Consider the following 46,320-nt stretch of genomic DNA (forward strand, 5'->3'; position numbering starts at 1 on the left):
ATTTTACAACACAGGCTGGCATCACTCTATCCATGTCACGAGTTGGGAAATGTATCGACAATGCACCAATTGAAAGTTTCTTTGGGCATTTCAAGACAGAGTCTTATCATCTCAAGAAATACAAGACCTATGAGGAGCTAGTCGCAGATGTGGAAAGCTATATCCAGTTTTACAATACACAACGTTATCAAACTAAATTAAACAACCTGACCCCTTGGGAATTCAGGAATCAGGTTGCTTAATATCTTTTATTATTTGACTGTCTACTTGACAGGGAGCAGTTCACTGATTTCAGAGTTTTTTTGTTAGAATACTTTATACTAAACGACGAAGCCAAGCAAACAGACCGACAACTTCCACTGGAGCTTTTTACTCAGCAAGGCGAGTGAACGACGGACGTCAGATTTTGATTTTTGACGAGTATCACTTCTCAAGGCAAGTCAACACTATTTAAAAAGTATTAGTTCTTCTTTTAGAGAGAATCTGGATGCCCCTTCAAATCTTCAGACGATTTTAAAGGATAGGGATTGTAGATTAAACAATATCAACAACCGTATTCTTGACTGGAAATACCGCTTTTAATCCCGTTTCCGATTTTTGCCGAGGTAGCCTAGTCCTAAGACAAAAAGAATGCTACCGAGGAGGATACCTAGAAGAGACTGTTGACTAGCTGTTTTCGGTAAATGCTTGTCATGACCTTTGGGTTTATCGTGTGGATTCCCTGTCTCATTTCCATGAGTAGACGTTTGATTGGTTCCCTTAGTACCTATCTTAGGAGTAAGGGTAACTGGAACAGATACTTCATCAGTAGTCTGATCTGGATAGGTTACTAGAACTGAAACAGTATGATCGCCTACAATAGTTGGCAACGCTGTATTAGGAAGAAGGCTAACAACTCCATTTCCAATATCAGTCACTGCACCGATAACATCTTCTACCTTCAATTCACCTGCTGGTTTGGTTACCTTAGAGGCGGTCGGGTTGGTCTTGTCTGCATCAGTCTCTGTCGGAGGAGTTGGTTCTTCCTTGGCTATAAGAGTGACAGGAACAGATACTTCATCAGTAGTCTGATCTGGATAGGTTACTAGAACTGAAACAGTATGATCGCCTACAATAGTTGGCAATGCTGTATTAGGAAGAAGGCTAACAACTCCATTTCCAATATCAGTCACTGCACCGATAACATCTTCTACCTTCAATTCACCTACTGGTTTGGTCACCTTAGAGACAGTTGGACTTGTCTTTTCAGCGTCAGTCTTTGGTTGCGGGCTTAGATCAGTTAATGGTACTTCCTGATAGATATAAGTGACAATCAAGGTCGTATTCCCCACAACAACACCGCTCGTAGGTGATGATGATACCAAATGACTACTAGCGTCTACCTCACCAACCTTGTAGTGGCCTGCTGGGGCTAAGGTGTAGGTCTTTTTATCATATCCAGTAATAGTCTGCATTTTGTGCTCTGAGTGCTCAGCGTCATAAGCAGTCCCCACTGCCGCATTATAATGAACGAGGGCATTATCTTTCAGAATCCGGTCGTTGACATCTTTGTATTTGATAATTACCGAACCCTTTATCTCCCCACCTAGTGGTGGTACCACCTCTTCTTTTGCAATTCGTAAAACGGTTGCGGTCAGAGGAGCAAGGGTCACCTTCTCTTCTGTCAAGGTCACCCCATCAGGTGCTTGAATCGCTTCTGTCCCTGCTTGTCGACCATCAGCTAGTACCTTTGCATTCTTTAGAGATTGACCGGCGGTAAAACTACGTTCCTTGTTATCTGCATTGACAAATACCAGATAAACATCACCGTTACTTGCAACTGTTTGGTAGCCCAAGACAAGGTCATCTTTTTCGACACCATCTTTACCAACCGTTGTCAGTAATCTCACACGCTTTTCTACTTCTTCCTTGGAAGCTAATTTGAAGGCGTCTGTTGATTTGCGTAAGGCGATCAGCCCCTGTGTATAGGCACGACTCTGGGTATGTTCAGGATAGGCAGCACTATTTGTCGCCTTGCTCCAATCAAAATGATTGACGGCATCACTCGAATCGTAGGAGTCATGAATAAAGTAAGGATATTCAAAAGGACTGCCGTCTTCATTGGTCAAGAGGTGAGATTTATTTGGCACCTTATCTTCCGATACAGGTGTTCGATAATCTGGGTGACGGAATTGCTTGGTTCGACCGTATTCTTGACCCGAGTGAATAAATGGTGTCCCTTGTGAGGTCAAAATCATCAGATTACCCAAGCGGAGCCGGCGATGAATTTCCTTGAGATTTTCAGCATTCGCAGGATCTTTTTTGATGGACTGGGCAATAATATCTGCTAGTGGCAAGTTATCGTGAGCAGCGATATATTGGATAACGTCTCCTGGATCATCTGCTTCAAAATTCGTTGGTTGCGCTTTGATATTCCGAAAAACTTTTTCAATATCCTGTTTTCCATTCGTGAGAAAGGCAGGCGTACCTTCGTTGGGATAGCCCGACTTCAAGGTATTGCGGATATCATCTGAAAATACGGCAGCAAAATCGGTGGATTTCATCCAAGATTGATCCGCGGGCTGGACGGGTTTATTTTCATCACCTGAATAGGTCACCCATCCCTCTCCCAACATCAGGAGATTAGGATTCAGTTTTCTTGCCTCATCATAGGCGGTTTGAATCGTTTCGGCATCATGATCTCCCATCAGATCGAAGCGGAAGCCATCCACCTTGTATTCGTCGGTCAAATACTTAATAGAGTCTACCAAGATACGGCGGCTCATGTGGTGGGTTGTTCCCAAGCGACCTCCGCCATAGCTTGTCCGAGGCGTACCGTCCGCATCCATGAAATGGTAATAATTTGGTTCTAGATCTTCAAAAATATCCGTTTTCGCTGTGTGGTTATAGACAACGTCTAAAATCACACCCATACCCCGTTTATGGATTTCATGAATCAGTTCCTTAAATTCTGCAATGCGGGCGCTCGGATTGGTCGGATCACTCGCATACATGCCTGTTAGAGAGAAGTAATTTTGGGGATCATAGCCCCAGTTATAATTGCTGTTTCCTGAAGCGTAGTCATCCATACGCTCTCCATTTTTCAGCTCATCAACATAGTAATAGCTCAAAACAGGTAGGAGTTGAATATGGGTCACACCTAATTCTTTTAAATAGTCCAATTTCTCACTAAAGGCCGAAAAGGTTCCGAACTGGGACTTTAAACCGCCCTCAAGGGTCTTATCAGACGTAAAATCACGGACATGAGCTTCATAAATCACGGCATCTTTCCGATCCTTAAAGCCGGGAATCGCAGCGTAATCCAAGTCTCTTGGCCCTGCCTCTGCTGGATCGACAAAGGCTGCCTTGGCAACTTTATAAGCTGGACCTGTCTCTGCTAAACCACTGTTCCAAGCTGCTAGGGATTTAGCATAGGGATCTAGGGTCAAAACGGATTGATCTCCTCGTTTGATTTCATAGTGATAGTAATAACCACGATAGTCTGTAATACCTAAACCACTATCGGCTGATAGGTCTGCATTCCAGGTTCCCTTATCGCCTCTAGTCATGGCTATCTTACCGACCACCTTGCTTTGATCCTTTTTATCATAAACCACAAGTGATACCTGATCTGCGCTTGGTGACCAGAGGGTGACAGCAACTTTCTGACCATTGTCTGTCACACGCGCTCCCAAGTCACCATCATACCGATACAAGCTATCTTTTAGCTGCCAATTCATACCTGTTGTAAACTGCTCACTTTCATATTTTACTGTATACGGAGATTGTTCTCCCCCAAACTCCCCCTGAATCAACACTTTTTTCGCTTCTGGATCAAGAACAATCTCTTTTATCGCAACGGCTTGCTGATCTTTATTGGTCACCTGCAATTTCTGCAAAAGCTCCTCTTTGGTTACATTTTCTAAGGTGGTAAAGGTTGCTTCAATTTCAGTCAGACTGATCTGCTGTGCCCCTGTCATTCGGACATCATTGATAAAATAGGGATTGGTATAAATCATTGGATCTGCGTCCCGCAAGAAAATCTGACGGTGTTTTTTCAAGTCTGTAAAATGATAGTCATTCTGCTGAATTTTCACATCATCACCCGACTTGCTTTCATCTAGTAATAAGAAGCCGATTGTCTTGGCAAGCTCCTTCAATGGGACATCAACATAGGCGCCGTATTTGCCTCGTTTTTCAAAATCAACACCATCTGGCCAGTTGGTCGTAGGAGTTTCAACATCACCCCATAACCACAGAGATTTACGATCATAGTTATTGTCTGACCGCAGGTAATTGATCCGCACCATCCCTTCTGCGATCGGCTCATAAAGGTAGGTGTTGTAGTCCTCGTCCAGCCATACTTCATTCATGTTAGGACTAAGTAGCTCTACCGTTTTATCCCCCGTCAGGTTCTGACCTGATGTGTTATTGATTAAAAAACTAATCTTTTCACGTTTCACCGCAGACAGTGGGACGTCAAGATAATGTCCATAGTGATCTGCCTTGGCTTGGGAGAAGTTCGTTGCTCCCGTAGGCCAGCTACCATTTTGGCTAGAGGGCTTTTCGACATCATCCCAAGTCCATAAGCCAAGGCTGGCTAGATTATCAGATGGCAGTTTCTTGAAATGCAGACGGATAAAACCTGCCCTTACTTCCTCATCTACCACTGGAGGAGCCGCTCGAAATGCTAATGCTGGGGCTGTGTCCTGTGGATCAGCTTGCTCTCCTGCCGCAGCTGCATCTGCCTGCTCAAGAGCAGAACTTGCCCCTGCCTCTTGTGCCAGCTTACCGTCTCCCGTCTGCTCCTTACTTTCTGCTTTCTCCTCCACAGAGTGAGACGAATCAATCTCCGTGACTGCTGAATTTCCGCTTGCTTCTTCGGCTTGAACGACCGCTCCAGCCCAAGCACAAAAACTAGCTGATAAAAGGATTGAAGCCGTTCCACATTTTACTACTCTTTGAAAATTAAAAGGATACTTGATCAACTTATCTTGGTAAACACTCATGTTACCTTCGACTTCATTTCCTCGTCTACTGTTCATTTTCTTTGAGTATGACATACCTACTTCCAAATGTTGTCGCTTCTTGTCAACCGTTTCCGTCTTCATCCATAACCTCCTCAAAATTTATTATTGATATGATGCAAACGTTTGCTCTCCTGCTTAGTATACCCTTAATAGACAGAATTGTAAAGGCTTTCATTTAAATTTGTAGATATTTTTTACATTTGATCGCCTAGACTAGCCTCTCAATAAACACAAAATAGACGACCTTCAACTATCTGGAGCAAAGCAGATAGGGATTGCGAAGCTAGCCTCCTCTAAGTCGGAGAGGGGTGAAATCGGTGATGTAATCATTTTGTTTATCTTTTTATTACTTCCTTAACTCGTATCGCTATATTAATTAAGGAAAATTACACTTTTCTCATCTATCACTTGTCTAGTTATCAACTAGGTAACTGACTGCGACTTTTAACGAAAACTTCGGTTTCTTCATTTCCCGCCTCCAACAGTCTATCCCTAGACTGTTCGACACGAGTTTCACTCGTTCTATTTCCTACCTCCAACAGTCTATTCCCAGATTGCGTTGACGAAAACTTTGTTTTCTTCATTTCCCGCCTCCAACAGTCTATCCCCAGACTGTTGGAGCAGGTAGAACTCTGTTCCTTCTTTGTTTTAAGGGAACAGGCTAAAAACCTACACTGGAGCTTTTTACTCAGCAAGGCGAGTGATAGTTGTTCAGTTTACTTTTAGTACTAGGCAACGAGTCGCAGATAGTACTGGAGTACAGCAAGACGAGTTAACGAAGTAATAAAAGTAAACGGAGCGACTATAACGACGTCAGATTTTGATTTTTGATGAGTATTAGAACACCTGTGTCCCTTTTCCTAGTGCTTATCTCCAGTCTTTTTTAACTGAAAAAAGCCACAAGGAAATTCCTCATGACTGTCTGCTCCTATCTATCCTTGTAATAGGCTATTTCCAAGCGCTTCAAAAGCTCCTCTTTCTCTGCCTCTGTTGTAAAACTAGCCCGAATAGCATTCTGATTAAAGCGATAGAAATCGTCTTTGTTGGTTCCAAAATGTTGGGTAAATAAGCGATATTCCTGGGTAAGATTAGTGGCAGATACCGTCCGATTGTCTGTGTTAATCGTGATATTAGCCCCGAAATCATAGAGAGCCTGATAGGGAAAATCTGCCAGACTTGCAGCTGCTCCCGTCTGCAAATTACTGGTCAGACACATCTCAATCGTTGTCCCTTGCTTGACACACTCTTCCATGACCCTAGGATCTTTCAAGAGGGCTGTTCCATGACCGATACGTGGAATCCCCAGCTGTACAGCATGGGCAACATTGGCTACACAGCCACATTCTCCTGCATGAAAGGTCATTCGTAGCCCTAAACGCTGGGTTTCTTTGATTGCTTCTTCCAAGGCCTGCGTCGGAAAATCTGCCTCATTTCCTGCAAAATCAAATCCTGCTAAGCCCTTTTGGGCTAGACTGACGACTTCCTTGAAAATTGTCTGTGTCTGCTCTGGTGGACTTTGCTTCAAACCACAGACCAAAACCTTAGCAAGAATACCAAACTCCGCTTCTGCTTCTTGCAGTCCTTCTAAGACTGCCTCTACTGTCTCAAGAGCTGTAAGTCCTTGATCCCTAGACAACTCCGGTGCAAAGCGGATTTCCATATAGAGGACATTTTCCCGTGCTGCTTGAGCAGCTACATCATAAGCCGCCAGTCTTAGCGCCTCCTTGGTCTGCAGCAAGGGACGAATAAAATCAAATACCGTTAGATACTCCAGTAGAGAGCCTGTACGGGCAGGCGCTGTCACCAATTCACGTAAATCCTCATCACGATCTGGTAAGGAAATTTGAGCTAAGTCTGCTAACTGACGAATCGCAGGCAGAGACAAGGAACCATCCAAATGGCAATGGAGTTCGGTCTTTGCTAACTGATGATGGATATTTTCCTGCATTGGTCACCTCTTTGTTTATCTATTGTTCTTCATACACGCAAAAATCAAAACTATACTTTATCGAGAGCCTTGATCAGCTGTCTGATTTTTTATTGAGTATCATCATATCATATTTAAAAGATATTTCAATACAAAATAGGCAAAAAACAGAAGTTTACCAGCAAATGTACATCCTCAATCACCACTATTCGACAATAGAATAGAAAAAACTCCCCGAAGGAGTTTTTTTTGACGGAAGACATGGGATTCGAACCCACGCACGCTGTTACACGCCTACCGCGTTTCCAACACGGCCTCTTAAGCCTCTTGAGTAATCTTCCATTTGAACTGTTTTTCATTATATCATAAACGCGACATCCTGACAACTGATAGATTGAATTTCTGTCATAAATACATGAAAAAAGTCTTTGCTTGCTAATTTCTACAACTGTTAGTCAAAATATTAGAGCCATCTGCAAACCTTTTCCTTGTGATAATCTTCCTGATACATTTCATGAATAGGAAAACACTTTTCTTTCTACGCTTGTCGGTCGAAAGTTTAGGAAAATAGGATTTCAGAAAACAATTTCAAAAAATAGAAGCTTTAAAATATGGTACACTAATTAACGAAAGAAGAATTTATTTGGAGGTTATCTATGAAAAATTATCCAAGAGGTCGTTCTCCTCTTCTTAAGATAGTCGGTCTAGGCTTTTTGATCCTCTTGCTTTTGCCAATCCTTGTTTTTCTGGCTCCCTTTGGTATTTGGTACTATTCCAAGAAAAAGCCTGATACTCTTAAGAGAAATATTTCGATTGGTCTCTCAATCCTAGCTATGTTCAGTATCTTCTACCAGCCCACCAATCCTAATCAACACGCTCATTCGGCACAAGGTACCCCTGATTCTACTCTGACTACTTCTTCATCTACTAAAACTGGTGAAAAAGAGAAGACTAAGAAGACCGAAGAAAAACAAAAGAAAGCTGAAGAAGATAAAAAAGCCAAAGAAGAACAAAAAAAGGCTGAGGAAGCGAAAAAAGCCGAAGAGGAGCGCAAGAAAGCTGAGGAAGCGAAAAAAGCCGAAGAAGAGCGAAAGAAAGCTGAAGAAAATAAAAAAGCCGAAGAGGAGCGAAAGAAAGCTGAGCAAGAGCGTTTACTCGCTGAAGGGGAGACGGCTGTCCAAAACTTAGAAGCAAACCAAGTCAATGAAAATATCCCGGTCGCTCAAAGCGCGGTTGATACATTACCCGATTCGCCTCAAAAAACAGAATTGCAACAGCGAATCCAAGCAGTCCAAAGTGCTATTGCTCAACGAGAAGAGACAATCAGACAAGAACAAGCAAACCAGGCTGTAGCAGATCTTGCCGCACAGCAAGAACAACGCACCGTCTATGTAGCGCGCAATGGAACCTCTGATGCCTATTGGTATAGTCTTGATAATATGCCCTCTAACACTCGCTTCGATCGAGTCGTAGCCATGTCGGAAGCTGAAGCTATCGCTAGCGGAAAACACCCTGCCAAGGGGCATGGCTAAACAAATATAAGTAGCTTTTTCTATAAAGAGCTACTTTTTTATATCAATTAAAAATATGCATCAAAGAATCACCTATAATGAAGCTTGAGAAAAATTCTCGAACTATATTCTTTTCAAAAAAGAGGCTGGTTAAGGTCTGACTTTTTCAAAAAATATTAAAAATGACTAAGAAAAGAAAAAACGTTGTCAAATCAACGTTTTACGAACCTTTGAAAAGGAATAAAAACATATAATGGAGCCGGTGGGAGTCGAACCCACGTCCAAACACCTGCTAACTTATTTCTCTACAACCATAGGTTATGTCTTTCTTTAACTTGCATACGACACATAACTCAAGTCTCATACAAGCGATTCAGTACATCTCTTTTAGAATTTACTGACACAATTCTAACGTAGCTTGCTCATTTAAGACCAGACAAGAGACACAAGCAATCCATTGCTGGTCACGCAGGCAGGTTATTAAGCTGCTAATGCGTAAGAATTTGTATTTTTTGCAGTTATATTTAACTGGCGTTTTACATCCGCTAGATGAGTTGCAAAACAAGCCTCATAATGCCTGTCGAATCCGTAACGACCCCGTCATTAAAGTGAATATCAGTATACCAAATTATGAAAAAAATAGCAACAGATGAGATAAAAGAAACACTTCTGTCAGACATTTTCTTTCAGCCTAGCGGACATAGCAACTTTCCTATATTTAAAACAGGTTCTACAACTAAGAGTATTGTTTGTCTACGCTCTACGGATTTTAATCTTCTATTTTCAGAATTACCCTAGTTTATGGTAAAATAATAATATGTATAAATTTTGGCAAAAAACTTTTCAGATACTTAGTATTCTCACACTTATTGCAAGTGTTTTCCTTGTTTTCTGGCTCTACAAGATTGGTATTTTAAATGATCAAAATGTCTTAGCCGATACGATTAAGAGCCATGGCGTATTCGGAAGCCTAACCTATATCTTCATTCAGATTCTGCAAGTTGTCTTTCCGATTATTCCAGGAGGTGTGACGACTGTTGTTGGTTTCCTTGTCTTTGGGCATTGGTGGGGCTTTGTGGTCAACTATATCGGTATCTCAATCGGAAGCCTCATCCTCTTCTGGCTAGCTCGGAAATACGGTAAGGCCTTCTGCCTGCTTTTTATGACAGAAGAGACCTTCTACAAGTACGAGAGCAAAATTGATAACAAGAGGAGCTATGAAATCTTCTTCATCCTCTGCATACTGTCTCCGGTATCTCCTGCTGATATTGTAGTCATGATTACCGGCTTGACCAGCATGAGCTATCGTAAGTTCATAACCATCATTCTCCTGTGTCGTCCGATTTCCATCGTTGCTTACAGCTTCTTCTGGATTTATGGCGGTCAATGGTTGCAACAGCTTATAAGATAAAAACTTCGTTAGAACGATTATCTAACGAAGTTTTTTATACTCTTTGAAAGTCAAAACGATACTGACTCCTTGTCAAGAGGCTCGATATAATTGAACTCGGACTACGAGCTGTGCAAAAAAGATAAATCTTCCTAGAGTTTGATAACTCTGCGTCAGATTTCCTATTTTTGCTTTGCTCGCTTCAACAGCCTAGAAAGACTGTTGAAGGTTGGAGATAGGGCGAGTGTAGCTTGTGTCAAACGCCCTCGCATCTTGTATAATTGAACTCGGACTACGAGCTGTGCAAACCAGAGAGTTGTAGCTCGTCTATTTTGAGATTACTTAATCCCTAGGGCGATACGCGCATAGCGACTCATTTTTTGTATCGTCCAAGCTGGTGACCAGACTAGGCGGACATCCACTTCTGTCACTTCCGGAATCGTATGCAATACATCATAAATCTGATCCGTAATCAAGTCTGCCAAAGGGCAGCCCATGGTCGTTAAGGTCATATCAATTTCCGTTTTCCCATCCATGAAACGAATTTCATAAATCAAGCCGAGATTGATAATATCAATTCCTAATTCAGGATCAATGACTTCTTCTAAGGCATGGAAAATCCGTTCCTGAATTTCTTTTACTTCTTCTTCTGTATAAGCCATTGATAGATGTCTCCTACTAATATATGATACAGGGTGGCATATAGAAAAGTCCACTCCACTGATACGCTTTCTATTTTTAGGGGAGCGTTAAAACGGTTCTCCTAACTTGCCCGCTTTCTCATTTCTATGCGTGCGTTAGAAAAGTCCAATGGACTAGCTCACTTTCGGGTTTTTGGGTGTGCGTTAAAACGGTTCACATAACTTGCCCGCTTTCCCATTTCTAGGCGTGCGTTAGAAAAGTCCAATGGACTAGCTCACTTTCGGGTTTTGGGTGTGCGTTAAAACGGTTCACATAACTTGCCCGCTTTCCCATTTCTAGGCGTGCGTTAGAAAAGTCCACTGGACTTTTCTAATCCTCAATAAAGTCACGCAGGGGTTTGCTTCTGCTTGGGTGGCGGAGTTTGCGGAGGGCTTTAGCTTCGATTTGACGGATCCGTTCGCGGGTGACGTTAAAGACTTTACCGACATCCTCTAGGGTACGCATTTTTCCATCATCAAGTCCAAAGCGTAGACGAAGAACATTTTCTTCACGGTCTGTAAGAGTATCTAAAACTTCATCTAATTGTTCTCGTAGGACAACCCGTGTTGTATAATCCACTGGATTTTCAATCACTTCATCTTCGATAAAGTCCCCAAGATGGCTATCATCTTCTTCACCAATCGGTGTTTCTAGGGAAACAGGTTCTTGGGCAATCTTCAAGATTTCTCGAACCTTGTCTGGTGTCATGTCCATGCGTTCTGCGATTTGTTCTGGTGTTGGGTCTTGACCTAGTTCTTGCAATAAATTACGCTGTTCACGAACTAACTTATTGATGGTTTCAACCATGTGAACCGGAATCCGAATGGTGCGGGCTTGGTCAGCAATGGCACGAGTAATGGCTTGGCGAATCCACCATGTTGCATAGGTTGAAAACTTAAAGCCTTTGGAATAGTCAAACTTGTCAACGGCTTTCATCAAGCCCATATTTCCCTCTTGAATCAAATCCAAAAACTGCATTCCACGACCGACATAGCGTTTGGCAATCGACACAACCAAACGGAGATTCGCTTCCGCAAGGCGTTGCTTCGCTTCTGGATCACCAGCTTCTACTGCAAGTGCCAACTCCTGCTCTTCTTCATTGGTCAAGAGAGGAACAACCCCAATCTCTTTCAAGTACATCCGTACAGGATCATTGACTTTAGCAGAGTTGCTGCCGAGTAACTCTTCGTCAGTCAGTTCAGGCTCTTCTTCTACTTGTAAAACACGCGCACTTGGATTGCCATCCTTGTCTACGATTGCAATTCCTGCATCTTGAATCCGTTGCAAGAGGTCATCAATCCCATCTGCATCAAGGGTGAACGGAATAACCAATTGATCGTTGATCGCATCATCGGTCACACTCCCATCTTTTTTATGGTTACGGATAAAGTCCGCAACTTGAACATCAAAAGTAGTTACTTCTTGTTTTTTATCTTTTTTTGCTGTCATAGTTACTCCATGTTTCTTTTATGTGCAATGAGTTGTGCCAATTCATCTAGTGCTGCCTCGGTATTCCCCATGTGGATTTGTTCACGAATCACACGTGATTTCTGCTGATTTTCTCGTTTCAGCTGCTCTTGCTGACGTCGCCTTTCTAGCTCTTCTAGCTCACTATCACCTATCTCTTCTGGCAATTTTTCCTCCAAGACTTGATACCAAGCCCGCTGAACCTGCTCAGTTTGCTGCGCCAGCTCATAGCTTGTTACTTCTCCATGTTCCTTTAATAAGCCAAAGAGAATCTGCAATTCTGGTGTAAAGAAGAAAAAGTCCTCTTTCAGTCGATAGTCATTCAGGACGTAAGGATGAGTCATCATGCGGTTGAGCAAGTGATTTTCTGTCCTCACCAAGCGTGATAAACGTGTCTGCTGAGGTAATTCCGTCACCAGCTGTCTGCTTACAGCCCCTTGACCTTGCGCTCTCTGACTACGTTCTTCTCGTTCATGCAAGCGCAGACGGTTGACTGCTGCTTCTATCTGACTATAATCAAAGTCAGGTAATAAATCTGCCAGCTTATAGATATAAGAATTTTGAGCTGTGATAGACTTATTCTTAGCAATAATCGGTGCAATTTGATCAACAAAATCAATCTGCATCTGCAGGTTTTCAAGGTTTTCAGGCTTGAGATACTGAATTAGAAATTCTACATCACTAATCCGACTAGTGGTCAACACCTGATGTAGCATTTCCTCCGAATGTTTTGCTAAAAACTCATCGGGATCCAAATTATCTGGTAGACTGACAATCTCTACTTTAAAATCGTGCAGTTCATTCAGCGCCTTTGCTGTCGCCGTCTGTCCTGCTGCATCTCCATCATAGGTCAAAACCACCTTTTTACAGAATTTCGCCAGATGCTGGACATGTTCTCTGGTCAATGCTGTCCCCATTGAGGCAACTGCATGATCAATCCCCGCACGATGAGCCGCAATAACATCCATGAAGCCCTCCATGAGATAGACCTCCTGGCTCTTCTTCATGACTGCCTTGGCTTTGTCTAAGTGATAGAGTTCATAGCTTTTATTAAAAATCGCTGTACTTCTAGTATTTTTATATTTTGCCAGCTGTTTATTCTCAAGATCACCCTGCTGCCAAATCCGACCAGAGAAAGCCAGAATCCGACCATGCTCATCCGTCAGAGGAAACATAATTCTGCTCTGAAAGGCATCATAGATAAGATTGTTATCAGCGGTGTTAAACAGACCTGATGCGAGCAAATCCGCTTCCTCAAACTTAGCAGACAAGTGCCGATAAAGATAATTTTTCTCCTGCGGAGCTAGCCCAATCTGAAAATGATTGATAACCTCATCTGTCAACCCACGATGATGTAAATAACTTCGAGCCTCTTCCCCCATTTTAGTCGTCATCAGGAGGGCATTGTAAAATTTTCCAGCCTCGGTATGAATGTCAAAGAGAACCTGATGGGGATGGACACGGCGTTCCTGTACCGCAGTTCTCTGCTGATCTAACTGAATACCTGCCTTTTCAGCTAGAACTTGGACACTATCGATAAAGGAAATGCCACGGTATTCCTCGATAAACTTAAAAACATCCCCTGACTTCCCGCAGCCAAAACAATGGAAGAATTGCTTGTCTTCAACTACATTAAAAGAGGGTGTTTTTTCTCCATGAAAAGGACAGAGCCCTAAGAAATTGCGCCCCGCTTTCGTCAGAGAGATGACCTCCCCAATGACATCAACAATATTGACGCCCTGTTTAATCTCATTAATTTTCTCTTTTGAAATCATGAGGTCACCTCCTTCCAGTGCAAGGTATCAGCTATTATAGCATATCCTATTTTATACTAAAACTGTAAAAATGTAAAATTTCCAAGTTAGAATACTTGAAAAAAAGATACTTTCGGCATATAATGGGAGGTGTTAACTATTATGAAAGGACATATTTAGGATATGTTAAAAGATTTAAAAGCATTTTTACTTCGCGGTAATGTTGTTGATTTAGCAGTCGGTGTCATCATTGCGAGTGCCTTTGGAGATATTATTACATCCATGGTAAATGATGTAATCACACCACTTTTTCTCAACCCAGCTTTGAAAGCTGCTGGTGCAGAAAAGATTGCTGAGCTTAGCTGGAATGGTGTTGCTTATGGTAACTTCTTAAGCTCTATTATCAATTTCGTCATCGTTGGTACTGTTCTCTTCTTCATTGTGAAAGCAATGGAAAAAGCACAAAGCCTTACAAAAAAACAGGAGGCTACTGACGAAGCCGCCGCTGCTGAAGTTGCTGGACCAAGCCAGGAGGAATTGTTAGCTGAAATCCGCGATTTATTGAAAAACAAATAAGAGTTGAAAGACAGATTATCTGTCTTAGGTTGAAGACAAACTTCCTTTTGAAGTTTGTCTTTTTTAGTTTATTCAAATAAATGTGTTTTGAAATTTTTTGTCCGGTATTCTTTCAGCACTCCTATGGTCTGGAAATGTCAATCATCAGAGTGAAACTGTTGAGATTAGGAAAAATGCTTCATTATAGCCGTTTAGTTTATTTTTAGTACTAGCTCAAACAGTCTGGGGAGAGACTGTTTGAGGTGGGAAATAAAGAAAACGAAGTTTTCGTCAAAACAGTCTGGGGAGAGACTGTTTGAGGTGGGAAATGAAGAAAAAGAAGTTTTCGTTAAAAGTCGCAGGTAGTTGTCTAGTTGATAACTAGACAAGTGACAGATAAGAAAAGTGTAACTTTTCTCAATGGTACAACTCAAGATACGAGAGCGTTAAGCAACTCCTAGACAAAATAGGAAATACGACGAAGAAGCTTTGGCTTCTAGGAGTATTTATCTTTTTGTCAGTGAGTTGTAGCTCAAGTTCAATTATACAAGACGAGTTAACGAAGTAATAAAAATATAAACTAAATGACTATATTGCCGCTCTATAAGAATGACATCAATGATAGTACCCAAAAAAGAAGTTGGACGAACAACTTCTTTTTCTTTGATTATTTCTCATACCCGTTAGGGTTCTTAGACTGCCAGTTCCATGTGTCTCGGCACATGTCTTCAACGGTCTTTTCTGTCTTCCAGTTGAGTTCCTCAAGAGCCTTATCAGCATTGGCAAAGCAGGTCGCCACATCGCCAGGACGACGGTCGACAATCTTGTAGGGCACGGGCACGCCGTTAACTTTCTCAAAGGCTTGTACAAGCTCCAATACGCTGGTTCCCTGACCTGATCCAAGGTTGTAGGTATGGACACCTCTAGTGTCTGCAATTTTCTCCAAGGCCTTGATATGACCAAGTGCTAAATCCACCACATGGATATAATCACGGACACCCGTTCCATCTACTGTCTCATAATCATTACCAAATACACTCAATTCAGGGCGTTTTCCAACAGCTACCTGCGCAATAAATGGCATCAGATTATTGGGAATGCCGGCAGGATCTTCTCCGATTAGACCAGATTCATGCGCTCCGATTGGATTGAAATAGCGAAGAAGAGCGATACTCCATTCCGAATCTGCTACTTCAACATCACGAAGGATTTGCTCCAACATAACCTTGGTATAGCCATAGGGATTGGTCGCACTGGTCGGCATGGTTTCGATTAGAGGTGAGGGATTATGGAGACCGTAGACGGTCGCACTAGAACTAAAGACAAGTTTCTTCACACCGAAAGCTGCCATCACTTCGACTAGGGCAAGGGTCGTCATAATATTATTTTCATAGTACATGACAGGTTTTGCAACCGACTCACCAACTGCCTTGTAACCCGCAAAATGAATGACAGAGTCAATCTCTTCTTTTTCAAATACAGCACGAAGCCCTTCCTTATCTGCCACATCCAATTCATAGAATGTCGGAGCCTTGCCTGTGATTTCCTTGATCCTATCCAAGACTAGCAAACTGGAATTGGATAAATCGTCAACAATGACTACTTCTTTTCCTAACTTCAACAGCTCAACTACGGTATGGCTACCGATGTACCCTGCACCACCTGTTACTAAGACACTCATGAGAAACTCCTTTGTAGATTGGATTAGAAAAAAACAGCTTGACAGCTGCTTTTAAAATGTTAGAATTTTTTACGCTTACGAGCTGCTTCTGATTTGCGTTTACGTTTTACAGATGGTTTTTCATAGAATTCACGTTTGCGTGTTTCTTGAAGAGTACCAGCCTTGGTAACCGCACGTTTGAAACGACGAAGAGCATCATCAAGTGATTCGTTCTTGCGCACAACTGTTTTTGACATTATTTTCACTCCCCTCAATTTCAAATTCCATATTATTATACTGTTATCTAGAGATTTTGTCAAGATATTTCCAGAACTTTACAGTAAATTTTTATCGCTTCTAGCTCGGTTTTATAGCCGAACTACTACTCACTGAAAATCCAAGGGAGAGGGGCTTACACACTTGAGAATTTGAATGCTACTTGTATCTGACTTAAAAAGCAACTCCAGCACATCACTAATAGGTGCTAGAATTGCTGCTTTTTTTACCTAAGAGTATTGACTAGAATTTCCTTGATAGTCCAAAGGGAGTTCTAGCTTAGCGTCTTACCATTGTTTTACGAATATCGAGGGCAACAGCTACGATAATGACAATACCTTGGATAACGTTTGTCATATCTGGCGTTACTCCTAGGTAGGTGAGGCAGACTTTAAGTAATTCAAAGACGAATACCCCTAGCAAGATGCCTGGAACAGTTCCTTGTCCCCCTGCTGTTGATACACCACCTATGGTTGCTGAGGCAATGGCATCTAATTCGTAGCCCATACCAGCTCCTGCGCCAGCTGAACCTGTCTTGGCAGAGAGGAGGAAGCCTGCTAAACCATAGAGAAGACCTGCTAGTAGGAAGATTTTAATCTTTGAAAAACGGACATTGACACCTGATACTTCAGCGGCATTCTCATTGCCACCAATGGCATACATGTACTTACCATAGCGTGTCTTATTGTATAGAATCCACATAGCTAGACCGACTACTGCTGCTACGATTGTAATGTAGGGAAGAAAACCAAATAATTTTCCTTGACCAAAGGCAACAAATTCATCTTTAAATGTTCCAATTGGCTTACTTTGAGAGTAGATGAGTACAAAACCATAGGTCATAATCTGTGTTCCCAGAGTTGCTAAAAACGGAGGAACGTTCAAATAGGAAACAATGGCACCATTAAGGAGTCCCAAGAGAGCGCCGACCAAGAGGGCTAGCAATAAGGGGACGATAATTGGTAGGTTGGGTAAATTAGGGAAAAATTTTCCTGCAAAATCTGGCTGTTGAACCAGTGTAGCAGTAATAATCGCTGTTAAACCAACAATCCGTCCTGCTGATAAGTCTGTCCCTCTGATGATAAGACAGCCTGATACACCGAGCGCTATAATAAAGCGGACAGAGGTATTCGCCATGATATTGGCAGCATTTCCAAGGGTAAAGAAATTATCTTGGGTGATACCCGTATATAAAATCATCGCGGCTACCACGATATACATTGAGTTTTTCGTTAGAAAATCTCCTAAGCTGAATGCCTTTCCTGACTTCTGACTTGCTACTTTAAACACTTGTCTCTCCTCCTTCATGAGATCCCATAAATTTTGTTGCTAGAAACATGACTGACTCTTGTGTTGCGTCCTTGCGGTCTAAGAAACCTGCTACACGTCCCTCGCACATGACCATAATCCGATCCGATACGCCTAGTAATTCAGACATTTCAGAAGTGATCATGATAATCGCTTTTCCTTCCGCTGCAAGAGCGTTAATAATTTGATAGATTTCATACTTAGCCCCAACGTCAATCCCACGAGTTGGTTCATCTAAAATGAGAATGTCTGGATTGTTCGCCAACCATCTCGCTAGGATAACCTTCTGTTGATTTCCTCCAGAAAGGCTCTCAATCCTCGTTTTATTATTCGGCGTTTTCACACGGAGGCGATTGACATTGTCCTCCACGACTCGGTTGATTTTATCCTCATTTAATAGGCCCATTCGACCAACGTATTCCTTCAAAGCTGCAACAGAAGCGTTGTCTGTAATTGACAAAACTCCAAAAATTCCATTGTAGCGTCGATCTTCTGTTACCAAGGCAATCTTATTTTTAATCGCATCTGCTGGACGTTTGATCGTGACTTCCTGACCATTCACAAAAATTTGTCCCTGCTGGATTACTCGCATTCCATAAAGGGCTTCCATCAATTCTGTCCTTTGTGCACCCACTAAACCACCAATACCTAGGATCTCTCCCTTGCGGAGAGTAAAGCTGGCATTTTTAAAGGAAAGAGGATTTGGAGATGTCATATCTTTTAGCTCTAGTATGACCTGATCTGAAATCTGATTTGTTTTCTCTGGGAACAGGCTGGTTAGCTCCCGTCCAACCATTGCCTGAATGATCTTAGCAGTCGTCATTTCTTCTGCTGGCCATGTACCGATATACTGCCCATCACGCATGACGGTAATATCGTCAGAAATTCGTAAAATTTCATCCATCTTGTGGGAAATATAGATAATACCGATATTCCTTGCCTTTAAGGTCTCGATAATTTCAAACAACTTTTCAACTTCTGAACTGGTCAAAGAAGAGGTTGGCTCATCCATGATAACCACTTTTGCCTTGTGGGAGATAGCCTTGGCAATCTCAACGGACTGCATTTGAGAAACGGTTAAATCATTCAATAGGGTAGTTGGCTCAATAAAGAGACCAACTTCTTCCAACAACTCCTTGGTATCCTCGTTCATTTTGCTATGATTGACTAGGTTGAAGGCACCTAAAGGATAATTCCCTAAAAAAACATTCTCTGCAATCGTCATCATACGAACGGGTTGTAATTCCTGATGAATCATGGAAACTCCCGCATCAATAGCCTCTTTTGAATCCTTAAAATCCACTTCATGACCATCGAATAAGACTGTCCCGCTATCCCGATGATAGATGCCAAACAAGCACTTCATGAGGGTTGACTTTCCTGCGCCGTTTTCTCCCATCAGCGCATGAACAGTTCCTGGTCGTAAACGAAAGGTTACATCATCTAAAGCCTTGACACCTGGAAAGGTCTTGGTGATATGCTTCATCTCCAAAATGTAATCACTCATTCTCCATCTCTCCTACTTTCTTTTTCGATATAAAAAATCTGCTCCACAATACTCTCAGCGCTATGTCTTAAGTCGTGGAACAGAAGAAATCATTTCCTAAATTGGTTATCTATCAATGCTTACTTATTTATCACGTTTAGCATATCGTTCTTTAGCTTCTTTTGTTGTTTCTGTTCTTGGTTCTGCTTCTTTTAATTCAGAATCTTCCTTCTTCGTTACTTTTACATAGTCAACCCAGTAGTAAGATTCAACATCTTCACCATTCATCAACTTAACAGCTACATTCGCTGCTGTATGAGATTGATTGAAGTGGTCATTCAAGACAGTTCCTGTCAATTCACCTTTAGCAAGAAGCTCCATTGCATCTGGAATGGCATCAACACCTACAACTAGGATATCTTTTCCTACTGTACGTTTCGCTGCCTTGATAGCTGTCACAGCTCCTACTGCCATACCATCATTATTAGAGAAGATAACTTCCAATTTATCGCCGAACTGCTCAAGAGCTGAAGCTGTTACTTCTTGACCTTTCGCTGTATCCCAGTTTGCAAGATACGGTTCTGCTAAAGCTGATTTTTTAATGCCTGCATCTTCGAGTGCTTTAACAGAGTATGCTGTACGTTGCTGTGCGTCGACATTAGCTGGATCTCCAAATAAGGTAATGTAGTTCACAACGCCGTCTCCGTTTAGATCTCCTTTAGAATCAGTTGCGGCAATGATTTCACCTTGGAAAGTACCTGATTGAGTAGCATCTGCACCAACGTAAGTTGTCTTACCTTGCCAGATTTCAAGTTCAGCTACTTCTGGTTCACGGTTGATGAGAACAACAGGGATGTCAGCTGACTTAGCAGAATTGATAATGCTTCCTGCTGCAGTTGGATCCACTAGATTGGCAAGGATAACATCTTTCCCTTGGGCAATAAAGTTATTGATCTGCTCTGTTTGCGTCGCCTGATCCTGCTTTCCATCTTGGATATCAAGGACATATTTATTCCCTGTTTCCTTGCTTAGTTCGCCAAAGTATTTCTCCAATTCTTCACGATACAAGGTCATGAAATTATCATCGAACTTGTAGATCGCGACACCTACGTTATAGGTCTTACCTGAACCAGAGTCTCCCCCCTTAGCTCCGCATGCCACAAGCAAGATTGCTAGGAAAGCAATTGCTAAATATTTTAAAGATTTCATCATCCTAAAAGTCTCCTCCTTTAAAAAAATTTAGATAACCTCTTGTTTTTGAAAGCGATTTCTTTTTCTATCTCTATTATAAATTTTCTCATCATTTTGTCAAGGATTTCAGTGAAATTTTTAGTAATTTTTACTGAAAAATTTAAAACAGAAACCTATATACTATTACAATTTTTTATTTTGTACACTCACTTTGTTTTTAATCAATGGTTTTTATAGTATGTCCAAAGTTCTATTTGGAAATTGAATCTAAAAAGCGAAGCCACTTTGGTTTTCTGCATATAGCATTCCAAAATGGTTCGCTTTTCAATGATTCAGTCAGAGGATTGACCAAGTCTTTATTTGTAGGGAAGCCCCACACTCACGTCTCGGGCGCTGGGGACTCCCTAAAAGATCAAGTCCTATTCTTTCTTTTTTCTACGTCCCTTAGCTAGATCTAGACCAGCAAGGAGACCGGCTAGTCCCAGACTGGTCAGTAAGGTAGAGGCTTGTGAGTTTGTTTGAGGTAAAGTCTTAGCTGAACGATCGCCCTTGTCTGCTGACTTAGCTGCTGAAAGAAGAGACGGATTCTCAACTTTTGGTTCAAGCGCTGGTTTATCTGTCAGAAGAACTGGTTGCTTCTCAACTTTTGGTGTTTTCACTATTTTAGTCTCTGGTTTCTGAACAGTGACCTTCGTACCGACTTCCACAATCTGATCAACAGCTTCTTTGGTCACAAGATCAGACAAGACCTTGCTTATCTTGCGATCACCTACTGTAAGATATTCTGTAACAATTGTTCGAACGCCTCCCTGTCCCAATTGGACGATACGACTTACTCCCTTTTCTAGTTCCGGATTGACCCTGATCAGGGTTTCAAATGGAATAGGCTGGGTTTCGCTCCTTTCCTCCCGCTGAATTGGCAATTCTGGTAGGTCGTATGAAATATCCTCTACCAGTGGACGGCCACTCTGCATATCTACCTTGGCAAAGAGGTTGCGGATAGCTCTTTCTAGGGCTTGACGGCTCTGTTCCACCGTCTCTGCACTGGCTGCTGTATCTGCCTGAACGGCTTCCGCTCTTTGAAGCACCTTGACCAGATGAGCAATGGTGGAGGCGAGATAGCTATCTGCAAGGAGTTCATGAGCCTTGGCTTCACTAATCAGACGAGCCAAGTCGCCCTTACGATCAGTCTTACCGACGATAAATTCTGCAGCTGATCCAAAGCCAGCATGTCCCTCCAGTACCTCAATCTTCAGATAGCGAGCTTGATGGGCATCAAAGTCTAGCTTCTTGCTGGTCGCATCTTCTGGAAGTTCACCCTCCTTAATCAATCTGAAGTCTTCGGACTCGGTCAGCTTGCTATAAATCTTATAGCGACGAATCCAACCATTCTGACCTACCTGCCTTGGGATATAGGTCAGGTAATCGATAGCATGAGGTTCCTGCATATCAATCTGGATGGTTGCTGGAAGCTCCTGTTTAACTGGCTGCCACTTGGTGTGCCAGATACTGGAGTGATCACCATCAAAGGCATTGGCAATGCGGCCATCTTCATTTTCATTGTCCGTCCTAAAGGTCCAGCCATTGGTCGCCAAAGCACCATCTGCTGACGGTTGTTCCTGACCGATTGTCACCTCATCAATCCAGCCTTTCATCGCCTTGGTACGGCTACCGATATAGCGGGTCGGCAAGGTAAGGGTTGCTGACTTGCCACCCGTTTGGGAACTGCTAAGGGTATCGACCAACTCATTGTTAATGTAAAGCTGGGTCTGTCCCTCATAGCCCTTAATCGTCAGGTGAACCCACTGATCCCGTGGTAGGGTGTAGTTAAAGGAGTGATCATAATTCTCAATCGAATAGCCAACTCGACCAGTTTCTTTTTGAACCAGCTTAACCGCTGCATAGTCAGACTCGAGGAGGATTTGCTCCCCTTCTGCATCAGCAGCTAGCTTAACCCATGCAGAGAAGCTATTATTCGGACCAACATGAGCGATTGGGGTCTCAACGTAGCTCTCTCCTCCATTGAGGCGAAGACCTGTCTGTTCACGACCTGCTTCATAGTCTGCTCCAACTTTCCTTAGACCATCATAGTCATTCCCCGATACATCATCAAGGCTATGGAGGTTAAACTTGTATTTCAAGACGGTATCTGTCTTTGTTGCTACCTTGTGATAGGGATTTTCACCAACTGGACCACCGATAGCCTCTAGGCTCTCCTTAACCCTGCGATAATCACCACTATCACGGTTCCCCCACATCTTAGCTGTCAATGCTGGAAGTACGGCTTCAAAGCGTTTATATAGATCGTAGTCGACAATACCATTGGCTTTTCTACCAATCATATCATTCCAGATAGCAAAGGCTGCTCCAGCAACTTGAGGGGAACCAGCAGGTAGGATAAGATTTCCATAGCGGTTGGCCTCCCAGTTATTATAGAGGTACTCGCCGTTTAGGAAGTCTGCATAGTAGCCCGCTTTCGGTACAATGTAGAGCTGCTCATCTAGAGTATTGATGAGAGTGTAGCCATCTTGGTACATGTCCTTTGGCTTAGCCCAGTAACTATTCCAGACATTCATCTGTGCCCCTTCGACATGGACAGGAGTTGTTCCTGGCTTAGCAGATAGACTGCCCCAGAAACGAGGGGTCTTGCCCTTGGAAATAGCGTATTTGAGCAGGGCATCTGTGAAAGCTCGGAAGGCTTCATTATTTCCCTCAAATTCATCAACCCCCAGATGGATGACATCCGTTCCAGCGAAGGTTGCATCCTGACCGTCAATATAGTCGTTCCAGATTTCCTTGACAAATTCCAGACTGGCTGGATCGCTCACCTCCAGATGGTCTACCCAACGGCGAACTGCCTTATCCCTCATGACAAGGTCTGGTCTCACCTTTGTCAGAGCTAGAGAGTGGGCTGGTGCATCAATTTCTGGAACAATCTGAATTCCTCTCTCCTTGGCAAAGGCGATAAGGTCTTTAAATTCTTTCTTGGTGTAGAAATGATCCTTGGCTGTCAAGTCGGCCTTATTGAGACCGCCATTGCCACCTTCTTTAATGGAGGATTCAAGGCGGAAGGCTGAGTAAGCTCCGTAAGGATCTTCCGTATTTTGAAACTCTTCTACCCAGATATAGTTGTCATTCAGATGGATCTGGAAGTCGTTCATCTTGTACCAAGACATGGTCTTGATAATGGCTTTAAGGGTGGAGAGTTCGACTGGTTTACGACCTACATCAAGGACAAAGCCACGTACGCTGTACTTCGGATAATCCCTCACCAAGCCCTTGGCAATCTTATCCTTATCCTGCTTGAGACTCTGTAATAGGGTCTGCGTTGACCAGAAAGCACCTGTCTGATGGCTGGCTTCAACCTGAATGGCATCTCCGATTGTCATCCTATATCCTTCGGTCTTGAGACCAGCATCCTTTTGGTTGAGTTCAAAGTAGAAGTCCCCTGCATTGGCTGTTTCAGCATAGACGATGGTGATGTCACGACCCGTGATTGCTCGGTAGTCTTCCTGGAAGCTTTCCACTGCTGTCTTGAGAGCCTCCTTATCCTTTGGATGGACAACAATGCGACTGTTTGGTGTCGCCATGAAGTGACCCTCCAAGCCCTTCCACTCTGCTAAACCTGGCAGAATGCGAAGCGGGGCATTATCAGTAGCTTCGACCTGATACTTACCAGACACAAGTACCTCGTGGGCTGGTGTTTCATAGACTTCACTACCTCGTTTCAGACGATAGTTGACGGAAACAGTCGTGTCTACCAATGGTTGATAAACCGTCAAGTCATGGTCAATGATCTGCTCAAAGTCTGCTCCGATAAATTCAATGGTAACCCCATCAGGAACTTGTGGCAAAGTCCAGCGCCCCATGTCCCCACTGATTGCTGGAATCTGGAGCTGGCGAGCAATCTCTTCCAGACTTTGCTGGTTTTCCTCTTCAACTTGAGGCTCATCCTTGACAATCTTCTTGCCAAAGACATTTAGTTCATAGAGAGAAACGGTTGCCCAAGTAACCGAACGGCCGTCTCGTACCTCAGCTGTGTCATCAAACTGATCAACAAGGAGGCGAACATAGCGTGCCTGCTGGCTCTGATCCAGATTGATAATATCTGTAAAGTCTTCTGGCTTCGCAGTCAAGGTCTTGACACGGGTCCAATCCTGTCCATTTTGTGACACTTCAATCGCATAATGGCTAGCATTCTTGCGCTCCCACTCAAGGACGACAGAGGCAACATCCCGCACTTCACCTAAATCGACACTCAAGACCTTTTGATCGTGACCAACACTACTTGCCCAACGAGTATCCAGCTTGCCATCAAAGGCCTTGTCTGGACTGAGGGCTGGATCTTCGCTCGCACTTGCACTAGCCGTCTTTTTATAGGCTAGATTTTCTAAATCTTCACTGCCGATAAGCTCGAGTTCGTAGAGGGATACAGAAGCCCAGTTAATATCACCACCATCGTAGTTGTCGACAATGAGACGGATTTCTCTTGCCCGAGTTGGCTGGTCGAGCTGGATGACACTTTCCTTACGAACATAGCTATCGTCAGTCTTGCTGTAAACTGGACGGTAGTCTTGACCATCAAGCGAGCTTTCAAGGCGGAAGCCCTTGATATTTTCCCGCTCCCAGGTAATCTTAATCTTCTCAATATCCCTTTCTTCCGATAGGCGGATGGTGAGGATCTTCTCTTGACTACCTGGATTCGTAGCCCAGCGGGACTGTTCCCGTTTGGCTGCCTCTGGATTGATAATACCATCGATAGCCTTATCTGCTCCCCAGTAATCCGTCTCCGTATCATTAGCAGTTGCGGTTGCTCCAATTGCTTGATTCACCTTATGACGGTGGTAGGCTGCTGGATCAACTGTCGGCGGCTCTTCCTCTTCCAAAGGTTGATGGTAGGTCTTCAACTCATAGGTTTCAAGTCCCGGACTTTCCCAGCTCAACTTGATATCCAGAAGGTTCTTGGCACTTGCTGGTAAGATAAGAGTCGCAAAGCTGCTATCGACACTACCCAGATCAATCCATTGGCTGGAAACGTTTTGGGCGTGTGGCTCCACAGCAGTCGTTACCCTTGCCTGAACGCGGACTGGCATATCCGCTCCTGCATTGGAAACTAGGGTAATATGGTTGTGGTGGGTATTTTCAGACAAGCGATAGAGTAATTCACCCCTATCCTCCTTAGTCCGATAGCTGGTCAGAACCTTGCCATCCACAAGATTGGTAGCTAGAGAATTTCTAGTTTCTTTTCCTGTGGTCACAACTGTCGGATCATTGACCTGCTTGACAAATTCACCATCATTGAGTACCAATTCTGTGAAAGAGAGGAAGCGATGAGGATAATCAGCAGTGGCTAAAATTCTAAGGTAGAGGGCATTGACTGGTGTATCCAGACTACCTTCAATATAGCGATTGCCTGGATTTTCTGAATCGTGTACCCAACCATCGGTTAGGGAATCGTCGCCCACTGCGTTGCTGACACCATCACCAATCGTAACGAGGTCTACCCAATTTTGACCATCTGCACTCACCTGAATCTTACCATCTCTGAGGTAATCCACCGTGCCATCTTGGATATAGGCTCTCACTTTCTTGACGGCTCTCTCCTGTCCTAGCGAAAGGATAATCATATCATTTTCTCTAGGAGCATCCGCAAACTGAACATGGCGATCGAACTTGCCATCAAAGAGGTCACCTAGGTTGTTGAGCGTACGAACATCATTGTCTCCATAATGCGGGTTGATCGCTAAAGAAGTATAGTCAAGACTAGGACTTTCTATCTCCTTGGTCGTAACCGTTAGGCTGGTCCCTCCGATGGTCTTAGCTGTATCGGTCTGGTTGACCAGACGGATATAGCGAGCCAATGGTTGGTTGCTTCTTTCAGAAGCAGGGTACCACTCTACCCCATTTGGAGAATAAAGGAGGGTAAGATCCGTTTGACCTTCCACTTGAAGATCTGCCAACTCGTGGATACGATCGAGACGCAGACCGATATAATCACCTGAATTGAGACTAGCCGCTTCTTCCAAGCCCATACGGTAGACATCATCTACTACCAAGGTCTTGGTCGACTGGAGACTATCGACAGATGTATCTGTGTAATCGCTGACGCCCTCTTGGCTCTCCACCTTAAATTCCGCTATCCTCCACCAGCGGTTGAGTGGGGACTGGTTCTTAATCCGAATTGCCTTGGCTCTGATATTGGTTGGCAGAATGATATTCTGCTCTCCTGCCACTGTTGCCAACGACTGCCAGTTAACACCATCTTCGCTGTATTCCACCACACCATTGGCAATCTTGTCGGAACTGCCTTGGATAATGGTAACTTGAGAGACTGGACGCACCCGATCCAAGTTGAGCTGGATCCAAGAATCGCTCGGCGTAGTATCGGAGCCGTCGCTACTTGCATACATCGCCTCAGTTGCTGGATTGCCATCCAAAGCCTTATCTTGATTCGTACCATACTTATAGATAAGGTTGTTGCTAGTCGTAATCGTTCCTGTCACTTGACCATCTGGTCTTGCTGCTTCTAGAGGACGATTGATCGCAATTTCACGTACTCCTAACCAAGTGTTGCTCTTAGATGCAGTCGCAATGAGACGGACAGCCTTAGCCTTGATTGATAAGTTCTCCAGTTGGAGGGTATCTTCATTCCCACGGTAGTTATGATCTCTCAATACTACCCATTCGTCCTGTTCATTGAGATATTGCAGTTCTGCCTGACTAAAGGTATCTCGAAGGTTGGCAGCCGTTCCCATAGCAAAACCTAGCGTATGGATTGGGACAGGACGGTTAAATTCTAAGCCGACATAGTCTCCCGTAGCAAGTGTATTCGGTGTACTACTCAAAATATGGGTCGACAGGTCACCATCTAAAATTCGATCTACATCCCTACTATCCACTTCGCGATTGGTGATAAAGCGTGTCTGTAACTGACTAGGGTCAAGGGCAGTCTCTACCTCTTGTGACAGGTTTTGGAGTAATGTAAGGATGAATGGACGGATATGTTGTACACCCAATTCCGCTTTCTGATAACCATTGACATACCAGAATTCATGAGTTTGAGACTGCTTGTAGAGATCCAAACCAGCCTTGTAATTTTCCCAAAGAGGAGCTGTCTGCTCACTGCCGATATGCTTGGTTGCTTCTAGTAGCTTTTCTAAGGCATCCATCTGGTCGACGGTATTATCCAACCAGTAGACAATCTGCTCTTTCATCCTCTCGTGACCATTTGCCTTGTAGTAGAGAGCAGCATCTTTGAGTTTCTTGAACTCCCTTAAGAGCTCTTCCCTCTCTGCGCTCACATCCTGTTTTCCTTCTAACTTATTCAGGAAGGCTGTTAGCTTGGGTGCTAACTCCAGTGATTCCTCTAGCTTGACAACACGACTATCCATGTTCTGGTTAATCATGTGCTTCCCTAACTCTCTAAAGGCTCTCGATCCTTCGCTCTCTCTGAAAGTACCTGTCTCTACAAAATTGAAGGCCTGATCATTGATCCTTCTTGCTTCTTCCTCTGACTCCCAAATATCCCAAGTATATTGAGCAACGGAGAAGAGGGCGATCTTTGATGGTTCAGATTGCTGCATTGGATTGAGCATAATTCCTGCAAGCAAACTTGGGTCAACATTTGGATGTAAGAATTTCTCACCACCACCCAAAATGAGATGTTGCTTGGAGTTATCGGTCGTTGGCCAGTTAATCCAGAGTTGAATTGGACGATAACTAGCCCCATCAGCAGTGATATTAGTACGGTAGCCTTGCAGGAAGTTGCTGGACACTTCACCCCAAATCCGTCCCCCTGTCAAGGTCAAACTGCTCGTTGCCGGTAAATTCTGGTTGAGAGACTTCAATTCTGCCTCACGGCCATTGCCCCAGTATTCATGTGGGACAAAGATCATCTCTTTGCGCAGACCGCTGTATTGGGATTGCTTTTCACCTAACCAATCGGTTAAGTCTCGCATCAAGCGGTTGTAGCTATCAAAACCTCCTGCTGGATTTGGTGCATCATCAGCCAGAATCCCAAATTCTCTTACGCCTGCGTCCAGCAATTGACTAAACTTGGCCTTGATCACTGCCAAATCTTCCTGATATACTGTATCGTTGTCAAACCGCATCCGATTGTGCATAAACGGATGAATGGTCCAAACATAGCGAGTCTTACTCTGATTGCCGACCCGAGCTAGCTCCTTGATTTCAGCTAGTTTTTCTTCTGGATAGAGGTCTCTCCAGCGGCTATTGTGGTATGGATCGTCCTTAGGAGCAAAGAAGTATTGGGTCAGCTTCAGATCACCACCAAACTTCATCAACTCTGCCCGATCCTGATTGCTCCATGGATTGCCATAGTAGCCTTCGATAAAACCACGGTTCTTAATATCCGCAAAGTCCTCTATCTTCAGCTCACGCAACACAGGCTGCGGACTATCTTTCAATATATGCTTCAGACTTGTCAGACCATAGAAGACTGCATCTGTATCCTTACCGACAACAGAGATTGCTCCATTGCGAATAACGAGGGAGTAAGCATCAATCTTATTGTAAAGGTCGCTAGCAATTCCCTCACTAGCCTGATGGCGAGTAGCTTCGGTATCCTGACCGTGAATGCCAAGGAAGATATTGGTCACATTCTCTTGCGGAGTCGCACTGGTCGTGTAGGAAATCTGATTGGTCTGCAAGACCTCCTTGATACGGTTACGAGTATAGATATCTACTCCTGAACCGATCACCAAATTCACTCCCTGATCTAGACGAACGAGACCATCTCCATAAGTCTTTGTGCGTGGTTTTGGATAAATCGTATACTCTTTTGTCAGATAATTTGGATCGCGCAGGGCTTGTTCAACCGCCTCAGCACTAGGTGGATTCGGTGCGATATAGCTATCTGCTAACTCGACCGTTCCATCCGTTCCTCCTGCATCTGGTTGTGGCTGCTCCGGCTCTGGTTGTGGTACTTCTTCTTTCAGCTCCCGCACACGAATTTCAGCTGCCGACATAAAACGATTGTCTCGATTTCCATCTCCCAAGGTATGAACAGCCTGCAGCTTGATATAGCGGGCATCAATCGGTTCAAAGGCTGCTTCCTGCCACTGGTCACCTTCATTGAATTGACCTGTCTTGACCAGTTGCCAATTTTGTTGGTCAGTACTTGCATAGATTTTATAATCGATAATCTTACCGTTCGGACTACCATCGCTACGCGCGACATAGGCGAGACCATTTAGTTTGCGAACCTTACCCGCATCAAGGCTTAACCAGAGATTGGCAAGATCGGTACCAGCCCATGCTGAATGCCAGATAGTATCACTCTCGGCGTCCAGAGTATTTTCTACTCGGTTGTCCTCTCCTGGTTGGGTAGAACCTGCTGTAACAGTGGTTTCCGCCAATGGTACATAATCATCCGATGGACTTTCTGGTACCAGATGGAGGGTGTAGACACCTTGTCGGCTCTTGTCCTCTGACTCGGTAAAGATTTTAACCATGTTATTTTCAGCTGGCAGGACTGTGATCGCTACGTTGCTGTTCCTATTGAAAGCTGTGATCCTCTCACCGGTAAGGACTGTCATTTCTGGTGAAATATAGTCCTCTGTCAACACCCGGTTATCTATCCGAATCTCGGTCAGACTCGCATCACTATGACGCTCAAAGGATTCGACAGCAGTCAGCAATTCAACTTCGGCAAGACCGACTGATGGCTTACGGTTCCCCAAATCTTCATCTGAATTTTCAACCGTCATGGTAAAGACGACTGCTGGCACAGGATTGGCTAAATTGTAGACAATCTTCATGAGACCATTAACACTCTCACGAGAGGCTTCCGTAGCTTCAATTCTACTTGCTTCCTCACCATTGCCCCTGCTCCAAGAAAACTGTACTGATTTTGGTAGTCGGAGAGACCAGCTATCTCGGTGATAGTAGGCAACAACTCGGGTAATATTTTGGGCGGTATCATAGGTAAAGGAAATACTTGCATCTCGATCTCCTGCTTGGGCAGCCTCGTAGTTAGACCAGATGGTTGGGTTTGGTCCACCAGCATCATTGGAAGATACCGTCAAGTCTCTGTTGTTAATCGCAGAGAGAGTATCAGACTGTTGATTGGCTGGAATATCTTGATTTATACGAACAGCAACTGGTGCCACATTTTCACCGATCGTAATGGTCTTGTCTGCCACACGAATGCTAGCTACAATAGGGAGAATATCCCCTAAGACATTGACATGACCATTCACTTGTAGCAAGCCCGTAGTGTTATAGGCTTCATTAGCTGGTAATTCCCACTCAACTGGAAATTGGGAGGAAAGCAAACTACCATCCGCTAGATAGGCTTGGGCAACATCTGGTAAGGTTGGAACCTGCCCTCTTTCGGTAGCGAGACTGATATTCTTGATAGCGGCTACTTGATCAATAACGGATACCAAAATATCGACAGGGAGACCTGTTTCTGCCATAGTCCCCTTGGCTACAAAGGATTCACCTGTCGCTTGAGCAATCGCGATTTCTTCTTGATCGAAAGTTAATGCTTTTTCTCCCTCACTACCATCTTGATAGCGCACTCGAACCACTTGCGGTAGTTGTAGAGAACCTCCCTTTTTCAGATAGATGGTCTTAGAAGCTAGGTAACTATCTAGTGCCGTGCTATCTTTTTCCTTGCTTCCTTGAACGGAGAAATTCACATGAGCAGCTTCTAGACCCTCTGCACTAGCACTGACACGTACCTCTCCACTTTCGCCCGTCATCTGTACAATTGCCAAGACTTTTCCTGCATAAGCCTTGCGGTTGTTATCTTGGTAGGACTGATGATCAACGGCATTCCCATTATCCATTGCTACTAATCGAGCAGGACCATCTACTGTGATAGAGATCGGCTGATTGGCTGTGATAACGGGACGTCCCTCTTGATCCAGAACATCTATTTCAATATACTCTAGCGATTTATCGGTCACCTTACTTGGCTTCTTGACCGTCTTAGCAACTAGGTGGTGGGCTGGACCAAAGCCAGTAACTTCTTTCACTCCAACTGTGTTGCCAATCTCCCGACCATTCTCATCGTAGGCAACCGCTTTCAATTTGCCAGAACGATATGGTACATTCCAAGTTAAGTAGAGATTTTGATGCTCGTTGGCTTTCTTATCAGCTCCAGTATAGAGTTGGTAGCGATAACCTGCCGCTGTCTGTTGCTTGGTGAAAGCCTTACTGCCTAGATCTGTTTCCCGTCCATTCTCATCCACGTGGATCAGTTTCACCTTAGCTGCATTGGAATAGACCACAACCTCTACTTGATTTTGACCATCTTTTGCAAGGGCAGACTCTTCCCAAGTTCCCGGTACAAGATGGAGGGTTGTATCTCTTTCATTCCACTGACTTCTGTAAAAATAGTAGGAATCCTTAGGAAATCCTGCTGTATCAACAATGCCAAAATAAGAACTCTTCGGCGCTGGCCAAGTTCCGACAGATCCTGAACCAACCCCGTTCCAAGGTGTTGGCTCACCCAGATAGTCAAATCCTGTCCAGACAAATTCTCCAGCGACGAAATCTCGGGTAATGACATCGTACCAAGCCTGACTGGCTACATGTCCCCAACCGACCGCACTCTGGTCATAGGAGGTCAACTGCTTATCCGGTCTACGGGTATTGCCCTTAACGTTGTAGACACCTCGACTATTGACAGCGGAAGCTGTTTCAGAACCGTAGATAATCCAATCTGGATGTTCCTGATGACCTTGGTCATACTTACGACCGTCAGCATAGTTGTAGCCGACAATTCCCTTTTGTCCCGTATGTTGGCTAAGAGCTTCAGCCATGCCAATCGCTTCTCTCCACTTATCCTTGAGCTTGTTATCTCCAAGGGTAGCAGGGCGGGAATCGTCCACTTCTGCAATCCAGTTAATCAGCTGACGAATAACTTGTGGATAGTTGGAAACATTTCCAGAAAAGCCTTCCATCACCTCGTTACCAGTTGACCACATGATAATCGACGGATCATTGATACCGCTCTTGACCATCTGCTTGAGGTGGTATTCAGCCCAGGTCTGGTTAGCATTTGCATTCGCCAAGCCTTTTACACTATCACCAATCCTCACATTGAACCAACGGGCATAGTCATTGGTGTTTCCATTTTTTGCATAGTGCCATGTATCAAAGGCTTCATCAATCAGGAGCATTCCCTTACGATTGGCTATATCTTTCATGACACGGGCAGCTGGGTTATGGGTGACCCGAACAGCATTAACCCCCATATCTTTTAAAATATCAAACTGTCTCTCGATTGCATCATAGTAGGCGGCTGAACCAAGAGACCCTTGGTCATGGTGCATCGAAACACCTTTTAGTTTGACAGCTTGACCATTTAATTTAAAGCCTGTATTGTTATCAAATGAGATGAACCGGAAACCAACTTCCTGATCCCTAGACTGAATTTTCTCATCATTTTTATAAATATCTGTTCGTAAGATATAAAGGTTTGGATTTTCCAAAGACCATAGGTCTGGTCGGACAAGCCTAAATTGATTACTAATAGTCGCTTCTTGGTTGGTCTCAAGCGTTCTAAGAACAGACTTAGAAGATTCTGCGACCTTTTCTCCTACACTACCGTCACTATTGCGTCTGAAGAGGCTAGTTTGAACAGCAACCTCGCCGCTTTCGTTTCCTTGATTGAGAACCTTAGTCTCTACTACAATCTGGCTACCTGTATCTGATGCATAGGTCGTCGCCAAATCAGGTGTCTTCATAACAACGCCGTACTGAGCTAGATGAATAGTTGGCTCAAAATTCAAATGGACAGAGCGGTAAATACCACTTCCAGAGTACCAACGCGAACTTGGCAGATTATTTACAACCTTAACTGCCAATACATTTTCTTGATGTGGTTTAATATAATCCGTTAAATCAAAGCTAAATGCAGTATAGCCATTTGGATGAACTCCCAAAGATTGACCATTGATAAAGACTTCTGTTTCCATATAGGCTCCATCAAAGTCTAGGCTCACCCGTCCTTTTGCTGCTTCTTCTCCAATCGCAAAGACCTTGCGGTACCAGCCAATACCTCCTGGCTTATAGCCACTTTCTGCCTCTCCTGCCCTTGTATAATCCTGCGTCAAGCTAAAATCATGGGGGAGGTTGATTAGCTTCCAGCTCGAATCGTCATAGGTGGGAGTGGAAGCTCCTGCCCGATCACCTAGGCTAAATTTCCAGTCATTATCAAACTGGACTTTCTTATCCTTTTCATTGTAATAATTAACTTTTTGCCACACTTCGGGAGATTTTATGGAAGCAGCTTCTGATGGAGTCTCTTCTACTGAACGAAGTTTCCTTAGTGCAGGTTGTTCCTCTGCTGGTGTACCTGCAACAATTGAAGAAGTCGACTGGCTTGTTGCAGGGGTGGAATCTACTGGCTGACTGGACGGAAGCGACTGATTAGCTTCCGTTTTAGAAACTTCCTGTGACAGACTTTCTGCTGAATCCTGCTTCTCGATGACCAGCCCTTCCTCTGGCTTAGCTATTTCCTGTTCTTTCTCTACTTGCTTCGTTTCTACACTAGGAGCGTTCTCCTTGCTTTTTAATTCCTCCTTGGAGGATTCTGGATTTTCTGCTACCGTTGTCGAGGTTTCCCCGGTAGCCTCACGAATCTCCTCTACGGGATGAGAAGTCTCTTCGTCAGTTACGGGAGCTTCTATTTTGGTCTCTGTTAGCGATTGACCAGCTTCTACATTCTCTGCCTCTACAATTTCTTGAGCACTGGCTGGACTGCTCAAAAAACTAAGACCAATCAAAACAGAACACACTCCTACCGTAGCCTTACGAAGACTATAAGTACATTTCTTTTGCAAGAAAAATTTTTCCATTATGAACTCCTTTTCTAATTACAGAACTTTTTACAATAAACCTCTTCTTTTCCTCCTCGCTCTTTTTATTAAAAAGTCTGTATTTATTATATCAATATAGATTGTAAACGCTTTCTTTGATTTTGTCAATAAAAATATTTGAATAAGAGGATAAATATAGGAAAAATTCTTCTTCCCTTGAATAGGCACTCGAACGAGGGAAGCTAGGGGAGTTTATAAAATACATTGCTGTGTAATATAGTCATTTAGTTTATCTTTTATTACTTCGTTAACTCGCCTTGCTGTACCATTGAGAAAAGTTACACTTTTCTTATCTGTCACTTGAAATAGTTATCAACTATTTCAACTACCTGCGACTTTTAACGAAAACTTCGTTTTCTTCATTTCCCACCTCAAACAGTCTCTCCCCAGACTGTTTGAGCTAGTACTAAAAATAAACTAAACGGCTATAAAATACATTGCTGTATCAAAAGTAGCAATATATGCTAACTCACTATAAAAGACCTCCTAGTTCTATCATAAACTAGGAGGTCGCTGTTAACTATTGAAAATCATATCGGAAAGGCTTCTTTTCTTCATCTCTTTGCCATGCTGGAACAAACACCTCTCTTGGCTTAGGCAAAGGCTTCCTTTCCTCATAGAACCTTCTTTCGGGAATGGCACATCACTATCATAGCAAAGCAAAATCCTTCATATAGGACGAAGAAAAGCAGGAAGCAATGGAGGAAAAATGCTGCTGGTAAAATATGGATCACTGGATCGGTATAAGGATTAAAGAGCCAGCTACTATCCCCAGCAAAGAGAATCTGGTGAAAGAGGGTAAAAAAGCGATCGAAGCCCACAATCATTCCAAAAATCCCAATCACAATCGGCAAGATTGCTGCCGTGACAAAGGCAGAACGATATAGACTGCCGTAGCCCTTTTTCACTATCTTTTTCCAAAAAGATAGAAATCCTGGCAAGGTCATCAGAAAAACAGCCTGAGCAAGATGGAAAAGCCACTTGACTTGCTGAAAATGGTGTAAACCGCTTGCTGATGAAGGAAAACTAGGCATAGATAAAGTATGCTCCCAAGGCAGGGTCAGATAACGCAAGAGGATATTAAAATTATGACTGATCGTGGCAGGCTTCATATAGACTACTTTTTCTAATTCTAACCATTGAATTTCCAAAGGATAAAAAATCCAAGCCAGATAGATCGTCCATACAATAGCTGCTGACAAGATAAAAAGAAGACTTGCAACTAAGGAAATTTTACTGTTCATCGAAGCTCCATTCATCCAGACTATTCAGAACGTGGGTAGGAGCTAGGGGCAGTGTTGCCACCTCTTCTGGCTTGGTAAAGCCCGTCAACACAAGGAGGGTTGGAAATCCGTTATCAATCCCTGCCCGAATATCTGTCAGATAATTGTCCCCAACCATGAGGGTAGCGCTCTTTTCTGTTCCCAAAAGAGCCAGAGCATTGTCCATAATAATCGCTTGAGGCTTCCCGATAATGGTCGCCTTGACCCGCGTCGCTGCTTCTAGCAAGGCAATCAAGGAACCTGCTCCCGGTAACAATCCACGTTCGGTCGGAATATTCAAATCGGGGTTGGTGCCAATAAAGACCGCCCCTTTTTGAATAGCTAAGGTAGCAATGGTCATTTTTTCATAGGTCAAATCGGTATCAAGTCCAACCACGACATAGGCTGGATTGTCTAAGTCTTCCGCATATCCTGCTTCTGCAATCGCTGATTTGAGACCATCTTCTCCAATCACATAGGCTGTCTTTACCTTTCCCACTTGATTCATATAATCAACTGTCGCAAGGCTGGCAGTATAGATGGTATCAAGCGGTGTCTCAATGTTGAACTGTTCCCGCAACATGGTCTGAACTGCTTCCGGCCGACGGGTTGTATTGTTGGTAACAAAGAGATAGGGGAGGTTGCGCTCCTGCAAGGCATGGATAAAGCGCTTCCCTGCTGGAATAGGCTCTTTCCCCTTGTAAATCGTTCCGTCTAAATCAATTAAATATCCTGTATAGGGCATCCTCTTCTCCTCATTCAAATCGTGTTTCCCAATGTTCAGCTTGATGAGCTTCAAAACAGAGGGCTATCTGGTCTGCTGTATTTTTCATCAAGGCAAGTGCTGGCAAGTCATCTAAAGCAAAATAGGCGCTCGCAATGGTTTCGGAATTGGCTTGAAACTGCCCACCGAGCGACCGGCAGAGATAAAAGAGCTTGGTCACATGGTATGCCGAACGACTGGGATTGCTTTTGGTCTTATCCAAAACTGCTACCAAGCGCAGGACTTCTACATCAAGGCCTGCCTCCTCACGGACTTCCTTGATGGTATTGTCCATAGTGGACTGGTCCACATCACACCAGCCACCGGGCAGGGACCACAAGCCGTCCCTTTCCTGAACTAGAAGAATTTTGTGACCTTCTATAATAGCAGCTCTTGTATCCAGCTTCGGAGTTTGATAGCCTGCTTCATTGCAGAACAACTCCTCTACCCGCTCCAAGGACAAGCCCGACGGTTCAAGGAGCATTTCTGCTGCTATTTGACGAATTTCTTCAAAGCGTTCCATATCATAGACATCCTTACTATAAGCAAGCCCTGTCTGCGCTAAGGCCTGCAAGCGAATAGCCCACTTGAGCCAATTAGTTTCTGCTGTCATCCCGTCTCCTCCACTTGATGATTCCTTGAGCCTTGAGTTGGCCATTGGACCAAATTTCATGCTGGCTACTAGCCTCTGTTTGTACGACTTTCGTTGTCACCAAGACTTCTGGTGACACCTCCTTGAGATACTTGAGTTGGAAATAGGTTGGTTGATGAGCCAGGAGAAAGTCATAGCCTAAACTCTCATACATCCACTCAAGATACTTACTATTATTGACATGCCCATTGAGGTCAAGATCAAAATACCTGACCTCTCGCTCTTGCTCCACTGCTCTTTCCAGACTAGCGTATTTCGGAGTCCGCACGACTTTTTTGTCCTCTTCAATCTGGTAGAGCACAAGCAGCTCCTCTGGAAGCGGACTGACCTTTCTTGTCTCAAAATCAATCAGGACAAGATGGGCTAAAATCGTGATAAGCACTTCTCCCCTCTCATCATAGATATGAAAGCTACGATAGCAGAAAAATTTATTGTAGGCAACTACTTCTGTCTCAATCGTGATCTTTTCCTGATAGCGCGGCAGGCAGCTAATCTCCACTTCATAGTCCGTCACTACCCAAACAAGACCGTACGCCTCAAAAACTTCCTTGTCACCAAAGCCCAGAAGCTCCGACTGACGACTGGACAAGGCCAGACAATAGGCTAAAAAGCCGGGAAGTTTCAATTCTTGTTGAACATCTATCATATCAAATGGCAGAGTGAGGGTTTCCTGATAACCTAGCCCCATTATTCCTCTCCTAGTATAAATCGTTCTGCAACAGTATCGCCTAGAAACAGCCCTTTTTTAGTCATTCGGATAAAACCATTTTCTTCCTGAATGAGGCCTTCACTCTGCAAGTCTGCTACCACTTGACCATAGCATTTTTCAAAAGATGTTTCAAATTTCGCTTCAAAACCAGCAATGGAAACGCCTGCTTTCTTCCGCAAGCCCAAAAACATTTCTTCTTCCATCTGCTCGATCTGCGACAAATGCTCTTCGTGGAGTCTCGCATGTCCCTTTTCCCGAATGGATTTTAGATAATGTTGAATGGGTCCCCGATTGCGATAGCGCATACCGCCTAGATAGCCAGAAGCTCCTGCTCCCAGCCCAAAATATTCCGCATTGTCCCAGTACATAAGATTGTGCCTACTTTCAAAGCCCGGCTTGGTGAAATTGGAAATCTCATAGTGCTCAAAACCATTTTTTTCCAATTCTTGCAGAATATACTCGAACATGTCCGATTCGACATCTTCGGTAGGCAGGTGTAGGTGGCCACGGCGCTGCCGATTCATGAAGACCGTATGATTCTCCAAAATCAAGCTATACAGGCTCAGATGAGGAATATCAAGCGCTAGGGCACGCGCCACATTGTCTTTAACCTGCGCCATAGTCTGACCAGGTAGGGCATAGATCAAATCGATCGAAATATTATCGAAATTCGCAGCCTTTAAGGCGCTAATCGTTTCATAAATCTGTGCCTGATTGTGAGAACGACCGATTTTTTTGAGCATGCGATCATCAAAGGTCTGGACACCAAGCGAGACCCGATTGCACTTAGATTTTTCCAGAACAGCAATTTTATCTTCCGTCAAATCTCCGGGATTGGCCTCAATGGTAAATTCTTCTATTTGGGAGAGATCAAGCAGCTCTTCCAGATTGGTCAGCAAGTAATCCAATTGTACAGCCGTTAAGGCTGAAGGTGTCCCGCCACCGATATAGAGGGTTTTCAACGGAGGCAAGTCATAGAACCGCACCTCCTCCATCAGAGCCGCTAGATAGTCATCAACAGGCTGGTTCTTGATAAACACCTTTGAAAAGTCACAATAGTAGCAAATCTGGGTACAAAAAGGAATATGAACATAGGCTGAAGTCGGTCTTTTTATCATGAAGCTATTATACCACACACTCTCTTTTTCGTCAGAGGAGGGCATAGAAAACAGGAGGAGAGCTGGGCTCTTATACTCGTCAAAAAACGAACTCTGAAGTCGTTATCTCACCTTGCTAAGTATAGTCATTTAGTTTATATTTTTATTACTTCGTTAACTCGTCTTGTATAATTGAACTCGGGCTACGAGCTGTGCAAAAAAGAGCGATAACTGTTTCAGTTTTAGCTGCTGCTGATTCTTTAGGAAATAGGCTGAAAACCTCCACAGGAGCTTTTCACTCGTCAAAACTCCTATTTTTGCTTTGCTCGCTTCCACAGTCTAGGAATAGACTGGGGAAGATTGGAGATGGAACGAGTGAAACTCGTGTCAAACGCCCTTGTATCTTGTATAATTGAGTTCAGCCTAAAACCTCGGAAAAAAGATAAATACTCCTAGCTCCAAAGGTATGGGATACCTTTGGAGGCGGGAAATAGAAGTTTGCGAAGCAAACTCTCGTCTAAAAGTTCTGCGTCAAAACTCCTATTTTTGCTTTGCTCGCTTCCACAGTCTAGGAATAGACTGTGGGAGGTGGGAGATAAAACGAGTGAAACTCGTGTCAAACGCCCTTGTATCTTGTATAATTGAGTTCAGCCTAAAACCTCGGAAAAAAGATAAATACTCCTAGCTCCAAAGGTATGGGATACCTTTGGAGGCGGGAAATAGAAGTTTGCGAAGCAAACTCTCACTAGCTTCTGCGTCGTATTTCCTATTTTTCAGTCGGTTTTTTAACGGCTTCACATCTTATAATTGAACTCGGGCTACAACTCTCTGACAAAAAGACCAATCTCATTGGGTGCAAAACACCCTGCTTCGATTGGTCTTTTTGTCTAGGAGTTGCTTCCACAGTCTAGGAATAGACTGTGGAAGGTTGGAGATGGAACGAGTGAAACTCGTGTCAAACGCCCTCGTATCTTGGAATTGAACACGCCCTAAACTCTGTGCGAAAAAGATAAATACTCCTAGAAGCAGTAGCTTCTAGGAGTATTTCCTATTTTCGCTTTGAGTTTTTAACGGGCTTTGTATCTTAATTTAAATGCCAAATGTCTTCGTTATATTGCTCAATCGTGCGGTCGCTGGAGAAGAAGCCGGCTTTCGCAATGTTGACGACTACTTTTTCTAGCCATGCGTCACGATCTTCGTAATCTGCTAGCATCCGTTCCTTGGTCGCAATGTATTCTTCCAAGTCTAGGAGGGTCATAAAGTGGTCATTGTGCTTGAGGTTATCTTGCAATCGCCACAAGCGCTCATCAATTCCCCCAGCTTGGCGTACGAGGTCGCTTGTGATAAAGTCAATCAAGGGACGAATGCTTTCTTTCTCATAGAAGCTGTATGGATGATAGCTACCGTGCGCATAGTGATCAATGACTGTCTGGCTATCTTGACCAAAGATGTAGATATTATCATCACCAACCAGCTCATGAATTTCCACATTGGCACCATCATCTGTACCAATGGTCAAGGCACCATTGAGCATAAATTTCATATTTCCTGTACCGGATGCTTCCTTAGAGGCAAGGGAAATTTGCTCTGAAATATCAGCCGCTGGAATGATGAAACTTGCTTCAGTGACGTTGTAGTTTTCAATCATCACCAATTGTAAATGTGGGCTAACTTCAGGATCGTGCTGAATCACTTGTGACAAGACCAAAATCAAATGGATAATATCTTGGGCAATCGTGTAGGCAGGTGCTGCTTTTCCTCCGAAGAAAACAGTCAAGGGACGGGCTGGAATATTACCTGCCTTGATGTCCAAATACTTATGAATGACGTACAAGACATTCATTTGCTGACGCTTGTATTCATGCATTCGCTTGATTTGTACATCAAAAATAGAATCCGGATTCACTTCCACTCCCTGTGTCTGGGCAATATGGCGTTGCAATTTTCGCTTGTTGTGGTGTTTAATCTTTTCCAACTCCTGCTTGAAGGCTGTATCATCTTTATAGGCGAGCAAAGCCTCTAGCGCTTCTGCACGACGGTGGTAATCATGACCAATCACTTCATCCAAGTAATGTGCCAAGCGTGGATTTGCATGCATGAGCCAGCGACGGAAGGTGATGCCGTTGGTCTTGTTGTTGAATTTATCAGGATACAATTCATAGAAAGCCTTGAGTTCTGATGATTTCAAAATCTCGGTGTGAAGAGCTGCAACCCCGTTGATAGAATATCCATAATGAATATCCATGTGCGCCATGTGGACACGACCGTGTTCGTCAATGATGTTAACTGCTGGATTGTCCACCATTGCTTTAGCACGGCGATCCAATTCTTCAATAAACGGTACCAAATGAGGAACAACCTTCTTCAAGAAGTCAAGCGGCCATTTTTCCAAGGCTTCAGACAAGATGGTATGGTTGGTATAGGCTGTCATGCTCTTGACAATCTCTACCGCCTCATCAAAGGAAATGCCACGGATTTCCAAGAGACGAATCAATTCTGGAATCACAAGCGACGGATGGGTATCATTGATCTGCACCACAGCATAGTCCGCCAAATCATGCAGGTTAGAACCTTTGGCTACTGCTTCATCAATCAACAACTGTGCTGCATTTGATACCATAAAATACTGTTGGAAAATCCGCAGGATTTTTCCTTGGTCTGTCGAGTCATCAGGATAAAGGAACAGGGTCAAATTACGGAAAATATCGTCCATGTCAAAGTCAATGCCGTCATCGATAATATTATCATCAACAGAAGCCAGATCAAACAGGCGTAGGCGATTTTTCTTTTCGGTCTTATAGCCTGGCACATCAATATCGTAGAGCTTTGATGTCAAGGTAAAATGCGCAAATGGTACCTGATAGGTAATCGGAGATTCTGTCAACCAAGAACGCGGTGTAATCCATTCATTGGGCACAGCTGACTGCTGGTGGTACTGGAACAGCTGACGGAACAGACCAAAATGATAGTTTAGACCCACACCGTCTCCATTCAATCCAAGACTGGCAATGGAATCGAGGAAGCAAGCTGCCAGACGACCCAAGCCCCCATTTCCTAGAGACGGCTCCATCTCTACTTCTTCAATCGTAATCAAATCCTTACCAGCTTCTGCTAGCTGATGTTTCACCTCGTCATACAGACCTAAATTGATGAGGTTATTCGACAAGAGTTTCCCAATCAAAAATTCAGCTGAAATATAATAAACTTTCTTCTTTTGACCATTGGTGCACTTGGCTTCACTACGCTGCTTGGTAAATGCCAGCAAGGCATAGTACAATTCCTGATCCGAGCAATCCTCGATACGCTTTGCATACATGGTTTGAACAAAATTTTGTAGATTGATCATGCTTCTGTTAACTCCTTTATTTTCACGTTTAGATAGAAATATACGTGCAAGTTTTCCGATATTTTTGGAAACGCTTTCTACTATATTATACTATACTTTATCCAAAAAGGCAATAACCTAGCCTAAAAAAACCGTCCAGTGGACGGTTTTTTCACGAGCTTGAAAATGTAAAGGCGAGTCAGTCCAGTGGACGGTTTCAGAATGTAGACAAACCCTATCTGTAAAAGAAAAATTGTAATTTTAGAGCTTGTTTACCAAAGAACAAAAACTCTTAGAAGTTCAGATATAGCAGCGTTTCTAAGAATTTTTTGCGTTTGATTTAAAATAAAAAAGGTTGAAGAAAATTATCTAAAATGGACTTTTTCTTCAACCTGACATTTCTAAGAGTATGTTTTATTTATGCTATTCCGCAATCAGCGTTTCTAGTCCCACTTTCATCATGTCCGTAAAAGTTGTTTGACGTTCTTGCGCTGTCGTATCCTCATCAGGATTGACCAAGCTATCCGAAATGGTCATGATGCCAAGCGCCTCTACACCATGTTGAGCTGCGAGGTAATAAAGGGCTGCTGCTTCCATTTCCACAGCATGAACTCCCATCTTCCCTAATGCTAGATGTTGCTCAAAGAATTTTGAATAAAAGAGGTCGGTTGACAAGACTGTCCCAACATGCGTTTTCATCCCCAAATCTTGGGCAATATGATAGGCCTTATCCAACAAGTTGAAACTGGCGATCTGCGGGAAGTCATACATGGGCCAGTCATTGCGGATAATATTTGAATTGGTCGCTGCTGCTTGTGCAAGAACCAACTCACGGACATGTACATCCGGATTGAGTGAGCCTGCTGTACCGACACGAATCAGGCGTTTTACACCATAATCCACAATCAACTCACGCGCATAGATTGAAATAGAGGGCATCCCCATCCCCGTCCCCATAACACTGACACGCTCCCCTTTATAGATCCCAGTATAGCCATACATACCACGGATTTCGTTGAAAAGAACAGCATCTTCTAAGAAGTTTTCCGCGATAAATGTTGCCCGTAAGGGATCTCCCGGCAATAGAATCTTGTCAGCAATCTCACCGACCTTTGCTCCAATATGAATAGACATCTTTCTCTCCTTATAATCCTGCCAAGATCGCTTTGACCAGACCTTTAAAGTCTTCCTTGATGCGCGTTGTTACTTCGACCACTTCTTCATGATTTAGTGAGCTTTGGAAGCCTGCTGCGTAGTTGGTAATGGCGGAGATACCTAGAACTTTCATACCTGAATGCACAGCCACGATAACTTCTGGGACTGTCGACATTCCGACCGCAGACGCCCCCATGGTTTGATAGGCACGAATTTCTGCTGGTGTTTCATAAGTCGGACCAGATACCCCAAGATAAACGCCCTCTTCAACTTTCACTCCGATACTCGCTGCAATGTCTTTGGCTCTCGCGCGATATGCCTTGCTGTAAGCATCAGACATATCTGGGAAACGTGGACCAAATTCATCCAGATTCTCCCCCATCAACGGGTTAGTCCCCGTCATGTTAATATGATCCTTAATCACCATAAGGGTTCCTGGACCATAGCCAATTCCGCCTGCCGCATTGGTCACAATCATGCTCTGGCAGCCTAAGGCTTTCATGACACGAACTGGGAAGGTCACAACCTCCATTGGATTGCCCTCATAATAGTGGAAACGTCCCTGAAGAGCCAAGACTTTCTTACCAGCCAAGTCTCCATAGACCAATTTCCCAGCGTGACCCACAACAGTCGATTTTCCCCAGTTTGGAATATCTGCATAATCGATGACAATAGCATTTTCCACTTCATCAGCTAATTCTCCCAAACCTGATCCCAAAATTAAACCAAATTCTGGTGCTGTAAGACCTTGTGCTTCCAAAAAACTCTTCGTTTCTTGAATTTTTTCCATCAATGACATGTTACTCTTCTCCTTATTATTTATAGCCTCTATGGCTTTTGATACTTACTATGGCACTACTCTTTTCAATAGAACTAACTACCGACAGATGTCCTTTCTTCCACAAAATAGCGAGATCTTCTTCAATAAAATACTATTCATCTTGCTATTTCTGCTATAAGAATTGGTCTAGGGCTTCTTTTCTCCCCTATACCAATTTTTCTAGGAAACTATCCCCAATCTGGCTCTTTGCAACACCAAAGTTATCAGCAATGGTTGCTGAAATATCGGCAAAGTGCCCAATTGGAAGATGACCAGCTGCTTTTAGTGACTTTCCAAAGATGAACAGGGGAACATACTCACGTGTATGGTCTGTTCCGACATAGGTCGGATCATTTCCGTGGTCTGCTGTAATCATGAGAAGATCATCCTCACGAAGATGAGCGATTATTTCTGGTAGGCGCGCATCAAATTCTTCTAAGCAATCACGGTAGCCTTCTGTATCGCGGCGGTGTCCATAGACCGCATCAAAATCAACTAGGTTGGTAAAGGACAAGCCCTCGATAAAGTCCTCATTTTGCAAGACCTTGATTAAATTGTCAACACCGTGGTTGTTTGACTTATTGTGTCCCATATCATGGGAAATTCCTGCACCGTTGAAAATGTCATTAATTTTTCCAACACCGTAGGTGTCAATGCCCGCTGCTTTCAAGTTATCTAAGACTGTTGGGGCAAAAGGAGAAACGGCATAGTCATGACGATTGGCAGTCCGTGAGAAATGACCGGGAGTTCCGATATAGGGGCGAGCAATGATGCGTCCCAGTAAGGATGGACGCTCAAGAGTAATCGAACGCGCATATTCACAAATCTTGTAGAGTTCCTCCAGCGGAATGATGTCCTCATGGGCTGCAATTTGAAGTACAGGGTCAGCCGAGGTGTAGACGATCAGCTCGCCTGTCTCCATTTGGCGGGGACCAAAGTCATCAATGACAGCTGTTCCCGAATAGGGTTTATTGGCCTCACGAATAATTTTTCGTCCTGAAAATGCTTCGATTTGTTGAAGAAGCTCTTCTGGAAAACCATCCCAGAAGGTATCGAATGGCTCTGTGATATTCAACCCCATGATTTCCCAATGACCAGTCATGGTATCTTTTCCACGCGATACTTCTTCTAGCTTTGTCACATAACCTGTTGGATTTTCTTCGGCTGCGACCGTTTGAAGTGGTGTATCACGCTCAATATTTCCAAGTCCAATTTTAGCCATATTGGGCACACTCAAACCCGCTCTTTCTGAAATGTGTCCCAGAGTATCCGAGGTTGTATCTGGCTCACCTGCATTAAAAAACTGATCTGCATCAGGTGCCGCACCAATCCCCACAGAATCTAAAACAACGACATGCATACGTTTAAACTTTGCCATCTCTTTCTCCTCTAATTCCTTTTAATAAATGAGTATCTCTATTATAACACAAAAACGCTTTCCCAGTCATGTCTTGGAAAAGCGCTTGATAGAGGACACTTCTTGCAAATCAAGAGAATGATAATTCAATGGACAGCAACAGTTACTAAAGGAAGCTGTGGCTTTTTGTGGCGTATTAGCGCTTTTCAAGGAAGCGGGGACCATCTGGATAGCCTACGATAACCTTTGATACCAGCTGGATAAAGAGCCCATGCTCTACGACCCCAACGGTATGGTCTAATTCATTGGATAGGGCAACTGCGTCAGGAATCTCTCTTAAATCCAAATCAATGATATAGTTTTTCATATCTGTCACGAGTTTCACACCATCTTTCATACGGAAGCTTGGACGGTAGCCTTTTTCTTCAAAGCTTTTAAATAAATTTTCTGCCCCATACTGAACGACTTCAACTGGTAATTTAAAAGCCCCCAAGGTATCAACAACCTTTGATTCATCAACGATCCAGATACACTCTTTACTATTTACTGCCACAATCTTTTCCATGAGAAGGGCAGCACCCCCACCCTTAATCCCATTAAAGGCAGCATCCACTTCATCAGCACCGTCAACCGTGATGTCTACATAAGGAACTTCATCAATTGATTTTAGGGGAATACCGAGAGAGGCAGCGTGCTCTGATGTCGCATTGGAAGTCGTGACACCAAGGATTGAAAGCCCCTCTTCTTGGACACGACGTCCTAGCTCTTGAACAAAATAGTAGGCAGTTGAGCCTGTACCCAGACCAACGATCATCCCATCTGTCACAAATTCTGCTGCTTTCAAACCGACCTGCTCTTTCAAATTTACCATGACATACTCCTTTTAAAGCGTTTTCCATTACAGTATACCATTTTATCAGTCGTATTGGAAATGAAAATTGATGTTGAAGTGGCAAAAAAGAGTGAGGAAAAACTCCTATCAATTTGATATACTCCCCATATAGTGGACAGTGAAAAAACAAAAATTCACTAGACACTATAAGGGGAGTTTTCACATGTCCAAAAGAAGTCCAAAATCAGTAGAAGAAAAGTTAGAAATTGTTTGCTTATTC

25 protein-coding genes, 1 tRNA gene, 1 other RNA gene and 1 pseudogene are annotated in these 46,320 nt (G+C 43.6%); 4 read left to right on the forward strand and 24 right to left on the reverse strand.

Annotation, left to right across the window (positions count from 1 at the left end; translation table 11 throughout):
* On the forward strand, positions 1–242 hold a 242-nt coding region (locus BU200_RS04610), incomplete at its 5' end, for an IS3 family transposase (RefSeq protein ID WP_142237004.1).
* Between the two features lie 336 nt (positions 243–578).
* On the opposite strand, the gene BU200_RS11680 is transcribed toward BU200_RS04610, so the two are convergent.
* The 4 genes and pseudogenes from BU200_RS11680 to BU200_RS04625 all read right to left on the reverse strand — a co-directional run bounded on the left by BU200_RS11680 (position 579) and on the right by BU200_RS04625 (position 7,277).
* Positions 579–770, reverse strand: a complete 192-nt coding sequence (locus BU200_RS11680) for an LPXTG cell wall anchor domain-containing protein (protein ID WP_280523057.1) — start codon at positions 768–770, stop codon at positions 579–581.
* 18 nt (positions 771–788) lie between these two features.
* Positions 789–4,988 (reverse strand): annotated as a pseudogene (locus BU200_RS04615) (pullulanase); the annotation flags it as partial.
* A gap of 949 nt (positions 4,989–5,937) precedes the next feature.
* Positions 5,938–6,957 (reverse strand): adenosine deaminase, encoded by a 1,020-nt coding sequence (add, locus tag BU200_RS04620; RefSeq protein WP_075099057.1) that lies wholly within the window; start codon positions 6,955–6,957, stop codon positions 5,938–5,940.
* A 232-nt stretch (positions 6,958–7,189) separates the two neighbouring features.
* A tRNA-Ser gene (locus BU200_RS04625) sits at positions 7,190–7,277 on the reverse strand.
* 315 nt (positions 7,278–7,592) lie between these two features.
* On the opposite strand from BU200_RS04625, the gene BU200_RS10915 reads away from it, so the two are divergent.
* Positions 7,593–8,468, forward strand: a complete 876-nt coding sequence (locus BU200_RS10915; protein WP_142237023.1) for a calcium-binding protein — start codon at positions 7,593–7,595, stop codon at positions 8,466–8,468.
* Positions 8,469–8,698: 230 nt separating this feature from the next.
* On the opposite strand, the gene ssrA is transcribed toward BU200_RS10915, so the two are convergent.
* Positions 8,699–9,046: a transfer-messenger RNA gene (gene ssrA / locus BU200_RS04640) on the reverse strand.
* Between the two features lie 218 nt (positions 9,047–9,264).
* On the opposite strand from ssrA, the gene BU200_RS04645 reads away from it, so the two are divergent.
* Positions 9,265–9,858, forward strand: a complete 594-nt coding sequence (locus BU200_RS04645; RefSeq protein WP_075099060.1) for a TVP38/TMEM64 family protein — start codon at positions 9,265–9,267, stop codon at positions 9,856–9,858.
* 317 nt (positions 9,859–10,175) lie between these two features.
* Here BU200_RS04645 and BU200_RS04650 read toward each other — a convergent pair whose 3' ends face one another.
* From BU200_RS04650 to dnaG, 3 genes are all read right to left on the reverse strand, one after another.
* Positions 10,176–10,499 (reverse strand): metal-sulfur cluster assembly factor, encoded by a 324-nt coding sequence (locus tag BU200_RS04650; protein WP_075099061.1) that lies wholly within the window; start codon positions 10,497–10,499, stop codon positions 10,176–10,178.
* A gap of 349 nt (positions 10,500–10,848) precedes the next feature.
* On the reverse strand, positions 10,849–11,967 hold the full coding sequence (gene rpoD / locus BU200_RS04655; RefSeq protein WP_075099062.1) for an RNA polymerase sigma factor RpoD: 1,119 nt from the start codon (positions 11,965–11,967) through the stop codon (positions 10,849–10,851).
* Between the two features lie 2 nt (positions 11,968–11,969).
* Positions 11,970–13,760 carry a DNA primase gene (gene dnaG / locus BU200_RS04660; RefSeq protein ID WP_075099063.1) on the reverse strand — a complete coding sequence of 597 codons (1,791 nt, stop codon included), beginning with the start codon at positions 13,758–13,760 and terminating at the stop codon, positions 11,970–11,972.
* Between the two features lie 162 nt (positions 13,761–13,922).
* Between dnaG and mscL the strand changes: the two genes are divergently transcribed.
* Entirely contained in the window at positions 13,923–14,315 is a 393-nt protein-coding gene (gene mscL / locus BU200_RS04665; RefSeq protein WP_075099064.1) for a large conductance mechanosensitive channel protein MscL, read from the forward strand.
* 646 nt (positions 14,316–14,961) lie between these two features.
* Here the strand turns inward: mscL and galE are convergent.
* The 16 genes from galE to rpiA all read right to left on the reverse strand — a co-directional run bounded on the left by galE (position 14,962) and on the right by rpiA (position 46,079).
* Positions 14,962–15,975: a UDP-glucose 4-epimerase GalE gene (gene galE / locus BU200_RS04670; RefSeq protein WP_075099065.1), complete on the reverse strand. Its 1,014-nt coding sequence runs from the start codon at positions 15,973–15,975 to the stop codon at positions 14,962–14,964.
* A 59-nt stretch (positions 15,976–16,034) separates the two neighbouring features.
* Positions 16,035–16,211, reverse strand: a complete 177-nt coding sequence (gene rpsU, locus BU200_RS04675; protein WP_000048054.1) for a 30S ribosomal protein S21 — start codon at positions 16,209–16,211, stop codon at positions 16,035–16,037.
* A 298-nt stretch (positions 16,212–16,509) separates the two neighbouring features.
* A complete protein-coding gene (locus BU200_RS04680; RefSeq protein ID WP_075099066.1) occupies positions 16,510–17,520 on the reverse strand; it encodes an ABC transporter permease subunit in 1,011 nt (336 codons plus the stop codon).
* Positions 17,513–19,045 (reverse strand): sugar ABC transporter ATP-binding protein, encoded by a 1,533-nt coding sequence (locus tag BU200_RS04685; protein ID WP_075099067.1) that lies wholly within the window; start codon positions 19,043–19,045, stop codon positions 17,513–17,515. The genes BU200_RS04680 and BU200_RS04685 overlap by 8 nt, the downstream gene beginning before the upstream one ends.
* Positions 19,046–19,168: 123 nt before the next feature.
* Complete coding sequence (locus BU200_RS04690) at positions 19,169–20,236, reverse strand: galactose ABC transporter substrate-binding protein (protein ID WP_075099068.1); 1,068 nt, start codon at positions 20,234–20,236, stop codon at positions 19,169–19,171.
* A gap of 398 nt (positions 20,237–20,634) precedes the next feature.
* Positions 20,635–34,047: a glycoside hydrolase family 2 gene (locus BU200_RS10770; protein ID WP_075099069.1), complete on the reverse strand. Its 13,413-nt coding sequence runs from the start codon at positions 34,045–34,047 to the stop codon at positions 20,635–20,637.
* Positions 34,048–34,682: 635 nt separating this feature from the next.
* On the reverse strand, positions 34,683–35,312 hold the full coding sequence (locus tag BU200_RS04700) for a TIGR01906 family membrane protein (protein WP_075099070.1): 630 nt from the start codon (positions 35,310–35,312) through the stop codon (positions 34,683–34,685).
* A complete protein-coding gene (locus tag BU200_RS04705) occupies positions 35,302–36,075 on the reverse strand; it encodes a TIGR01457 family HAD-type hydrolase (RefSeq protein ID WP_075099071.1) in 774 nt (257 codons plus the stop codon). The genes BU200_RS04700 and BU200_RS04705 overlap by 11 nt, the downstream gene beginning before the upstream one ends.
* A gap of 10 nt (positions 36,076–36,085) precedes the next feature.
* Positions 36,086–36,706, reverse strand: coding sequence for an NUDIX hydrolase N-terminal domain-containing protein (locus BU200_RS04710; RefSeq protein ID WP_075099072.1), 621 nt, complete (start codon positions 36,704–36,706; stop codon positions 36,086–36,088).
* Positions 36,690–37,433 (reverse strand): acyl-ACP thioesterase domain-containing protein, encoded by a 744-nt coding sequence (locus BU200_RS04715; RefSeq protein ID WP_075099073.1) that lies wholly within the window; start codon positions 37,431–37,433, stop codon positions 36,690–36,692. Before BU200_RS04715 ends, BU200_RS04710 begins: the two co-directional genes overlap by 17 nt.
* Positions 37,433–38,572, reverse strand: coding sequence for a radical SAM family heme chaperone HemW (gene hemW / locus BU200_RS04720; RefSeq protein ID WP_075099074.1), 1,140 nt, complete (start codon positions 38,570–38,572; stop codon positions 37,433–37,435). The genes BU200_RS04715 and hemW overlap by 1 nt, the downstream gene beginning before the upstream one ends.
* 1,063 nt (positions 38,573–39,635) lie before the next feature.
* On the reverse strand, positions 39,636–41,897 hold the full coding sequence (locus BU200_RS04725; RefSeq protein WP_075099075.1) for a glycogen/starch/alpha-glucan phosphorylase: 2,262 nt from the start codon (positions 41,895–41,897) through the stop codon (positions 39,636–39,638).
* Between the two features lie 402 nt (positions 41,898–42,299).
* The gene (gene deoD, locus BU200_RS04730) at positions 42,300–43,010 is read right to left on the reverse strand and encodes a purine-nucleoside phosphorylase (RefSeq protein ID WP_075099076.1); all 711 of its coding nucleotides are present in this window, start codon (positions 43,008–43,010) and stop codon (positions 42,300–42,302) included.
* Between the two features lie 10 nt (positions 43,011–43,020).
* Positions 43,021–43,830 (reverse strand): purine-nucleoside phosphorylase, encoded by an 810-nt coding sequence (locus BU200_RS04735; protein ID WP_075099077.1) that lies wholly within the window; start codon positions 43,828–43,830, stop codon positions 43,021–43,023.
* A 187-nt stretch (positions 43,831–44,017) separates the two neighbouring features.
* Positions 44,018–45,229, reverse strand: a complete 1,212-nt coding sequence (locus BU200_RS04740; protein WP_075099078.1) for a phosphopentomutase — start codon at positions 45,227–45,229, stop codon at positions 44,018–44,020.
* A 175-nt stretch (positions 45,230–45,404) separates the two neighbouring features.
* Positions 45,405–46,079 (reverse strand): ribose-5-phosphate isomerase RpiA, encoded by a 675-nt coding sequence (gene rpiA, locus BU200_RS04745; protein WP_075099079.1) that lies wholly within the window; start codon positions 46,077–46,079, stop codon positions 45,405–45,407.
* Positions 46,080–46,320: the final 241 nt, after the last annotated feature.

Origin of the sequence: Streptococcus acidominimus, from assembly GCF_001921825.1 — a bacterium.
Taxonomy (GTDB): domain Bacteria; phylum Bacillota; class Bacilli; order Lactobacillales; family Streptococcaceae; genus Streptococcus; species Streptococcus acidominimus.

Coding starts and splice junctions, on each gene's coding strand:
- add (WP_075099057.1), bottom strand. CDS start 6,957: ATGCAGGAAAATATCCATCATCAGTTAGCAAAGACCGAACTCCATTGC.
- BU200_RS10915 (WP_142237023.1), top strand. CDS start 7,593: ATGAAAAATTATCCAAGAGGTCGTTCTCCTCTTCTTAAGATAGTCGGT.
- BU200_RS04645 (WP_075099060.1), top strand. CDS start 9,265: ATGTATAAATTTTGGCAAAAAACTTTTCAGATACTTAGTATTCTCACA.
- BU200_RS04650 (WP_075099061.1), bottom strand. CDS start 10,499: ATGGCTTATACAGAAGAAGAAGTAAAAGAAATTCAGGAACGGATTTTC.
- rpoD (WP_075099062.1), bottom strand. CDS start 11,967: ATGACAGCAAAAAAAGATAAAAAACAAGAAGTAACTACTTTTGATGTT.
- dnaG (WP_075099063.1), bottom strand. CDS start 13,760: ATGATTTCAAAAGAGAAAATTAATGAGATTAAACAGGGCGTCAATATT.
- mscL (WP_075099064.1), top strand. CDS start 13,923: ATGTTAAAAGATTTAAAAGCATTTTTACTTCGCGGTAATGTTGTTGAT.
- galE (WP_075099065.1), bottom strand. CDS start 15,975: ATGAGTGTCTTAGTAACAGGTGGTGCAGGGTACATCGGTAGCCATACC.
- rpsU (WP_000048054.1), bottom strand. CDS start 16,211: ATGTCAAAAACAGTTGTGCGCAAGAACGAATCACTTGATGATGCTCTT.
- BU200_RS04685 (WP_075099067.1), bottom strand. CDS start 19,045: ATGAGTGATTACATTTTGGAGATGAAGCATATCACCAAGACCTTTCCA.
- BU200_RS04690 (WP_075099068.1), bottom strand. CDS start 20,236: ATGATGAAATCTTTAAAATATTTAGCAATTGCTTTCCTAGCAATCTTG.
- BU200_RS10770 (WP_075099069.1), bottom strand. CDS start 34,047: ATGGAAAAATTTTTCTTGCAAAAGAAATGTACTTATAGTCTTCGTAAG.
- BU200_RS04700 (WP_075099070.1), bottom strand. CDS start 35,312: ATGAACAGTAAAATTTCCTTAGTTGCAAGTCTTCTTTTTATCTTGTCA.
- BU200_RS04705 (WP_075099071.1), bottom strand. CDS start 36,075: ATGCCCTATACAGGATATTTAATTGATTTAGACGGAACGATTTACAAG.
- BU200_RS04710 (WP_075099072.1), bottom strand. CDS start 36,706: ATGACAGCAGAAACTAATTGGCTCAAGTGGGCTATTCGCTTGCAGGCC.
- BU200_RS04715 (WP_075099073.1), bottom strand. CDS start 37,433: ATGGGGCTAGGTTATCAGGAAACCCTCACTCTGCCATTTGATATGATA.
- hemW (WP_075099074.1), bottom strand. CDS start 38,572: ATGATAAAAAGACCGACTTCAGCCTATGTTCATATTCCTTTTTGTACC.
- BU200_RS04725 (WP_075099075.1), bottom strand. CDS start 41,897: ATGATCAATCTACAAAATTTTGTTCAAACCATGTATGCAAAGCGTATC.
- deoD (WP_075099076.1), bottom strand. CDS start 43,010: ATGTCTATTCATATTGGAGCAAAGGTCGGTGAGATTGCTGACAAGATT.
- BU200_RS04735 (WP_075099077.1), bottom strand. CDS start 43,830: ATGTCATTGATGGAAAAAATTCAAGAAACGAAGAGTTTTTTGGAAGCA.
- BU200_RS04740 (WP_075099078.1), bottom strand. CDS start 45,229: ATGGCAAAGTTTAAACGTATGCATGTCGTTGTTTTAGATTCTGTGGGG.
- rpiA (WP_075099079.1), bottom strand. CDS start 46,079: ATGGTAAATTTGAAAGAGCAGGTCGGTTTGAAAGCAGCAGAATTTGTG.